Consider the following 41,166-nt stretch of genomic DNA (forward strand, 5'->3'; position numbering starts at 1 on the left):
CCAATAGCTGCTGCAGCATATCCGGGTGTGGTTTACTTCTCGCCTCATCGGCGCTGCGACTGGCATGAAAAAACTCTCCAAGCCCAGTTTCCCCCAGTACACGTTCAAGACCTGCCCTTGCCTTACCTGTCGCCACTGCCAGCAGATACTTCTCACTGCGCAGCTGTGACAGCAGTGCCGGAGTTTCACTGAAAAGTGGGCTAGGCGTGGTATCAAGCAGCAGGAACTGCTGCTTATATTCCTCTCTGAGCGCCTGATATTCGCCAACACTTCCCGCTGGATAGAGGCATTGCAAGGCCTCTGTCATAGATAGGCCAATAATGTCACGTACTGCCTGCTCCGAGGGTATAGGCAAGGCCATTACCCTTGCCGTATTTTCCATACAGCGGACAATCTTGCCTATTGAGTCCATCAGGGTGCCGTCCCAATCGAATATCAGCAGCTCGTATGCCTTCATGGCCTGTTTCCTTATTCTTTGCTATACCCGAGTAAGTTTATCCAACAACTCAAGTAACTCAGGATCCAAAGGAGCCTGCACTGTCATTTCAGTCTCTGTGTCAGGGTGAGTGAACTTAAGTTGCGCCGCATGCAGAAACAAGCGATTCAACCCGAGTGCCCGCATACTGTCATCAAACTTTTGCTCACTGTACTTTTCGTCACAGGCAATAGGATGACCGGCATACTGGCAGTGTACCCGGATCTGATGAGTACGACCGGTAACCGGGCTGGCCTGCACCAGTGTGGCACCGTCATAACGCTGCAAAATTTTGAAGCGGGTTTCCGAGGCCTTGCCTTCGGTATTTACCCGCACAATGCGTTCACCCGATTTGAGCGTCAGCTTCAGCAATGGCGCCTTAACCACCTTGTCGTGCTTTTGCCACTCACCACGAACCAGCGCCTGATAGTCTTTTTGCATCTGCTTGTGCCTGAGCTGGTCATGCAAGTGCTTTAGCGCGCTGCGCTTCTTGGCAACCAAAAGCACTCCGGAGGTGTCTTTATCCAGACGGTGCACCAACTCGAGAAACTTTTGTTGCGGTCGCAGGGATCTCAGCGCTTCAATCACGCCGTAATCCACACCACTGCCACCGTGTACGGCGATGCCGGCCGGTTTGTTCAGTACCAGAATATGCTTGTCTTCAAAAAGAATTCTGTCCTCTAGGCGCGATACCCGCTCCAGGTTGGCGGAAGGCGCCGTGCGGTAGTTTTCTTCACTGACCCGAACCGGCGGAATGCGTACCTGGTCCCCTTCGGCCAACTTGTATTCAGGCTTTATCCGTTTCTTGTTGACCCTGACTTCGCCCTTGCGCACTATGCGATAGATCATGCTCTTGGGCACGCCCTTGAGCTTGCTGAGCAGAAAATTGTCAATGCGCTGGCCAACATTGTCTTCGTCAATGGTCACCAGGCGAACTTGCTGATTGGGTGATGGCGTCTCGGTATTCATAACACTTATGTTGCGGTTCGGGGCGCGCTATTGTACAACATGTTGAGGCTTTTGATTGCCGATTTTTTTGAATTCAGCTATATTTCAGCGGCGAACCCTGCGTATTGATGAGCCATTGCTCAATCTACGAACGGTTCGAACAGTGGAAAGCGCTTGAGCGATGTCTGACCTCCGAGGTCGCAAATAGTTGATTTGCAAACCGTACATAAAAGAACACTACTGAAAAAATTGTTTTTACGGTTAAACCTGGATGGAATTACGAAATTCAGACCACTTTCAAGCCGCCACTATGCTGTTTTCGAAAGTTAATGTTAACTCGTCATCAAACGACAAGGCTCGACTTCGGCATTACCGGATTATTATTGAAGAATTTATGGGGTTGGTTGATGTTTTACAACGAATTCCTTGTTTTTGTAATCATTGAAAAATAAGCCATAAATAGGATGCGACACGCAGCGAATGCGTCTAACAGCAATGCGCACCTCCCAGCCTGGAGGAACGCCGAGAGGCGTCGCCCGAATGAGACCAGGCCCGTAATGCAGCGACCAGTACGTTTGATGACCTCTTATTAAGAAGAATGACGTCATCATGAAACGGATGTTAATCAATGCGACTCAATCCGAGGAGTTGCGCGTTGCCCTGGTTGATGGGCAACAACTCTATGATCTGGATATCGAAAGCCCAGGCCATGAGCAGAAAAAAGCCAATATTTATAAAGGTAAAATCACCCGCGTAGAACCCTCTCTGGAAGCGGCTTTTGTTGACTATGGTGCCGAACGCCATGGCTTTCTGCCACTGAAAGAGATCGCCCGCGAGTACTTCCCCAAAGGTTACTCCTTCCAGGGTCGTCCCAGCATTAAAGAAGTGGTCAGTGAAGGCCAGGAAGTCATAGTTCAGATAGATAAAGAAGAACGTGGTAACAAGGGCGCCGCCCTGACCACCTTTATCAGTCTGGCCGGCTCTTACCTGGTACTCATGCCCAACAACCCTCGCGCCGGTGGTATCTCCCGTCGGATTGAAGGTGATGAGCGCACTGAGCTGAAAGAGGCCATGGAAAACCTGGAAGTGCCCAACGGCATGGGGCTGATTGTCCGCACCGCAGGTGTTGGCAAGGCTGCCGCCGATCTGCAGTGGGACTTGAAGGTATTGCTGCACCATTGGACAGCGATTCAGGAAGCGGCCGAGAGTCGCCCTGCTCCTTTCCTTATTCATCAGGAAAGCAATGTTATCGTTCGCGCCATCCGTGATTACCTGCGCCGTGATGTAGGCGAAATTCTAATCGACCACCCACAAATTTATGCCGATGCCAAACAGCATATCTCCCTGGTACGTCCTGATTTTGTCGACAGAGTCAAACCCTACTCATCTGAAGTGCCGCTCTTTACCCACTATCAGATTGAGTCACAGATAGAATCCGCATTCCAGCGCGAAGTTAGACTGCCTTCCGGCGGCTCTATCGTTATCGATCCCACCGAAGCACTGACCTCTATCGATATCAACTCCGCCAGAGCCACCAAGGGCGGCGATATCGAAGAAACCGCACTGAACACCAACCTGGAAGCCGCCGACGAGATTGCCCGTCAGTTGCGTCTGCGCGACTTGGGCGGCCTGGTGGTTATCGACTTCATCGATATGACTCCGGTCAGACACCAACGTGAAGTGGAAAACCGTCTGCGTGACGCAGTTCACCATGACCGTGCCCGTGTGCAATTGGGCCGTATTTCCCGCTTCGGTCTGATGGAAATGTCCCGTCAGCGTCTGCGTCCGTCTCTGGAAGAGTCCGCCGCTCACATCTGCCCACGCTGTAACGGCCAGGGCACCATTCGTGGTACCGAGTCGCTGGCACTGTCGATTCTGCGCCTGATGGAAGAAGAAGCCATCAAGGAAAACACCTCTCAGATTGAGGCCATAGTGCCCGTGGATGTCGCGGCTTACCTGCTGAACGAAAAGCGCAAGGCCATACGCATCACTGAGCAGCGCCATGATGTTGAAGTCTATGTGATCCCGGATCCACACATGATGACCCCGAACTACCGCGTGGTGCGTCATCGCAAGGACGACCAGATCTCTGAAGTCAGCTACCAGCGTGTGGAAGAGCCGGAAAACAAACTGTATGAACCACGTAAACTGGAACGTGCTGCTGCACCCAAGCCAGCCTTGAGTGGTTTTGCTACACCTCTAAAGCAGGAAACTGCCGAAGCACCGCAGACAGCCAAACCGGCGGCCAAAGCCGCAGCGACTGAAGCGGCCAAGCCCGGAATAATTTCCCGTTTCTTCGCCGCCCTGAGTGCCATCTTCTCCTCTTCCGAGCCACAAACCGACAAGAAGCAGGAAAAGAGCACTAAAGATAATCAGGAAGGCAGCGGCCAGAACAACCGCCGTAACCGTCGCAATGACCGCAACGACAGACGTCGCAAGAGTGGTGATGACAAAGACGGTAACCGCGATTCACGCAGCCGCAACCGTAAATCGTCCGCCAATGAGCGCCCTGCCCGTGATAAAGACGAGCAAGGCAACAAGCGTCAGGCAAACGATACCGGCAAGCCAACCCGTGGTGACCGTAACGACAAGGCTCCCAAGTCTGAAGCTGTGGATGAACGCAAGAGCCGCAGCAAGGCCCGTGACGAAAGCGAGCAGGAACCAAAACAGGAAGCCGCCCGTGAGCGTCGCCAACGTCGCAACCTGCGTCGTAAGGTGCGCATTGAGGCCAGCGATGCACAGGAAACCGTTGACAATACAGCAGAGGCAACCAGCGCCGAAGTGAAAGCCAGCGCCCAGGCCAAACCTGAAGTAAAGGTTGAGGCAAAAACCGAGGCCAAGCCAGCTCGCACCAAAGAAAGCGATGCCAAGGATAACGCCGAGCAAACCGACAAGCCGCGTCGCAGCCGTCGTAAGCCCGCTGCAGCTCAGGCTGAGTCCAAGGAAATGGAAGTTCAGGCCGAAGTTGAAGCCAAGTCAGAAGCCAAGAGCGAAACCGCTGCCGAGCTGAAGGGTGAAGAGTCAACTCAGGTTGCCACTAAAGCCCAAGGTGCAGAGGTGTCACAAGACATTCAGGCAAGCGCCGACGTCAGCCCTGTTGCCAATGCCGAGCAAATCGCTGAAACCAGTGTTCAAGCTAATGGTGTTCAAAGTGATGCCGAAGCCATTGAGGGTGCTGAAGAAGACGATAAGCCCAAGCGCGAAGGCCAACGCCGTAGCCGCCGCAGCCCTCGTCATCTGCGCGCAGCCGGTCAGCGTCGCCGCCGTACTGAACAGGAAGGCGAAGAGTCTGAAAGCACTGAAAAGGCAAGCACTGAAAAAGCAGCCTCTGAAGTAGCAAATAACGCTAAAGAAGAGGTTGTCGCCGAGGCATCAGCGCCTGCCGCTGCCGTTGAAGTCGCCGCTGAGCAAGCAAAGCCTGCCGACAAAGCTCAAGAGCAAGCTGAACCTCAAGTTGTTGCCAAGCCGGCTCCTCAGGTTGAAGCCAAAGCTGAAGCAACAGCCGAAGCTCAGGTTGAGACCAAGCCTCAAGCCGAGGTCGCTGCCAAGGTAGAAGTCGTTGCCGATGCAAAAGCCGCCGAAGTCGAGGTAAAAACTGAGCCCAAAACAGCAGAAGCCGAGCCAGTGACAGCGCCTGAAGCCCAAGCTGAAAAAGCTGAAGTTGCAAAAGAAGCTGCGCCATCAAAAGCGGCAGAGAAAGCGAGCGAAGCGCCCAAGGCAAAAGCTGCTGAAGAGATTGCATCCAAGCCCAAGGCAGAAACTGCATCGGCAAGCGTCGCCGCCTCTGCCCCTATGGCCAAGCCGGCTGCTATCAGCCGCCCTGCGCGCCAGTCAAGCAATGAAGCCAAGGAAAGCCCGGCAGCAACACCTGCAACAACCCAGGCAAGCGCCACACCAAGAGTCAGTCGCTTCAGCACTATGGTTGGCTCAGATACAACCAAGCCACAGGTGGATCAACGTGCTCACGTTGAAGTGCCCAAAGGCCGTGAGTATCAGGCCAATGGCGAAACCGCGCCACGCAAGAGCCATGGTAACAGCGCCGAGTCAGATATGGCCCGTCCCTGAACCTAAGTGTTACTGAGAAAAAACCATGCCCTCGGGCATGGTTTTTTTATTTTGATCTGCTTCACACTTCTGTCACAACAGAAATTTTGCTAGTATGCGCAACTTTGTTTTTAACCCTCAAGATGGGATCCCAAGCTGAATGTTTGAACTGATACGCCATAAAACCAGCAGTCACAAGGCGGATATACTCTCCGGCCTAACGGTTGCTATGGCGCTGGTGCCCGAAGCGGTAGCCTTTGCCTTCGTTGCTAAAGTAGAGCCTATGGTGGGCCTTTATGCCGCCTTTATCATGGGACTGATCACGGCCCTCATCGGCGGCCGTCCCGGCATGATCTCAGGCGCCACCGGCGCGATGGCCGTGGTCATGACCAGTCTGGTGGTGTCCCACGGCGTCAGCTATCTGTTTGCCGCCGTAGTGCTGGCCGGGATAATTCAAATTACCGCCGGAGCACTGCGGCTTGGCAAGTTCATTCGCATAGTGCCCTATCCTGTAATGATAGGCTTCGTCAACGGCCTGGCCATAGTAATATTCCTGGCGCAACTGGGGCAATTTCAGGTCAAAGTCGGCGAAGAGGAGATGGCCTGGTTACCCGGTGCAGATATCTGGCTGATGCTGGCGCTGATAGCCATGACTATGGCTATCATACATTTTCTGCCTAAGCTGACCACAGCCGTGCCTTCATCCCTGGTGGCCATACTGGCAGTAACCGCTCTGGTGGTGGGCCTGGATCTGGATACCCGCAACGTGCTTGATTATTTGCGCAATATGAGCAGTAATCCTGAGGCAACTATCGCCGGCACACTGCCAAGCTTTGCCATTCCGGCCGTACCCTTCAACCTGGAAACCCTTTATATCATAGCGCCCTATGCCGTTATCCTGGCAGCGGTTGGCCTGATTGAATCTCTACTGACCCTGACTGTGGTCGATGAGATGACCCAGACCCGCGGCCGTGGCAACAAGGAATGTGTCGGCCAAGGCGTGGGTAACGTCACCAGTGGCTTTTTCGGTGCCATGGGTGGCTGCGCCATGATTGGTCAGTCGATGATTAACATCAACTCAGGGGGCCGCGGTCGTCTTTCCGGGATCACCGCCGCCCTCACCTTGCTGTGCTTTATTCTGTTTGCCGCCGCCTTTATCGAGATGATCCCGCTGGCCGCCTTGGTCGGGGTCATGTTTATGGTGGTACTGGGAACCTTTGAATGGGCCAGCTTTAAAGTGATGCGCAAGGTGCCCAAGCACGATGCCTTTGTTATTGTGCTGGTGACTGTGGTGACGGTATTTACCGATCTGGCGATTGCGGTATTTGTCGGGGTGATAGTATCTGCGCTGGTATTTGCCTGGGAGCATGCCAAACAGATCAGTGCTCAAAAGAGTATAGATGCCAACGGTTGGGCAGTTTACCGCCTCAATGGCCCACTGTTTTTCGGCTCGGCGGCTTCGTTCCTTGAGTTGTTTGATGCCAACAATGACCCCAAGGATGTCGTGGTCGACTTCCAGTCATCCCGGGTCTGTGACCACTCGGCTCTCGATGCCATAGACACCTTGGCCGAGCGCTATGTGAACCAAGGCAAACGCCTGCATCTTCGTCATCTTTCCAACGACTGCAAGCAGTTGCTGCACAAGGCCGGCGATCTGGTGGAAGTCAATCTGATTGAAGATCCCAGATACAAGATTGCCGACGACAAGTTAGACTCGTAAATTAACACTGTCCAGACCATAGAAAAACGGCAAGCTGAGGCTTGCCGTTTTTTTATTCTACTTCAGCTTGGCACTGAAACGCCGTCGCACCTTATCCAGCTTGGGTTTAATCACCAAGGCACAATAAGGCTGCTCACCATGGAGCGCAAAATAGTCGTTATGATAGTTCTCCGCCGGATAGAAACCATCAAAGGCGGTCAACTCTGTCACTATCGGTGCACTAAAGACGCCTTCCTCATCCAGCGCCTTAATCATGGAGGACGCCGTCTCAATCTGCTTATCCGAGTGCGCGAAAATCACCGAACGATACTGAGGCCCCACGTCGTTGCCTTGGCGATTCAAGGTGGTGGGATCATGACTGGCAAAGAACACTTCCAACAGCTCGGAATAGCTGATGACAGTGGGGTCAAAAACTATCTGCACCACTTCGGCATGGCCGGTTGCGCCGCTGCATACCGCCTTGTAGTTGGCATCTTTTGCCGCGCCGCCGGCATAGCCGGAAGTCACTTGCGTAACCCCGGCCAAGCTTAAAAATACCGCCTCTGAGCACCAGAAACAGCCACCGCCCAGGGTGGCCGTCTCCAAACGCTTTTCAGTTGCCGGCTGCTGAGCCTCGGCATCATCTATGGCCTCAAAGACCATGGAGACAGAATTGACGCAATGTCGCAAGTTCTTGGCCGTTAATCCCTCTCCTTCAAACACATGTCCCAGATGACCACCACATTGACTGCAAACGATTTCTGTTCTGCGACCATCGGCGTCGGGTATCCGGGTGACGGCACCAAAGATTTCATCGTCAAAGGCGGGCCAACCACAATGGGCATTGAATTTATGCTCGGACAAATACAAGGGGGCACCGCATTTACGGCACAGATATCGCCCCTTGGCATTGTGTTGATACAGCTCTCCACTGAAAGGGCGCTCTGTGCCTTTTTCCTCTATGACATAACGCTCAAACTCGTTCAGGGGTTTCATTTAACGCTCCTCGATTGCTCTGCGTAACCCATAAGACCCGAATTGCAGTGGTTACCGTTCACTCTAGTTACACAGAGCCATAAAAGTGACTTGGATCACTTTACGTTGCCCCTATAAAGACATCAAGGTAGACTTGCGCCCGGGTCACCCGACTGCCAACAAAATGTCCTTAGAGACACGAGTATCGGGTCAATAAAAATAACCAAGAAAGATGATGATGAAACTGGAAACCATAGACTATCGCGCCGCAGATGCTGCCGAGCGCTTTGTAGAATCCCTGCGCAGCACCGGCTTTGGCGTGTTGCGCAACCACCCTATTTCACAACAGTTGGTGCAGGATATCTACCGCGACTGGCAGGAGTTCTTCAACAGTGAAGAAAAACAGGCCTTCATGTTCAAGCCGGAAACCCAGGATGGTTTCTTTCCTGCGAGCATTTCAGAAACCGCCAAAGGCCATACAGTCAAAGACATCAAAGAGTACTTTCACGTCTACCCCTGGGGCCGCATTCCTGAGCAATTGCAGGACAACATCCTCACCTACTACCAAGAAGCCAATGCGCTGGCCGCCGAGCTTCTGGACTGGGTCGAGGCGCACTCGCCTGCCGAGGTGGCAGCCAACTACCGCACTGCGCTGTCGCAAATGATAGCCAATAGCCACAAGACGCTACTGCGGGTACTGCATTATCCGCCAATGACAGGTGATGAGACCCCGGGCGCCATTCGCGCCGCCGCCCATGAGGATATCAACCTGCTTACCGTATTGCCCGCCGCCAACGAGCCCGGGCTACAGGTGAAAAGCCTCGATGGAGAATGGCTGGATGTTCCCAGCGATTTTGGCAACCTTATCATTAACATAGGCGATATGCTCCAGGAGGCTTCCGCCGGTTACTTCCCATCGACCACTCATAGGGTGATCAATCCGGAAGGTGCCGATATGAGCAAGTCGCGGATCTCACTGCCGCTGTTCCTGCACCCTCGCCCCGACGTAGTGCTGTCAGAGCGCTATACCGCCGACAGCTACCTGATGGAGCGCCTGCGCGAACTTGGGGTTATCTAGCGCCTGCGGGCGCTTTTTTCAGTTCGGAATGCTACAATAGCGCTCTTTTTTTCAGTTTTCAGCAGGATAAGCAATAGATGGCGATTCAATGGTATCCGGGACACATGCACAAGGCCCGCAAAGAGATAGAAGAGGTGATGCCTCAGATAGATCTGGTGATCGAAGTGCTGGACGCCCGAATACCTTACAGCAGTGAAAACCCCATGGTGGCCAAGCTGCGCCAGGACAAGCCTTGTATCAAGTTGCTGAATAAGTCTGATCTGGCCGATCCCGAGATAACCAATCGCTGGATTGAGTACCTGGAGCAGGAACAAGGAGTGCGGGCACAAGCCATCACTACCCTGCAACCGGCCATGGTCAGAAAGATCCCCGAGCTGTGCCGCAAACTGGTCCCCGTGAGCGAAGGTGCGCTCAAGGATATTCGCACCATGATCATGGGCATCCCCAATGTGGGCAAGTCTACCATCATCAACACCCTGGCAGGCCGGGTGATTGCCAAGACAGGTAATGAACCTGCGGTGACCAAGGCGCAGCAAAGGATCAACCTCAAAAACGGCATAGTACTGTCTGACACGCCGGGGATCCTTTGGCCCAAGGTGGACAATGAAGCTTCGGGTTATCGCCTGGCGGTCACAGGTGCCATCAAGGATACCGCCATGGAATATGAGGATGTGGCCCTGTTTGCCGCAGCTTACTTCCTGCATGCCTACCCGGAGGCGATGATGGAGCGTTATAAGCTGACCTCCCTGCCCGCCACCGATATCGAACTGCTCGAAGAGATAGGCCGCAGGCGCGGCGCCCTCAGAAGCGGCGGTCATATCGATTTGCACAAGGCCTCGGAACTGCTGCTGCATGAGTTCCGCTCAGGGAAAATCGGCCAGCTGTCCCTGGAAACGCCAGAAATGGCCCAGGCAGAAGAGGTCGAAGTGGCCAAGCTGCTGGCGGAGAAAGAAGCCCTCAAGCAGGCAAAGAAAGAAGCCGATAAGCTGAAGCGCTCCGGCAAACGCCATCAGGGTTAAGCTTCCCTCAAGAAGCAAGCTTAATTGAAACAGGCCACAAATCGTGGCCTGTTTTGTATGTCACTTATCCAACCAATTATCCAACTAAATTCCGCATAAGCTTTATGACTTTAGTCCTTTGCAGAACCGCTCACCGCGCCGGCGGGATACTCCTGGGCCTGGCGGCCTGGATCCTGGCAAACAGCCCGGCAATACTCAACTCCAACAGATCCAAAACCTGTTCAAATCCGCTGTCGCCACCATAGTAAGGATCCGGGACTTCCCTGATGGGAGTATCGGCAAAGTCCAGCATCAAGGCCAGCTTGTGTTTGTAAATCTGGGGACAAGCCTCATGTAGGGCCTGAAGATTCTCACGATCGGCCGCCAGAATAAGATCGAAATGGGCAAAGTCCCGCGTACACACCTGCCTGGCTTTGATCCCTGAAAAGTCCAGCCCGCGCCGCTCACCTGCGGCGCGGGCGCGCCTGTCCGGTGACTCCCCAGCGTGATAGCCTATGGTACCGGCAGAATCCAACTCCAGTGTCAGTCCCATGGCCTGAGCCTTGGCCCGGGCCACAGCTTCAGCGCTTGGTGAGCGGCAGATATTGCCCATACAAACCATCAAGATACGGTTGATTTCGCCCTCGCTGACACTTGGTACGCTTTGAAATTCCACCTTAAGGTTCCTTATTGGCTGACTCGGCAGGATTGCGTTCCGCAGCCGGGTCGGCGGCAGAGACTTTTGCCTCAATAGCCTCTGCCGGGAAACTGAGTCGATAGTCGGATCTTACCCTAAGGAAGCGGGCAAACCTAGGCTTGCCGCCCGAGGTCAGCCCGGAGAAAGCAAAGGTCACCCAGGTTCCGGGAAGTGGCGGTGAAGCCCTCTCGGCATCGGTGAAACCTGTTCCCAGACGAAAGCTTACCCCAGCCTCGGTTTCCACCAGCAAGGCGCCCATCATGCCTTGATACTTGCCCTTTCCCGGAAGTATCGCCAGTACTCGCGCCTCGGCATCTTCCACAGGTTTGAGTTTTAACAAGGCATCACTGCGCCCCGCCAGATACATGGCATCGATGCGTTGCGCCATCAGGCCTTCGCCCCCTTTGGCCACCACCTGTTGTAACCACAGATGTAACTCTTGCGTGCTGCTCAGACGCCGCTGCTCGATGACATAGAGATAAGGGGTCAGTTGGTGATACTGCTTGAACGCCTGATAACGTTCGGCAAAAGCCATTTTCAGCCCGGGGGCATCGAACAGATAAAAACCCAGCTGGCGCCAGGAGTCTGCTTCGCCTAAACCTCTGGCCAGCAGCGATGCAGTATCAAAGCTGTGATAGCCGCCCCAAAGCTCTCCTTCGAGTGCCACGGCAGGAAAGTCCTTCACAAACCAAATTGGTGCAGGAATCACTCTGCCCGAGCGGCTCAGCAAACGCCTGCCGTCCCATCTGGCGCGAACACCATCGAGTTTTTCACTGACAAGAAAATCCTTGATTTCGGCCTTCTGTTGTTGCCAACGACCGGCCAGCTCCGGGGCCGGTAATTCTCGTTCGGCGGCCGGAAACGAGAGCAGAAAAGTTTGCAGCAGTAACAGCATGGCCGGAAAACGCTTAAGATATGCTGTTGTCGGTAAAGATTGCGGATATTGCATAAGCCCTCCCTGGCTATCGACCAATTGCCTGCTACATCCTATAGCAGAGATCAAAACTACAAAGAGTATAGAAAGTCGTGGCGGTTATGGTGACAACTAGTGTAACGATTATCGAAACGGTCCTCCCCCTTTGCCAAACCTTCCGCCTTGGCATAATAACGGCCAAACACCCGTGGTAGGTGCAGTAACTGTTATATCAGCGGCAAGATGAGCTGCTATAATGCCGCCGCACCTTGGAAACCTCAGCGCCACTGCACTAATAGTCAAATTAGTCACTAGTGACCAACGCGAGGTCAATAAAGGAAGCGACAAGTTGCAACCCCATTAGCCCAGGAACCTTTCACGGTTCAGCGGGTCTTTATACAGCAACCGGCCATAGCCACAGATCAAGAATTGAGAGAATATGAAACCCGCCAACAATCACGGACTGAAACGCATTTTCCGCGCCACCGGCTTTTCCATCAAGGGCTTATGCTCAGCCTGGAAACATGAAGCCGCCTTTCGCCAGGAAGCCGTACTGGCATTGTTAATGATCCCGCTGGCGTTATATCTGGATGTGGCCAAGACAGAAAAATTACTGCTGATAGCGACGGTATTTATCGTCATTATTACCGAGCTGTTGAATTCGGCCATTGAAGCGGTGGTCGACAGAGTGGGCGATGAAATTCACCCCTTGAGCGGCCAGGCCAAAGATATTGCCTCGGCGGCAGTCTTTATCAGCCTGTGTTTATGCGGCCTGACCTGGGCCGTGGTTATCTGGCCTTTGGTGTTCTAAAGCGCTTTGGTATTTTGAATGCTTCAGTAGTAAGGCAACCGGGCATCAAGGCAAAACGCTCAATGCCCGGCCAAATTTAGAACTGACTTCTGAGGTAGTTGACCGCTTGCAGTATCTGCTCCAATCGGTCGTTGCCCGGTAAGTAGGCTACGTAAACATTGCGCCTGAGCGGTGTCTTATCATCAATCACAAACAGCTCCCCTTTCGCCAGATAAGGTTCAATCATGTTTTGCGGCAAAAATGCACTGCCACCATTATTGAGCAGAAAGTCCAGCGCAATACGAGCCGAGCCGGTATGCAGCACAGGAATGGGTAACTCGGCATAGTCTCTGGCATGTTGGATATTGAATGCCGTGCCCCAATCGACCTTGATGTAATGCCTGTCCGTCAGTTCATCGACGGAGGAAGCCGCCTCTGTGCTCACCAGATGCAGCGACACCTCTCCTATCTGCAACAATTCAAACTCTTCCAGCTTAGGGGGGTCAAAGGCAATGGCCAGATCCAGCGTTCGGTCCATCAACTGTTTGGTCATGGCCGCCGGTGCCAGAATTTCGGTGCGCAGCGCCACTCCGGCAAGCCCCTGATGTAAACCTTGCATATATCCCTGCAGATAAGCGTCCCAGATATTGGGCGCCGCACCGATAACCAGTTGCACCGACTGGTGTTCACTCAGGGAGATATCCTGTTTGGCCCGCTCCCAGGCGGTCAGTACCGCTTCGGCATGCGCCAGCATCCGCACCCCGGCCGGGGTCGGTTGTATGTTATTTCGCTGCCGTTCAAACAGCTCGACCCCGAGAATACTCTCCAGCTGCTTAACCCTGAAAGATACGGCACTGCGGGTCAGATAGAGGTTTTCGGCGGCCTTCCCAAAATGGCGGGTATGGGAAACTTCCAGAAATGTCTTGAGTAAATCCGTGTCCATAAAAAATTCTTTATCGTCATAGACAAATTTTTTTGATTTATAAATCAATCATACTAGCCAATACTCTGCTTGCAAATCTCCTCAAGAACCATTTTGTAAGGAATATCGCCATGTTGACCACGACTCCTTCACCATCGGCACTGCAGAGTGCATCTGTGCAACAAGCCGCCAATGAGAGTTTCGTCAGCGAACGCCGTTTCTATGACGACAAGAACTTCCCCAAAGGCTTTCGCCGCAGCGGGGATTTTACTTACAACGAAGCAGAATTACTCGAAAAACATGGCGTTGCCATGCAGGCTCTGGCGGAGGGACGCCAAGCCCCCCGAAATCCGGAGGAGAGTCATTTTGTTGAAGTTGTCCGCGGAAATTCCGCTCCCGGTAGCTTGTTGGAAAAGATCTGGGTAAAGTATGTCAAGTTGGCTTCTGGGAAGCCTTTCTACGCAGTAGTCGGCACCACTTTAGTGAAAAAGGCCGATGCTGAGTATATCGACGATATGATAGATGACGATGTTCAGGATGAGCCTGAACTTGAGGATGACCAATGAAAATTAGGGTTTGCGACTAAATGCGTGGTTGGATTTTATATAAAGAGACCGCGACTCAGCTAAAACCTGAATTGTATGAAATAAACCGATTGTTGGAGGCCGCCAAGGCCGACAATATCGAACTTGAGGTCTATGCTCCCGATGAGTTTGACCTCACAGTGACCCGAGAGGACAACAAGAGTATTTTACTGAACGGGCAACCAGTAGAGTTGCCCGATTTTATTATTCCCCGTATGGGCTCGGGTACCACCTATTTTGCCTTGGCGATTATCCGCCACCTGGAACGTCTTGGCGTTTATTGTCTCAACTCTTCCAAGGCAATAGAAACCGTTAAGGACAAGCTGTTTTCCCAGCAACTGTTGGCCGAAAAGAATCTGCCAACGCCCAAGACCATGCTGGTGAAATTCCCGGTTGATGTTGACTTGGTTGAACGTCATTTGGGTTTCCCTGTGGTGATCAAGACACTGTCCGGCTCGCAAGGCAGCGGCGTGTTTCTGTCACACAAGGCACGTGAGTTCGATGATCTGATGCAGCTTATCGAGGCCACCAACAAGAATGCCAACATCATTCTGCAGGAGTTTATCTCCAACAGTCATGGCCGGGACTTGCGAGTCTTCACCATAGGTGGCCGGGTAGCGGGTTGCTACGAGAGACGCGGCCAAGAGGACAGTTTCAAAGCCAATGTCAGCGCCGGTGGCTCAGCCAGCCCCTTTGCGGTCACACCTGAAATCGAGTGGCTGGCAACCCAGACCGCCAACATACTGGATCTGGATGTTGCCGGGATAGATCTGCTGTTTGACAACGGTCACTACAAGATTTGCGAGGCCAACTCCTCGCCGGGCTTTGAAGGACTGGAGTCCTGTCTCCACCTGGATATAGCAGCACAAATACTGCACTTTATCCGTATCCGTTTGGGCATGTTCAACAAGGACTCCAAGAAAAGCGACAGCAGCGAGTCCGAGGCCTGATCCGAACACGAGCTTTAATATCAGACTGAAGCGCTCCTTTATGGGGCGCTTTTTTGTGGTAGATCATAAAAAACCACACATTTGTAAACATTCTATTCACAAAAACCATCATTCTGGTTTAGACTCTTTGCAGTCGCGCGGATTTTCAGCATTCGAAAATACAAGAAGTGTCATCCTGCAAACTACAGCTGGCAAGCACTCAAACCGCGCACGTGCCAATTTATCCCGGAAAAGGAATCTCTGAGAAGGCACTTGGATTATCTGAGTAACGAAAAGAGATTACCCATTGTTGACACCACACTCTATTAACAATTCAGGTTTGAGACTGTCGCTGACACTCGCCCTGCTCTGCTGCACCACTACCCAAGCCCAAGCCGGCGAGTGGAGCTTGAATATTGGTGGTTTCTACTCTCAGTCCGACACCAATATGCAAGTTACCGATCCCTTGGTCGGCAATGATTTCGATCTGGATTTTGAGTCTGATCTGCAGTTGGCGGAAAACGAGTTTCTGCCTCTGTTTGAATTGGGATACCGTTTCAACGATAGGCACCACATCTATTTTGACTGGAAACAACTGCACCGCAGCGCCGAAACTCAGGCGGTCAGTCGGCCATTTCAGATCCAGATTGACGATACCGTCTATGACGTCAAGGCCGGTGGCCAGCTGGGCACCACGCTCAATATCGATATCGCCCGCATCGGCTATGGCTATGATCTGTTTCAAGGCAACGGCTATAACATAGGGGTCAGTGTAGGGCTGCATACCATGTTCATTGAAAGCAGCTTCGAAGGTTCAATCGGGGCCTGTGCCACCTCAGAGCTCAGCGGCAATATCTGCAGCGCCCAGCCCATTCCCAGACTGGTGGATGAAAGCGTTACCGCACCTTTACCGAATATTGGCCTCTTTGGTGACTATGAGCTGGCACCCGGTTGGCAATTTAATCTGCATGCCCAATATTTTTCCGTGCGCCTTGATGATCTCAAGGGCTCACTGGTCGATATCAGAGCCGGCATGAAAACCACCCTGAGTGATCGTTGGGACATCACCTTGGCCTACAACTATTACAAAGTGGATGTGGATGTGCGTCAAAGCGCATCGGACGCCGCGGTAAAAGTGGCCGACTACAACCTCTACTATAGTTTCATCGGCCCCATGTTATCGATCAGCTACCGTTTCTGAACTTGTTCTCCGCTTGACGATACAATCACGCTTTTTCCTGACGCTTTTTGCTGACCCTTTTTCCTGACGCTTTTTCCTGCCCCCTTTCCCTGACCATAGTCGCTTATTGGCAGCTCGAGTCAAAGCTGTCATCCACTATCTTTTGTCGACAATCACCAAGTATTCCTGCCCTCTCGCCTGCCAAGCCTCTCAAAAAGTGAGTTTGATAAAAATCCACTCTTGCTCACAGTCACGCATATGATAATGGTTATCATTTAATGGAGAGAATGAGGGAGGAGGCAAAGATGAGTAACAAGCTGGCAGTCACAGGGCTAAATGATCCTATCGCCCAAACACTTTTTATCCCGCTCTATATGAAGTCGTGCCAATCCAAACTGAAAGATGCCTTCTTCTCAGATCCTTGGGCCTGCGCGCTTATCGAACAATTTGATTATGACTTCTCAAGTTTTGACCAATCTGTATTGAGCTCAGTAGGGGTCGCCATCCGCGCGGGTTACTTTGACAGACTCACGACGGATATTATCGCTGCGGCGCAGTCCTGTGTTGTAGTCAACCTCGGATCCGGGCTCGATGCCCGCTTTCAGAGGGTTCAAATGCTGATGGGAAACACGATGGAAGACAAGGCCTGGTTTTACAACCTGGATCTGCCTGAAGTGATTGCCCTCAGAGAGCAGCTCCTTCCTTCGGACAGTAGTGAGACATGCATCAGTGCTTCTGTATTTGATAGCGATTGGATGGATGAACTCAATGCCCGTCATCAGGGCGCAACCTTTGTTTTTGTTGCTGAAGGCCTGCTGATGTACTTCGACAATTGTCAGGTACAACAGTTGCTTCAAGAACTGGCCAGCCGCTTTCCTGGTTGCCATATTCTATTCGACGGTATCAGTCGCTGGATGAGGGACAATTCAGATAACCACGACAGCGTAAAATATGCCGGTGCCGGTTTTAAGTTGGCACTCGACTCGCCACGGGAGATTGAGCAATGGCATGGAAAGCTAAAGGTGATTTCAGTCGCGCATTACGCCGATTTCAAAGAGTGGAAACGAGTAGGTTTCTTCAATTATCTGCTGTCCAAATACATTCCCAAATACTTCCACTCCAGTTTTCTGGTGCATGCCTGTGTCGAGCTGCCATGAAAAACAAAGGCATTCAATTAATTACGCTTTCAAGTGACAAGAAGCATGGACAGGTGTAACCCTTTTTGAGTCACACCTGCCACCAAACTCAGCGCTGATCCTGAGCCCGGCGCTTCTTGAAGTCCGAATCTTCAAGCCATTGGGGCCAGTCATTGTTATTGGCCAACCGTGCCAGAATATCGCTTATCAAGGCCAAGTCCTGCCGAACCCCATCCAGACTCCAGCTTGGGTCATAATCATCGGCTGCCTTATGATATTTGTGGGCAATATAATCCGGGTCTGTATCCCCCAAACTCATAAACAGCAAGCCGGGTACCCCTTCCTTGGCCAGAGCGAAATGATCCGAGCGGAACATCAAGCCATTTTGCGGTCGGGGATCGGCCTTGACGCTGCGTCCCTTCCCTTTGGCGGCATCATTCAAATACTGCTCCAGCTCTGACACACCCTCACCATAACGCAGGATGTAATCCACGCCTTTGCCCATATTCATGCCGTCTATATTGAGAAATGCCACCAGCTGCTTGGTGGGAACCGGAGGATTTTCGGCAAAGTACTGGGCGCCAATGAGTCCGGTTTCCTCGGCAGTAAAGGCGCTGAACAGAATCGAGCGTTTCGGGGCATCAATGCCCTTTTGCTGTTTGAAATGCTTTGCCAGTGCCAGAACACCGGCCACACCGGAGGCGTTATCCACAGCGCCGTTGAGCACCACTTCCTTGCCATCTTCAATGGTCTTTCCCAGGTGATCCCAGTGAGCGTGCATCATCAAGTATTCATTTTTGTGCTCGGTTCCAGGCAACAGGGCCGCCACATTGTGGGATTGCGCCAGTTCTATCTTGTTGTTCAAGGTCAGATTGGCCTTGAGTTTCAACGGCACCGCCTTGAAGCCTTTATTGACCGCCTGTTGCTTCAAGGTGTCAAAGTCCAGACCCGCCTGGCTGAACAGCTTCTTGGCGCTATCGTGCTGGATCCACCCCATCACGCCAACCGATGATGCGTTGTTATCTTTATCCACCAGGGTGTACTTGGTATTGGTGTTGCTGTTACGCACCACCCCCCAACCGTAAGCGGCGGGCGCAGTTTCATGCACAATAAACACGGCTTCGGCACCCTGACGGGCCGCTTCTTCATATTTATAGGTCCAGCGACCGTAATAGGTCATGGCATTGCCCTTGAATACCTGTGGATCCTGAGTGGCAAAGCCGGGATCATTGACTAGTACAATCAGGGTCTTACCACGAACATCCAGGCCTTCAAAGTCATTCCAGCCGTATTCCGGAGCATTGATACCGTAGCCGACAAATACCACCTCGCTGTCTTGCAGCTCCACCTTGGGTGTCACTCTTTGAGTGCGGGCAGTGAACTCCTCGCCGTTGCTGAAACTCATTGAGCCCAGCTTTAACTGCATATTCTGATCTGCGGTAATCCTGGCCATGGGAACGGCTTGCAGATAACTGTTGCCAAACCCTGGCTCAAGCCCCATCTCCTTGAAGGCCTCGGTAAGGTAATCCAAGGTCAGCTGTTCACCGGCCGACAGAGGCGCACGGCCTCCAAACGCGTCACTGGCAAGGGTTTTCACATCCTGGCGATAGCTGGATTCATCCAGTTCAAAGGGGGCGGCCAACGCCAGAGCGGGCGTTAACAGTGTGGCCAACAGGCCACACACAGAGGTAAATTTCACGACTTCATTCCTTGCTATTATCTATTTTGTTCAGCCATTGTAACAGCGGGGCAGCATTCGGCAATCAGCGCATCAAGGTGACATTCTGTGAGCCTTTGGATCCACAAGCGGCTTAATTTATGTCAAGCTGAATAGGTAATTGCATTGACAATGAGTTCCCCTATGGCCATGACTCTGCTTCAACAAGCCGCTCAATACCTGAAAAAAGCCTTGCCGTTGATGTTAAAACATCAGATACCGACAACGCCGGTCAACTATGCGCTCTGGTATGCCTATGTCAGCGAGCGCAACCCTGCACTCAATGCCAGCCTGGATGAAGCCGTCAGCCAGTACAACACCTGTCCGCCCTCCACGGCGGAACTCCTCTACCGTCATCATCTGGCCCCGGAAGATGAACTGGATGTCAGAGATATGCGCCAGAGTATGGAGGCGATAGCGACCGAGCTGTCTCAGTCACTCAAGGATACCAGCTGCGATGCCGACAGTTTTCGCGCCAAAATCGAGCGTAACTTTGGCCGTATCAGCCGCTTGGATCAGGACGCCATGGATCTTGAGCAAGTGATGGGCATGGTCCGAGCCCTGGTGAAAGACTCGGATGATATTCGCAGCAGCACGGATTATTTGAGCTCGCAACTGAGCAAGGCCCAGCAGGAGATAGACAGTCTGCGGCTACAGCTGCAAAACACCGAAAAAGACATATTGTTTGATGCCCTCACCGGCTGCCTTAACCGCCGTGCCTTCGATGCCGACTTCGATAGCTTGTTGAGTCAGTCGCCGAAGGGCTGCTGCCTTATTCTGGTGGATGTGGATCACTTCAAGCGTTTCAACGATGAATATGGGCATCTTTTGGGGGACCAGGTGCTCAAGGCGGTGGCCAAGCGTCTGCAGGATAGTTGCCGTGACGGCACCAAGTTGTATCGTTTCGGTGGTGAAGAGTTCGCTATTCTGGTGCCGACCAGTCAGCTGAGAGTGGCCCGCCAACTGGCCGAAGCCATGAGACGGGCACTGGAGAAGGTTAGCGTAAGAGACAGGCGCAAGGGCCAGCTCATCAGCAATATCAGCGCCTCCTTCGGGGTTGCCGAGTGGCAGCAACTGGATACCCGCCAATCCCTTACCGAACGCGCCGACACCTTGCTCTATGACGCCAAGCGTTTGGGCCGCAATCGGGTGATGCCGATATCAGGCTGAAACCGCCAGCGTTTGCAAGGCTTCTGCCTGCACCACAAATCTAAGCTCGGCGCCGCCGCTCAGGCTGTCGAAGGGATAACAGGTGATCAGCGTCAATAGCCGCTCATCACTGCCCATCAACCAACGGGTCTCAGATTCATGCACTACTGCGGTAGCACGTACTCGATAAAAATGGATCTGGCCATCCATTCCCTGCAAGCGGATCTCCTGCCCCACCCTGGCCCCGGCCAGGATCGCGAAATGGGTATCCCTGTGACCGGCAATCACGGTATTGCCTGTCTCTCCGGCGCCGGCTCCCGAAAGCATCTGCGCCGGTCCAAAGGCCAGGTTACGGCCACTGGCCCCGGCCAGCACATAGAGTGGCTCATGCTTGCCTATCCACAATTTGGCCGTGGGGTGGGTATCGGCCCAGGACCAGGGTTTGTGTGCCTGGCCGTCAGTCAGACTCTTGGCCCAGGCCTTTTCAATCAAAAACTGGGCGAACATGGCTTTGGCTTGCATATATCCTCCTTTAAACAGCATGGCCGAACCTGCCACAACCAGAACAACTATCACTATTGAGCAGATATCGCTAAAACGCCCCCTATTGACCGAGGACATAGCGCCTGCTGTCAGGGCCTGCTCAGCCTGGCTCATCGCCCAGCCCCCTCACAAGCACGGCGGCCAAAAGCCCTGGGGAAAGCCGCCAGCATCAACGCCGCCAGCAAACTTGCCAACCCCAGCAGCAACATCAGCCGGCTGTCGGTGGCGGTCTGCGGCAACTTACCCTGCCAGCCCTTGGGCGCATGACTGGCCACTTGCCCTTCCCGGGTCGCCGCGGCGTCCGGATTGACCGGGGTGACATCCACTGCCACCAGGCTGGTGTACGGACTGACCAAGTGGTACTTCAGCGACAGCGCTGTGACCTGGCGTTCAATGCGTTCACTGTTGGCAGCATCTTTGGCCAGCTCCAGCGCGGCTATCTGTTTTCTGGCCCAGATAAGATCCAGCCCTTTGGGATCAGCCTTGGCATTGAGCGCCAGCTCCTGCTGCCAGAATTGGCCATCGATAAGACCGGATACGATAACGGCCTTGTGGGCATTGCTACGCTGTTTGATGCTCACCAATACCGGCTCACCCTGATAGAGATCCGGAATTTGTGCCGGCCAGTAATCCGGCACTGTGCCGTCAGGGTAGCGCAGCGACACATCTGTGATCCTGGGAGCGGAGATTTTTTCCAGCAAGGCAACCACCTTTTGCTCCACCTCCTGCATCTTGCCAATATAGGTAAAGCTGCCACGCCCCAGCTCTGCGGCGCGCTGCATAAAGTGGGAGTTGGGGGCACTGCCTATGCCTACGGTAAACAGGCGGTTGTCGCCGAGCCTGTCTTTAATCAGTTCAAATAGCGCCTGTTCATTGCCTACGGCGCCATCCGTCATGAAAATCACTTGCCTGAGCGCCTTAATCTCACCTTGCGTGCCGACTTTATTTTGAGCGGCAAAATCATTGTTCAATGCCAACTCAAGCGCCTTGGCCATCTCGGTACCACCGTTGGCTTCCAGGGCACGAATAAACTGCTGTGCCCGACCTATATTGTGGGCCGTCGCCGGCAAAGAGTTGGCCGCCATGGTCTGCACTGCAGAATTGAATTCAACAACATTGAAACTGTCCTCCGATTTGAGACTGCTCAATGCATACAGCAATGCCTGTTTGGCCTGAACAATTGCATCTCCCCCCATGGAGCCCGAAGTATCTATCACCAGAATAAGCTCCCTGGGCAAGGGCTTGGCCACCTCTTTGCTCTGTGGAGGCATCAACATCAATAGACTGTATTCATCCCTGGCAGCTTGGCCTTCGGCCTGCGCTAAAGAAGGTGCTGGGGTATGGGTCTGGCCTTGCTGGCTGAACAGCGCCGCTGCGGGCTTGGCGCCCGGATCCGCTTGCCATTGCAACACAAAGTCGCTGTCGGCCTTGGTATTGTCTTGTTGCAGCTGCACCCGGATACGGCCATCACTCAGGGTTTGTTGGGAAATAGCATGATAAGGGGATTCCAGCGACAGCAAGGGAAAACCGGCATCCAGGATAATATCCAAACTGAGACGATTCTCCTGGCCACCGCTTTGCGCTTGGGTGCCTATAGGCTCAGAGCTCTCACTATCAGCGCCGGTGAACATCTTTTCAAGGCCCGCGGCTTCAATCACAGGGCTCAACAACCGCGCCGCCTCTTCCACGCCCTTGAAGCTTTGCAGCATGCTTTGAGGCAGATAACGGGGCGTGTAGGTCATAGGAAAGCGCAGGCTGAACTGACCATCACGGTAATCCAGTGCCTGCTGGTAGCTGAAGCTGACTTTAAGGGTTTTCCCCGGGGCCAAATTAGCCACCTGAGTGGTGAACAGGTTGGGCCGCTCCTGACTCAGTAAACTGGCGCGCTTGCCCTGAGCCTTGGCCTGCTCAAAAGTGCGCTTGGCCTCTTCCTTTGGTTGAATAACCCCCTCGATGATCCGCTCACCTATTCTCAGCTGCATGCTGTCCACCGCCGCCTCATTGGGCAGCGGGAACAGGTAACGGCCGTGGATCCACTCCTGGGTATCATTGGTGAATGACTGGGTGACGCTGACTCTGTTACTCCAGCCACTGATGCTCATGCTGACTTCGGTTGCCAGTGCCGGGGCCTGAGTGTCGCCAAAAGCGAGCACCCCGGCACCTGGCCATTGAGGATTATCAATCAGTTGAAGGGTACCTTCCTGAGCCTGGACACTTGCAGGCTCTTCGGCAAATTGGGGACCATTCTCGGCCCAGGCTTCAACCGAGCTAACCAGATTGAACACCAGCAGTGCCAGCAGGGCAAAGCCTGAAAATTGCAGGGCGTTAACGGCCCTACATAAATAAGTATCAGAATCGCTGTGACTGGCGGCGGGCATTCTCTGAAACTGCTCGTTTTCCTGCCGAGGGATATCCATATTCATTTTGTCGCTCCCTCTCAATTACCGCTTTGTTGATTGGCTGCCAGAGCAGCTCCCTGAGTCTGCAATTTCAACATGACCCGACGGTCAAAGAAGTCGCTCTCGCGGCTCTGTTTTGCACTGAGGGGAGAACTGGCACCAAAAGCCTGAGTTTGCAAACGTTCTTCGGCAACGCCTTGGCTAACCAAATAACTTTTCACCGCCTCGACCCGCTGCTCGGACAGCGTCTGGTTGTAATCAGAATTACCACGGCGATCGGCGTAACCGGTCAGATCCAACATCAGCTCAGGCGACAGGCTCATGGCATAGGCCAAATCGTCCAGCTGGCGCGCAAAGTGGGGTTCGATTTCGGCGGTGCCGGTACGAAACTGCACATTCATACCCACGATTAACTCTTCGAGCTGGTCAGCTCGGTCGCGGGAAAGCGCATTGAGGCGACTCTGGGCATCGGCGTATTGCAACGATAACTCCTTCAGCGCTCGCTGCTTCTCACTGAGACTCGCCAGTTGTTCGGTTTGCTCGGCCAGCTGTTGCTGCTGACTCTTGAGCTGCTCGTCATCGCCCACAGACTTACCCACTATGCCACCGGTGAAGGCACCGATAACCGCCCCTACAGGCCCCCCAACCACGGCGCCCAGCAGTGCGCCTGTGCCAAAACCAACCAACTCTTCGTTGTGGTCTCTCTCCTGAGTGGGTAAGTTTGGCTGGCTGTCGGCGTGCGCCAGAGAAGAAGTCAGCAACAGTGATGCCATGATCAGGGAGGCTATGGGGGTCTTTTTCATCATCTCGATTCCTTTTGTCTTGTAGAGCCTGCTGCCCAGTTGGCAGCGTTCCTCGTCGTTGAGATGATTAAACCCCATTGAAATGGCAAGTCTGGGGAGCAAAAATGGCACTTTGGCTATCAATTGTGGCAACAAAATGGCAATTGGAAGCGATCGCTTTTTTCACGGCTAAAATCCTGTATAGTCACGGCTATTCACGGCTCGGCAGGAACAAGAGGCAGATGAAACGCATTGCCATAGTGGAAGATGAAGCTGCAATAAGAGAAAACTACAAAGATGTGCTGCAATCACAGGGTTACTCTGTGCAGACTTACGCCAACCGCCCCGAGGCCATGCAGGCCTTCAACACCCGCTTACCGGATTTGGCCATTATTGACATAGGTCTGGAGCATGAAATCGATGGTGGCTTTACCTTGTGCCAGTCGCTGCGAGCGATGTCGGGCACCCTGCCGATTATTTTTCTCACCGCCAGAGACAGCGACTTCGATACGGTTTGTGGCCTGCGTCTGGGTGCCGATGACTACCTGAGCAAAGATGTCAGTTTTCCCCATTTACTGGCGCGGTTGGCGGCGCTGTTTCGCCGCTGCGAACTCGCCGGCAGCAGCGCTCCGGCCGATACCCTGATGGAGCGCGGCGCCCTCACCATAGATGCCAACCGAATTCAGGTATACTGGCAACAGCAGCCGATTGAATTGACAGTGACCGAATTCTGGATGGTGTACGCCCTGGCCAAACATCCCGGCCATGTGCGCAGCCGCACCGAATTGATGCAGGAAGCCAAGATTTATGTCGATGACAGCACCATTACCTCCCATGTAAAGCGGATCAGGCGCAAGTTTATCGCCGCCGATCCGGCCTTTGACTGTATAGATACCGTCTATGGCATGGGTTATCGCTGGGATCCCGAATCTTGAAGTTTCCCTCCTATCACCCGCCAATAGGCCTCAGAACCAAGACTCTGGTACTGTCGCTGTTTTTGCTGTGCCTGCCCTGGCTTGGCTATCAGTATGTGTGGGAGATGGAGAAATATCTGCGTCACGGCCAGGAGAAAACCCTGGAAGGAACCACTCAGGCCCTGGCTACGGCGCTACATGAAAGACCCAGGCTGTTCGACAGCCAGGCCAGTTTCCTCAATCAAGTAGAAAAGGGCCGCGATCTCTACGCCTATCCGCTCAACGGCCCCATTCAGCTGGATGGCCGCCTCAATGATTGGGAGGCCTACCGCCATCGCGCCATGACCTATGGCGAAGAGCATACCCTGATGCGCTTGAGTGACAGCCAGTCAACGCTGAGCTTTACCCATATGGTAGGTAAATATGGCGGCTACCTTTACGGCTTTTTCGAGGTAACGGATCCAAAGGTGATTTACCGCGGCCGCAACAGCCTGAGTGTGGATCGCAACGACTATCTGGCTATCGCCACCCTGGCCCCGGATGGCCGTTTTCGCCGCTACACCATAGCCAACAAGCACGATGGCTGGCTCAGCGCCTTCGAGTTGCCTGAAAATCCGGCGCTCAGCGCCCCGGTGACACCAGAGGTCCGCATTCAGGGCCAGTGGTTGAAAACCGATAAGGGTTACAATATTGAACTCAGAATGCCGCTGGAGATGGTGGGCAGTAAACTCAGTTTTGCCATTCATGATGTCAACGACAAAAAGAGCCGCAGGCTGGAAGCCATAGTTGGTACCTCGGCCACTGACCGCGCCGATAAGCTGGGGACGGTTCTGGTACCATCACCGGAAATTGAAAGTATTATCAAAGGTATGGGGCATAACAGCTCGCGGATATGGGTGGTGGATGTCCATGGCCGGGTGCTGGCCAAGTCGGGCGATATTCGCGCCGATTCCAGTGTCTGGACCCGCTCGGTCGAGGAGGAGCGGCAACCGGAAAGCTTCTTTGGCAAACTGGAACACGACTATCTACACCCCATCTACTACACAGTGCTGACCAAGCCGCCTATGGATTTTATCGACTCACTGCAGGACTCGACCGAACTCGGCGGTAGCCATATTCGCCGGGCGCTGAATGGCCAGATGGCCTCCACCTGGCGCCTGACACCGGATAACAAGGCGGTGGTGTTGGCGGCGGCCAGCCCCATCTGGATTGACGATAAGGTGATGGGCGCCGTGGTTGCCGAGGAAACCACCCATGGTATCCGTACCCTGCGTAACCGGGCACTGGAGAAGCTGTTCAATGTGATCCTGACCGTGATGGCGATGGGAACCCTGGCACTGTTTGTGTTTGCCTCCGGGATCTCCAGCCGCATTCGCAAACTCAGGGATCAGGCCGAGCGCGCCATCGACAGCCAGGGGCGGGTTCGCGACACCATTCCACCTTCAAAAGTGCGCGATGAAATTGGCGATCTGTCGCGCAGTTTTGCCAATATCGTCAACCGATTGGGGCAATATACCCACTATCTGGAAAACATGTCCTCGCGACTATCCCACGAATTGAGAACCCCGGTGGCCGTGGTGCGCAGCTCATTGGAACACTTGAGTCTGCAGCAACTGGACAAAGACACGGCCAAGTATGTCGACCGCGCCCAGGAAGGGGTCAACCGCTTGTGGCTGATCCTCGCCAACATGAGCGAAGCCACCCGGCTCGAGGAGTCCCTGTCCCAGGCCGAGATAGATGAATTCCCACTGACCAAGGTTGTGGCAGGCTGCGTCGCCGGGTATCAGATGACTTACAAGGAACAAGGTTTCGTGCTGGTGTTGCCGGATGAACCTTTGACCATGCGTGGCGTGCCTGAATATGTCGCCCAGCTGATGGATAAGCTGGTCAGCAACGCCATTGAGTTCAGCAAAGCCGATACCGATATCCACATCAGCCTCAAGGTGCAGGGCAAACAGGCCCTGCTCAGGGTGGAAAACCAAGGGCCACTGTTGCCGGAAAACATGACCGAGCAGATCTTCGAGTCCATGGTCTCAGTGCGGCCACAAACGATGCAGTCCAAACCTCATCTGGGACTGGGACTTTATATCGCCAGGCTTATCACCGCCTTCCATGGCGGCCATATCAGTGCCAGCAACCTGAGCGACGGCTCAGGTGTCGAAATTCGGGTCAGCCTGCCGCTGCTTTAAGCCGCGGACAACTTGAACAAGTCTCAAGCCCGCCGCACTGGCAATGACAAGATTCAATGTTAATATGCCTCAAAGGGGCGCTCGCCCCGCAATCACAGACAAGAGTTGCATCCATGAAGAAAGCCACCAAGCTGGTCTCGCTCGGCCGGGACAAAAAGTGGAGCAAGGGAGTGATCAATCCTCCCGTGTTTCGAGCATCAACCGTCGTATTTGACAGCATGGAACAGATGCGCCACGCCACGGCCAATCGCGCCAAAGGGGAGATGTTCTATGGCCGCCGCGGCACCCCGACTCACTTTGCCTTTCAGGCGGCCATTGCCGAACTCGAAGGTGGTGTTGGCACTGCGCTCTACCCTTCAGGCTCTGCGGCCATCAGTGGCGCCCTGCTGTCTTTTCTGAAGGCCGGTGATCACTTGCTGATGGTAGACAGTGTCTACGAGCCCACCCGGGATCTGTGCGACAAGCTGCTCAAGGGGCTGGGGATTGAAACCAGTTACTATGACCCCTTGATTGGCACCGGTATCCGCGAGCTTATCCGCCCCAATACCAAAGTGCTGTTTCTGGAATCTCCCGGCTCCATCACCATGGAAGTCCAGGATGTGCCGACCCTGTGCCGCATCGCGCATGAGCATCAATTGGTCACCATGCTGGACAACACCTGGGCCTCCCCCATCAATTGTCGCCCGTTTGAGATGGGCGTCGATATCTCGATTCAGGCCGCTACCAAGTACATAGTGGGTCACTCGGATGTGATGCTGGGTACGGCGACCGCCAATGAAGCACACTGGGATACCCTGAGGGAGAACAGCTATCTCATGGGCCAATGCACCTCTGCAGACGATATCTTTCTGGCGGCCAGGGGGCTGAGAACCCTGGGGGTGAGAATGGCGCAACATGAAAAAAATGCCCTCAAAGTGGCCAATTTCCTGGCGCAGCGCCCGGAAGTGGATCACCTGCGCCACCCGGCGTTTACCAGTTGCCCGGGGCACGAGTTTTTCCTGCGTGACTTCAGCGCCGCCAACGGCTTATTTTCCTTTGTGCTGAAAGAGGGTAACCGCCAGGCGATGACCGCCTTCGTCGAAGGGATGGAGCACTTCAAGATGGGATTTTCATGGGGTGGCTTCGAGAGCCTTATTCTGGCGATATCCGGTATAGAGAAATTGCGCACGGCAACCCAGTGGGACAGCAGCAAGCCCCTGGTGAGACTGCATATAGGTTTGGAAGATCCGGACGATTTGATTGCCGACCTCGAGCGAGCCTTCGAGCGTTATCACACCGCAATGCAGGCTTAATCAGCAAAAAGCCCGCTTGAATGCGCAACGTAGATCAGATAAGGATCGGTTGACCGATCCTTCTGATGAGAGACAATCGGAAACCTGTTTGTAGGTTTCCGATTTTTTTATGTCTATTCAAAACTACTTTGCCGACTTTCTTGAAGAGAGTCCTGTTGATGTCGCTCAGCTAACCACCTTCTCCGAGCATATTCCTGACGAGTGGATTGCTAAAGCGGTAACACTTTCCGATAAAGCGACGATTCGTCGACGTCGCTTACCGAGTGATATGGTTCTTTGGCTTATTGTTGGAATGGCGTTTTTCCGCAACGAACCGATTGCCGAAGTTGCACGGCGAATGAATGTCTGTGCCGAGGGGTTGGCTAATGAGGAGCTGTTAGCAAAAAGTGCTTTAACGCAAGCAAGGCAACGCCTTGGCAAAGCAGCCCCAGAATGGTTGTTCAGGCAATGCAGCCACAGGTGGGGGGTAGAGCGTTATCCTGAGGATACTTGGCAAGGTTTGCAGGTCTTTGCTGTGGATGGCGCGCTTTTTCGAACCGCTGACACACCGGAGCTAAGAGACCATTTTGGGTCAGGGAATACATCCAACGACAGACAGATGCCTCATCCAGTATTAAGGGTGGTGACCATGATGAATGTTCGCTCTCATGTCATTGTCGATGCCGCTATAAGCCCTTATCGTCGAGGCGAAATGCCTCTTGCTATGCCCTTTATTGACGCCTTACCGGATAATTCCGTGACCTTATTGGATAAGGGTTTTTATGGAGCAGGCTTACTTCTTTCTCTCCAAAATAGTGGTGCTAACAGACATTGGTTGTTACCGGCGAAGAAAGGGGTGAAATACACCCTGCTGGACGATGAAGAGAGTGACGACATGCGAGTCGAAATGAAAGTCTCTCCACAAGCACGCAAGAAAAATCCTAACCTACCTGAAACATGGCAAGTGAGAGCCGTGACTTATCAGGTACAAGGTAAGCCAAAAACCGTATTTACGTCTCTTCCCAGAGAGCAGTACGATGCGGGAGCAGTCGCGGCGCTTTACCACGAGCGATGGGAAATTGAATTAGGCTATCGAGACATAAAAAGTTCGATGCAACACAATGCGTTAGTGCTGAGGAGTAAGACAGTCGAACTTGTCTATCAAGAGTTATGGGGGCTGCTGCTTGGTTATAACTTGGTGAGACGAGAAGCGAGCCAAGCGGCAGTAGAGCATGGTCGAATGCCCAATGAAATCAGCTTTAAGTACGCTTGTCAGTTCATCGCAAGTCAGCTCAAAGTCATGAGCAAAGCGGTGTCACCAGGTAATACGCCGAAGCGTCTAAACAGTCTGCGAGGAGACTTGTCCATCCTTCTTATAGACAAACGCCCTAAGCCAAATCGGCCTAGGGCGGTAAAAATATCCAAGACCCGATATCCTGTTAATCACAAGGCAGCTCCACTTAAGTGAACTACGTTGCGCTTGAATGCGGGCTTTTTAAGCTTATCGCTGTTAGCGTCAGTCAAAGTCCAGCTCATCTGCCGACACTCCTACGCCCAATTCACGGGATAAGGCCATCTGCTCACGAATATCCTCTATTCGCCTGCGTGCAGCGCTTATCCGTATGTCTTTTTTACTGACCCGGTTATTGGATGTCAGTGTTCCCTCTTGGGCCGCTTCGCTCTTGCCTCTACTCACAGATTGATTAAATGACATGTTCTTCCCTTAACTTCACGCCGGTTCTCTCCAGCTGTCTCAAGAGCGCTTCCTGCTCACTTGGGGCAAAGCCGGTAACCCGGAGTTAAAAACGACACATCCGGTATTAAACACACCGGTACCCCTCACATCATGCCTTATTAAAGAGCCCGTTCCTATCGGAAAGTTCCCTTATTTTAATCCCGTTCAGGAAAAACTCAGGTGCTTGATATAAAGAAAAGATGTTTCACTAGTCAGCGCATCACCCTGGGTGTGAATTACAAGTTCTAATCCAGTAGCAACCCCAAAAAAGCCTCGATTTCGAGGCTTTTCTTTTTTATATCTTGACCTATCAGTTTACCGCCTGGGGCCTTGGCTCATAGGCATCGGTTCCCCACAGCGGCACAGTGGACAGGGCGTGCTTGTGGCTGCCGTTGGTTTCTTTGGTGGAATAGGACAGATACAGGAGTGTCTGGTGTTCACTGTCATAGATACGCCTCACCTTGAGGCTCTTGAACAAGATGCTCAAGGACTCGGTAAACACTATCTCGCCCTTCTTCCCCAGTTCGATACTGGCCAGTTGCGCCTTGGTTATCGGTCCTGTCTGGCGACAGCTGATACTCATATCCGATGGGTCGGCAAAGTCCAGATTGGCCTCTATGCGGCTGATATGACAGGTTACACCGGGCAGTTTGGGATCTGTCTTGGCATCTATGATCACATCTTTGGTGGTAAATACGCCCAGGCTGACCTTGCCCACATCATCGCCGCACCCGGCGAGCAAGCTTGTCGCCACAGTAGCGACTAAGGCTGCCAAGAGTGGCGTTTTTTTCAGTGCCATGAAGAGTCCTCTTTCAATTAAAGTGCAATTTAACGGTACAGGCGCTCGGCCCAGCGGGTCAAGCCGGCCACCACTGAGCCGAAGTGATCGCCACTGACCAAAGCCACATCCGGGAAACGCGCGCGGATCTGCTCGGTAATATACGGGCTCTTGGCGCTGCCACCTGTGAGATAAATGACATCCGGCTGACATCCCCCTTCCGCCAAAGCCTGGGTGATGAGCTTGTGCACCGTTTCGAGCGATTCATCGATGGCGGCCACAAAGGTGGCGGCATCGACATTAACAGTCAAGGGCTGCGGTTTGGGCGCTTCGACAAAACCTATATCCATAGCGGCTTGCTTACTGTCGCTCAGGGCGATTTTAAGCTGCTCGGCACTGCGCACCAAACGATAACCCAGCTGATCTTTTTGCACCTTCAATAAGCGCGCAAGTTTCGCCTGCTCTTTGGCATCCCGCTGCAGCTCTTCAATCAACTTGCGACTACTCAAGGCAGAGAACTCCCGCTGGGCACTGACATCGTTGACGGCGACCGCGTTCCAGAAGGGTTGCCTTGGCATAGGCTTACCTGTGATCAGCGCACTGCCGAGCCCCAAGTGCGGCATAAAACCGGCCATAGCCAGAGCGATATCCAGATCGTTGCCCCCTACCCTTTGACCACTGTGGCCCAGGCAGTCGTCACTGCGATCTTTCTTGTCCTTAAGCTCGGGCCCCATGCGCACAAAAGAGCAATCGCTGGTACCACCGCCAATATCCACCACCAGCACCCGCTGCTCCCGGGTGAGTGTCGACTCAAACTCAAGGGCAGCCGCCATAGGCTCATACAGAAAAGCCACATCGGTGAACCCGGCGCGCCGGGCCCCCAGAGTCAAAATGGCCTCGGCTTGCTTGTTGCTCTGCTCGCCGCCAATGCCCTGAAAGTTAACCGGTCGCCCTATCACCACCTGGGAAATCGCCTGTTTCAGGCTCTGCTGCGCCCGGGTATGAATTTCCTGCATCATCAGGGTGACGATATCTTCAAACAGTGCCATCTGATTGCTGAGCAGGCCCGAAGCGCCGAGGAAGGACTTGGGCGAGCGAACATAGAAGCCCTCTTCCGGCATTTCCATATAGGTTTCAATCGCCTGATTGCCGATGAATACCGCTTGCTCGTTGGCAAGCAAATCCAGCTCCAGGCGCGCCGTTCGGGCGCGACTCAGCTCGGCGGCGCGTTTGGGTTTGAAATCAGCCTGGGCCGCCAAAGGCAAGCGCTGCAGCACAGATTCGGAAATGAGTTCCCGCTCCATGGCATAAATGGTCGACGGCATATAGTTGCCATCCTCGGCCAGAGGCAAGAGCCGAGTCTGGCCCTCCTCCATCACGCCAATGGCGCAGTTGGCACTGCCATAGTCAAAACCTGCAAACATTCCGTCCTCCTGCTTTCGCGGGCTCTATGTGATCTCGATGCTGCTTTCTAGACAAAGCCCCCGAAAGCTGCGTCCACCGACCGAGAAAAAAGAGCGCAACATAACATAAGCCGCATGCAAAGCCCATTGAACAACGGCGATTTATCGACCTCTTCGAACCCTTAGTGATGATTTAGAGGGGACTTAATGGAGACTTGTCATGCTCTGGACATAAATTCACTCTAGTTTGAACCAGCCGGGCCACCGGATCCCAATGTGGGCCAAGGACTCATAACCCCAGGCCTTTATTCACTGATTACAAGCGGATATCGGAGTGTTATTGTATATCTGCCGGGCTTTCTCTATGCCCGGATTCTGCTAATGAGGAGTCTTAGCGTGTTACCGTCCGTCGAAAAATTTTCTCTGGATAAGGAGCTTTCCTGGCTGTCTTTCAATGAAAGAGTCTTGCAGGAAGCGGCCGATCCTCTGGTGCCTCTGGTGGAACGGGTTCGCTTTTTGGGCATATTCTCCAACAACATGGATGAGTTCTTCCGGGTCAGGGTTGCTGCGGTGCGCCGCTCGATTCTGTTATCCACCCTGCAGGAAGGCCGTAATTCCAGCCGCCATTTGATGGCCAAGATCCAAACCAAGGTATTGATACTGCAAGAGCGTTTCGACACTATCTACGGCGAGTTGATGCGAGAGCTGGCCAGACACAGCATCTTTCTTATCAATGAGAAACAGTTGAGTGATTTTCACAGCCAGTGGCTGAAAAAGCATTTCAAGGATCATCTCAAACGCCATATCGCACCGCTGATCCTCAGCAATCGCTCCGAGCTGTTTAAACAGATCAACGATGACACCACTTATCTGGCGGTGTGCCTCTACAGCCGGGAAAAGCGTCAGTACGCCCTGGTGGAAGTGCCCACCAAGAATGTGCCACGTTTCATCCAACTTCCGGCAGAAACCTCGAAGCGCCGCAAACATTTGATCTTACTTGATAACATAATCAGGCACTGTGTCGATGAGCTATTCGCCCCCTTCTTCGAATATGAAGAGATTGAAGTCTTCTCCATGAAGCTGACCCGCGATGCCGACTTCGATCTCACTGATGAGCTGGAACAGAGCCAACTGGAAAAGCTCACCAAGGGCCTGAAAAAGCGCCTCACCGCCGAGCCGGTGCGTCTGGTGTATGACAAAGAGATGCCGGAGCATATGCTGAGTATGCTTACGGCGCAGCTGAATATCTCCAATACCGAGTGCCTTATCCCCGGCGGCCGTTACCACAGTTTCAAGGACTTTATCGGCTTTCCCAATCCGGGACGCAAATACCTGGAAAACGACAAGCTTCCGGCACTGGACTCCGCCGGATTCAGTGTCTGCGCCAACAAGTTTGACGCCATTCGCCGCGGCGATATCATACTTTATTACCCCTATCACAAGTTTTCCCACTTTACCGAGCTGGTGCGCCAGGCGGCCTATGATCCTGCCGTCAAGTTCATCAAAATCAGCCTCTATCGGGTGGCGAGAAAGTCCCATATCATCCAGTCGCTGATAGATGCGGTGAAAAACGGCAAACAGGTCACCACAGTGATTGAACTCAGGGCCCGTTTCGATGAGCAGGCCAATATCGAATGGAGCCGGGTGCTGGCCGAGGCCGGTGTCAAGGTGCACCATGGGATCCCAAGCTTGAAGGTCCATGCCAAGATGTGCCTTATCGGCCGCGAGGAAGCCGGTGCAATGCGCCTCTATGGCCACATTGGCTCGGGCAACTTCAACGAGGGCACGGCCAGGGTGTATACCGACCTTTCACTGTTTACCGCCAATCAGGAAATTACCGCCGAGATAGAACAGGTATTTGAGTTGATTGAGCACCCCTACAGACGGGATAACTTCCAACACCTGATAGTCTCCCCCTATGATGCACGCCAGAAGCTGACCGGCCTTATCGAGCAAGAGATCATCAATGCCCAGAGCGGCATCAAGGCCGCCATCACCCTCAAGCTCAATAATCTGGTGGATGAGGCGATGATCCAAAAGCTGTACGAGGCTTCCAGCGCCGGCGTCAAAATCCGTCTGCTTATTCGCGGCATGTGCGCACTTATTCCCGATATTCCCGGGATCAGCAACAATATTGAGGTCTTCAGCATAGTGGACCGATTCCTCGAGCACTCGCGGGTGATGCTGTTCCACTCAGGCGGCGAAAACAAACTCTTTCTCTGCTCCGCCGACTGGATGGGGCGTAATATCGATAACCGTATCGAAGTCAGCACCCCAGTATATGATCCCGGCTTGAAGCAGATGATCCTCGACACCCTGGCGCTGCAATTTGCCGACAACATCAAGGCGCGAGTGATCAACAAAGATCAATCCAACCCCTACCGTAAGCGGGGCAACAAGCGTAAGGTAAGATCCCAGATAGCCATACATCAGTATCTGGGCAACTACGAAAAACAGCGGCAACTGGATCTGGCCAAGCCCCAGGAACCGACGCAATAACAAAATGAGGACCACCTTGACTGCAACACCCAAGCATTTTGTCGCCGTGGATATGGGCTCCAACAGCTTTCATCTGGTGATAGCCCGCGAGCAGGATGGCAGCATTCAGATCCTGCATAAAGAGAAACGTCTGGTACAGTTGGCCGAGGGGCTGGATCAGGACAACAGGCTGGATAATGACGCCATAGCGCGCGGTCTCGCCTGCCTCAAGGATTTCAACCTCAGGTTTTCCACTCTGGATCAGGCCAGAGTCAGACTGGTGGCCACCCACACTCTGAGAGTCGCCCGCAATCGTGAGGCCTTTATCGAGGCGGCCAGGGCCATTATGCCCTACCCGGTCGAAGTGGTATCCGGCCATGAAGAGGCGCGCCTTATCTACAAGGGCATAGCCCACAGCCAGGAGCTGGCAGAGCGCAACCTCATCATAGATATCGGCGGAGGGTCAACAGAGGTGGTGCTTGGCCACAAGACTCAGGCGCAGATACTCTCCAGCCTGCGCTGTGGCTGCGTCAGTTACAACCAGAAATACTTTGTCGACGGCAAACTGACGCTGGAGAACTTTCGCGCCGCCCAGGCTGCGGCCGATAAACAGTTTGCCTCACTGGCCAAGGAATATTTCAGCGGCCAGTGGGACCTCACTCTCGGCAGCTCAGGCAGTGTCAAAGCCATCTGTGAAGCGATGCAGCACTTCTTCAACGATGAAACCATCACTCTGCCCAGGCTCAAGCAATTGAAACAGCAGTTGCTGGACTGGGGGCATGTGGATCAAATTGAACTACCGCAGGTGGACAGCAAACGTGCGCCTTTGCTACCGGCGGGGCTGGCTATCCTGATCAGCTTCTTCAAGAGGCTGCCGGTCACCGAGTTGCAGTTTGCGCAAGGGGCTCTGCGCGAAGGCGTACTTTACGAACTTGCTGGGATCAGCCAATTCGGTGATGTCAGCGGCCGCACTGTCGAGAGCATGGCCAAACTCTATCATGTGGACTTGAACCATGCCGCCAAGGTGGCCACTTCCGCCAAACAGCTATTCGATGCCGTGGCCGACTGTTGGCAACTCGAGCACTGGCGCTCCCTGCTGGAACATGCGGTGAAACTGCATGAGATAGGGATCCATATCAACTCCCGCGCTCACCACAAACACGGCGCCTACATCATAGCCCATAGCGATCTGCCCGGTTTCAGCCAAGAGCAGCAACAGCTGCTGGCACTGCTGATTGGCAACCAGCGCAAGAAACCCAACCTGGAGGCGCTGGCACAACTGGAGCCCGCTCAGAAATTACGCCTCATCCGCCTAATGGCGCTGCTGCGGCTCGCCGTGTTGCTGAATCTTGGCCGTATCGCCCGCAGCTTGAAAATCACCCGGGTAAAACCCACGGCAACAGGGATGCAGATAAGCCTGCCCGAGCCGCGTCAACGCATCAGCCTGTTTGCCAAAGACCTGCAGCGGGAGCAAAAGCAGCTCGCCCAGTTGGGTTTTGAGCTGCAGATAAGTTATGCCGATAACTAACGTCCTGTGACTAGGCCCTTGTTATATCGGTAACTGTGGTTAATCAGTGGCTGGGGTTAATCAATGACTATGATGTCAGTGGCTGTGATGCCCGCCTTCAAGCTGCTGACCATCTGCCGAGTAGAAGCCTGAGCTGCCATGTTGAATAAAGCCCTGGGTGATCATCTTGGCAATAAAAGGGTCTGACTCACTGTCGCCCACATCGGCAAAATCGAGGTCCTGGAAACCTGAGGTAAGCCGCTTGAAACCCTCCTGGCTCACAGGCGTCAGTTTGCTGAGCCGATAAACAATACGCTGCTCACCTTGAGTGATGGTCATCTCGGCCGGCAGTTCCAGCTCGCTTATCCAGCTCAATTGCATAGACTGCGGCTCGTGACCGGCGCTTTTGTTCGCGTGACTATGGTTTTCTTCATGACCTTCGTCATGACTATGATTTTCCTCATGACTTTCTTCATGACTCTTGCTCTTAAAAGAATAGCTCTGACGGGTGAAGCAGCTATCCTGCAGGCTTTGGCCCTTTTCAAATTGACTCAAGGCAGCAGGCGATATCAGGTGAAACTGCCTATCGAGATCGGTGTGAATATTCAGCGCCAAGAGATCGCCGCGGCGATAGCTGATAGAGCGTTTCTCCTGGGGGAAATAACGCACATACTCGCCATTTTTATGCCAAGCCTCGTAGCTGACAGGGCTGCGTTGATAGATGATGGTATCGTCAAAGCGCGTCAAGGTCAGTTGCTGCTGCCTGGCCTGCTCACCGCTGCCAACAGTGATCTGATAGCTGGCTTGAAAACGGCCGGGTTTGGCGGCACAAACATTAGCATTATCGCCAATTGAGCCGCCCGCTTTAACATGGGCTTGCTCCTGGCTGCCAGGCTGGTTGCTGACAGACAAAGTATTGGCCATGGCAAACTGCCCCAGCGAAGCTGTGATCCCCAAAGCGAGTGAAAACGTAAGTGGATGACAAAAAACGCGAGGGGCGGTGCAAAGAGCTATGCGAGGAGCGATATGAAGCGCTACGCGGTGAAAAAAGGGAAACGCTGGCTTGAATGTTACTCGGGACATAATAAACCTACTGATATTACTCTAAAACCAAAGAAGCAGCCTGACACCCTGCCTGAAACTAGGGGCAAGCAGGGGCATCAGGCTGCGAAACGCTAAACCTTATTGCGCCGCGGCGGCCTCGGCCTTATTGACCAAATCACCGGCAAAGTTCATCACATGGAAGATGTGGTTCTGCTCAACCGTACCCTGGACCAAGCTGGCACCCGGGCCGCGAGCGAAGATGGCCACATCTTCACCGGCATGGGTTTCACTTGCCAGCGGCACCAATGCCTCCTGATGGAACCCCACACTCTGGGTGTCTATGTAATTCAGATCCACCCGACCAGGCTCGGCGGCATAGTTGTAACGCTCATCGCCACCGGTCGCCAGCGAGCCAAAGCCCAGGCCATTGGCATAACCAACCGTGGTATAAGGCATGCCGTTGGCATCGGTAGAGTTGGTGACCGATGGCTGACCGCTGGCATCGTTACTCTTCACCAGTCCCAGGATAGGATTACCTCGGGTCGGATAGCCGGCGATGGTGAACACATGGCTGTGGTCGGCGGTAACCATCAGCAAGGTGTCATTGGCCGAAGTCTTCTCCATGGCGACACGTACCGCCTCAGATAAGGCTATGGTGTCGTACAGAGCTCGGGCCGCATTACCGGCATGGTGAGCGTGGTCGATACGACCGGCTTCAACTATCAGAACAAAGCCTTTGTCGTTCTTTTTCAGAATATCGATACTCTTGGCCGTCATCTCTGCCAGAGAAGGCTCGCCGGTGACTCCGGCCTCCACTCTGTCGTAGTCATATTCCATGTGAGAGGAGTTAAACAGCCCCAGCGCATGCTCTGTGGTGCCGCTATCCATCGCCAGGAAGCTGTCACGGTCGGTAACGTAACTGGCGTTGGGATACTGAGACAACCACTCGGCGGTCAGATCGCGACCATCGTTACGCTTACCCGCTTTGCCTTCAGGATCGATAGTGGTGTTGGGAATAAAGGCGCGGCGACCACCGCCCATAACCACATTGATCCCTTTGCCGTTATTGAAGTCCAGCATCTGGGCGGCAATGTCTTTACAGCCGTTGCTGACGGCTTCGGCCGGCAAGTTGCTGTCCGCTTCCCAGTCGCGATCCGGCACATGGGCATAAGTGGCAGCCGGGGTAGCGTGAGTGATACGTGCGGTCGAAACCACACCGGTAGCCATACCCGCCATGGCGGCCAGTTCCAGCGAAGTCACCAGGTTTTGACCGCTGGTGGAGGAACAGACACCGCGCTCGACACCTTCAGCCTGTGAGATCACGCCAACGTCCGTCTTCACCCCGGTGACCATGGCCGTCATGGTGCCGGCCGAATCCGGGGTTTGACCATCGACATTATATGTCTTGGCCAGGCCAAGATAAGGCAGAGTCTCAAAGGAGAGTGAGTTTTCCTCTCCGGTCTGCCCCTTAAGCTGACCATCGAGGATCCGCGCAGCCGTCACAGTTGAAACGCCCATGCCATCGCCGACAAACAAGATGATGTTTTTCGCCGCACCCGCCTGGGTGTTATTGCTCATATTGGACGCCTTGGTGACGCGGTTTTGACCATCGACATACCATTGATTAACGGCGGTCCAGTCTTTTCCGTCACTGCCGTTGCTTCCATCCGTGCCCGGAGTGCCTGCGGTGCCGTCCTTGCCGTTGTCACCGTCACTTCCACAGGCCGCCAAGCCGAGAATCGCGGCCAAAGACAGTACCAGTAATTTCTTATTCATTTCCTTGCTCCCAATTAATACTTAGTACCGCCAAGCTCTTGGGCTTGATTGATAATGTGGAAAATCACGTTCTGCTCCATTACACCCTGCACCAGGTTGGCGCCGGGGCCTGTGGCGTGCAGACTGATGTCTTCACCGGCGTGGGTTTCACTTCCCATAGGAATCAGAGCTTGTTGCATAAAGTCTTTGTCTTGAGTGTCCACTGAGGTCAGGTCGTCACGGTTCCCCACAACTGCGCCCGGGCCATTGGTATAACCCAAGGTGGTGTATGGCTTACCATCAAGGGCAGTAGAAAGGTTTCCATCTACGCCGTGCACCAGACCAAGAATGGGGTTACCCCGCTTCGGATAACCTGCGATGGTGAACACGTGGCTGTGGTCGGCGGTGACCAGAATGAGCGTCTCTTCCGGGTTGGTGTTTTCGACCGCCGCCTTAACGGCGTTGGAGAGTTCCACCGCATCGGCCAGGGCGCGCTTGGCGTTACCGGCGTGGTGACCATGGTCGATACGACCCGACTCGACAATCAGCAGATAGCCCTTGTCGTTCTTCTGCAAAATCTCGAGAGATTTTGCTGTCATCTCAGTCAATGAAGGTTCGCCGCCCACATCATCGGCGCGGTCCGCTTCATATTCCATATGGGAGGAGTTGAACAAGCCCAGCAGGTGATCTGTAGTGCCGGCATCTATGGCATCAAACTCTGCGCTATTCCATACAAAGGCGGCGTTGTCCAGGTTGTCGACCCAAGCCTTGGTCAAGTCCAGGCCATCCTTACGCTGCCCTTTCTTGTTCTCGCCATCAGTCACTGTTTCAGGGATAAAGGCGCGGCGACCTCCGCCCAGGGCGACTGACAGGGCATTGTCTTTATCGCGCATCACCATCTGGTAGGCGATATCTTTACACTCGTTGGCTACCGCCTCGGCAGGCAGGTTGGCGTCAGATTCCCAGTCGCGCTCCGGGCTATGGGCATAGGTTGCTGCCGGAGTGGCGTGGGTGATACGTGCAGTGCTCACCACACCGGTAGATAAGCCTTTGGCATTGGCCAGATCCACCAGAGTCACCAGCTCATTGCCTTTGGATGACAGGCAGTTGCCACGAAGGCTCTGTTCGGATACCGAAATCACCCCCGCTTTGGACTTTACCCCGGTCGCAATGGCCGTCATGGTGCCTGCACTGTCCGGTGTTTGCTGGTTGGTGTTATAGGTCTTGATCAATGCGGTATGGTCAAACTTCTCAAAACTCAGGAAGTTCTCTTCACCACCCTGGTTACCGGCCAGCTGCTGCCCTTGGTAGATACGCGCAGCAGTCAAGGTGGAGATCCCCATACCGTCACCGACAAACAAAATGACGTTTTTGGCTTTTGCTTTTGATTCTAATGTAGCCTTGTCTGACACCCGCTGGGCGCTTTCCTTATACCAATGGCTGTCAGTTTGAACACTGGGTAACACGGCGCTGTTGGCCGCCATGGTTACCAGGCTGCAAGAGATCAACGCAGCTAATCTATTTTTCATCACTTTCATCATCCGTATTGGGTTGAAGTAAATTGTTCGCTATTAAAAATAAAGCGGCCTGATTGTCAGGGATCCAGATGACAGATTTGATTAATCAAGATTGCAGTTATGTGAAGCTCTGCGTTTAAACGACACAACTCAAAGGAAAAGCTGGCTTTTTGGCCAAGAAACCTGAATGGGGATTGGATAGGAAATATGTCAAAGGAGACACTTGTTTGTTCTGACTATCGAAAAACAGTGGTCGCAGCCACCAGACCATAGCTTGAATATCCACCAGATAAGCGCTAAAAAAAGCTCAGGAAAACTATGATAGAAGAGCCATTTGGTTCTTATGTGTTTGTCACCGACTGGTTGCAACTGTTTGGCAATTTGGGGAAAACAATGACAGAGCAAGCACTTAACCAACACTAAAACCTGTTGGATCCCACAAAGGCACCCTCTTCAAATATATAAAAATATGTCTTATTTATCAGTGTATTAATAGATTTCATCATTAGAAAACATTTCACAAAAGCATTTCAATTCGTTATTTCAGGCATTAAGGCAAATCAGGCAAGCAACTCGTCATTTTAGGCAAACTTACTCGGCATCCCCTACCTATACTG

33 protein-coding genes (1 of these 33 cut by a window edge) are annotated in these 41,166 nt (G+C 53.4%); 17 read left to right on the forward strand and 16 right to left on the reverse strand.

The genetic code is table 11. The features are described from left to right. Together ACF8D4_RS22705 and rluC are read right to left on the reverse strand one after the other, a co-directional pair. A protein-coding gene (locus ACF8D4_RS22705; protein WP_392465022.1) for an HAD-IA family hydrolase crosses the window boundary here: on the reverse strand, positions 1-457 show its 5' portion. The gene continues 188 nt to the left of window position 1, outside the view; 457 of the gene's 645 nt are visible here — the first part of the coding sequence; its start codon is at positions 455-457; its stop codon lies off the left edge, out of view. A 21-nt stretch (positions 458-478) separates the two neighbouring features. After that, positions 479-1,444 carry a 23S rRNA pseudouridine(955/2504/2580) synthase RluC gene (gene rluC / locus ACF8D4_RS22710; protein ID WP_054743938.1) on the reverse strand — a complete coding sequence of 322 codons (966 nt, stop codon included), beginning with the start codon at positions 1,442-1,444 and terminating at the stop codon, positions 479-481. Positions 1,445-2,032: 588 nt separating this feature from the next. On the opposite strand from rluC, the gene rne reads away from it, so the two are divergent. Together rne and ACF8D4_RS22720 are read left to right on the forward strand one after the other, a co-directional pair. Continuing rightward, positions 2,033-5,488: a ribonuclease E gene (rne, locus tag ACF8D4_RS22715; RefSeq protein ID WP_144133527.1), complete on the forward strand. Its 3,456-nt coding sequence runs from the start codon at positions 2,033-2,035 to the stop codon at positions 5,486-5,488. A 139-nt stretch (positions 5,489-5,627) separates the two neighbouring features. Beyond that, a complete protein-coding gene (locus ACF8D4_RS22720) occupies positions 5,628-7,187 on the forward strand; it encodes a SulP family inorganic anion transporter (protein WP_025888406.1) in 1,560 nt (519 codons plus the stop codon). A gap of 57 nt (positions 7,188-7,244) precedes the next feature. Here ACF8D4_RS22720 and ACF8D4_RS22725 read toward each other — a convergent pair whose 3' ends face one another. Continuing rightward, positions 7,245-8,162 (reverse strand): bifunctional methionine sulfoxide reductase B/A protein, encoded by a 918-nt coding sequence (locus tag ACF8D4_RS22725; RefSeq protein ID WP_144190508.1) that lies wholly within the window; start codon positions 8,160-8,162, stop codon positions 7,245-7,247. 217 nt (positions 8,163-8,379) lie between these two features. Between ACF8D4_RS22725 and ACF8D4_RS22730 the strand changes: the two genes are divergently transcribed. Together ACF8D4_RS22730 and ylqF are read left to right on the forward strand one after the other, a co-directional pair. Further along, complete coding sequence (locus ACF8D4_RS22730) at positions 8,380-9,219, forward strand: isopenicillin N synthase family oxygenase (protein ID WP_025009539.1); 840 nt, start codon at positions 8,380-8,382, stop codon at positions 9,217-9,219. Positions 9,220-9,296: 77 nt separating this feature from the next. Next, entirely contained in the window at positions 9,297-10,238 is a 942-nt protein-coding gene (ylqF, locus tag ACF8D4_RS22735; protein ID WP_054743934.1) for a ribosome biogenesis GTPase YlqF, read from the forward strand. Between the two features lie 130 nt (positions 10,239-10,368). Here ylqF and ACF8D4_RS22740 read toward each other — a convergent pair whose 3' ends face one another. Together ACF8D4_RS22740 and ACF8D4_RS22745 are read right to left on the reverse strand one after the other, a co-directional pair. Next, positions 10,369-10,839: a low molecular weight protein-tyrosine-phosphatase gene (locus tag ACF8D4_RS22740; RefSeq protein WP_037436514.1), complete on the reverse strand. Its 471-nt coding sequence runs from the start codon at positions 10,837-10,839 to the stop codon at positions 10,369-10,371. Positions 10,840-10,894: 55 nt separating this feature from the next. Then, positions 10,895-11,863: a DNA ligase gene (locus ACF8D4_RS22745; protein WP_392465016.1), complete on the reverse strand. Its 969-nt coding sequence runs from the start codon at positions 11,861-11,863 to the stop codon at positions 10,895-10,897. Positions 11,864-12,266: 403 nt separating this feature from the next. Here ACF8D4_RS22745 and ACF8D4_RS22750 point away from each other — a divergent pair, with 403 nt between their 5' ends. Further along, positions 12,267-12,638 (forward strand): diacylglycerol kinase, encoded by a 372-nt coding sequence (locus ACF8D4_RS22750; protein WP_025009535.1) that lies wholly within the window; start codon positions 12,267-12,269, stop codon positions 12,636-12,638. A gap of 76 nt (positions 12,639-12,714) precedes the next feature. Here ACF8D4_RS22750 and hdfR read toward each other — a convergent pair whose 3' ends face one another. Next, a complete protein-coding gene (hdfR, locus tag ACF8D4_RS22755; protein WP_025009534.1) occupies positions 12,715-13,560 on the reverse strand; it encodes an HTH-type transcriptional regulator HdfR in 846 nt (281 codons plus the stop codon). Positions 13,561-13,670: 110 nt separating this feature from the next. Between hdfR and ACF8D4_RS22760 the strand changes: the two genes are divergently transcribed. From ACF8D4_RS22760 to ACF8D4_RS22775, 4 genes are all read left to right on the forward strand, one after another. After that, positions 13,671-14,105: a DUF413 domain-containing protein gene (locus tag ACF8D4_RS22760; protein ID WP_025009533.1), complete on the forward strand. Its 435-nt coding sequence runs from the start codon at positions 13,671-13,673 to the stop codon at positions 14,103-14,105. Positions 14,106-14,125: 20 nt separating this feature from the next. Continuing rightward, the gene (locus tag ACF8D4_RS22765) at positions 14,126-15,073 is read left to right on the forward strand and encodes a RimK family alpha-L-glutamate ligase (protein ID WP_025009532.1); all 948 of its coding nucleotides are present in this window, start codon (positions 14,126-14,128) and stop codon (positions 15,071-15,073) included. 286 nt (positions 15,074-15,359) lie between these two features. After that, the gene (locus ACF8D4_RS22770; protein WP_371873731.1) at positions 15,360-16,253 is read left to right on the forward strand and encodes a hypothetical protein; all 894 of its coding nucleotides are present in this window, start codon (positions 15,360-15,362) and stop codon (positions 16,251-16,253) included. 284 nt (positions 16,254-16,537) lie between these two features. After that, entirely contained in the window at positions 16,538-17,389 is an 852-nt protein-coding gene (locus tag ACF8D4_RS22775) for a class I SAM-dependent methyltransferase (RefSeq protein ID WP_186299497.1), read from the forward strand. Positions 17,390-17,477: 88 nt separating this feature from the next. Here ACF8D4_RS22775 and ACF8D4_RS22780 read toward each other — a convergent pair whose 3' ends face one another. Continuing rightward, positions 17,478-19,067, reverse strand: coding sequence for a M28 family metallopeptidase (locus tag ACF8D4_RS22780; protein WP_392465013.1), 1,590 nt, complete (start codon positions 19,065-19,067; stop codon positions 17,478-17,480). Positions 19,068-19,229: 162 nt separating this feature from the next. Between ACF8D4_RS22780 and ACF8D4_RS22785 the strand changes: the two genes are divergently transcribed. Continuing rightward, positions 19,230-20,255 carry a GGDEF domain-containing protein gene (locus tag ACF8D4_RS22785; RefSeq protein ID WP_071239039.1) on the forward strand — a complete coding sequence of 342 codons (1,026 nt, stop codon included), beginning with the start codon at positions 19,230-19,232 and terminating at the stop codon, positions 20,253-20,255. Here the strand turns inward: ACF8D4_RS22785 and ACF8D4_RS22790 are convergent. From ACF8D4_RS22790 to pdsO, 3 genes are read right to left on the reverse strand one after another with little or no spacing between them, the layout of a single operon-like run. After that, entirely contained in the window at positions 20,247-20,855 is a 609-nt protein-coding gene (locus ACF8D4_RS22790) for a class GN sortase (RefSeq protein WP_144221368.1), read from the reverse strand. The two genes, ACF8D4_RS22785 and ACF8D4_RS22790, sit on opposite strands and share 9 nt — an antisense overlap. Before the next feature lie 32 nt (positions 20,856-20,887). Beyond that, positions 20,888-23,200: a marine proteobacterial sortase target protein gene (locus tag ACF8D4_RS22795; RefSeq protein ID WP_144221361.1), complete on the reverse strand. Its 2,313-nt coding sequence runs from the start codon at positions 23,198-23,200 to the stop codon at positions 20,888-20,890. Between the two features lie 14 nt (positions 23,201-23,214). After that, a complete protein-coding gene (gene pdsO / locus ACF8D4_RS22800; protein WP_144133523.1) occupies positions 23,215-23,982 on the reverse strand; it encodes a sortase-associated OmpA-like protein PdsO in 768 nt (255 codons plus the stop codon). Between the two features lie 218 nt (positions 23,983-24,200). Here pdsO and pdsR point away from each other — a divergent pair, with 218 nt between their 5' ends. From pdsR to ACF8D4_RS22820, 4 genes are all read left to right on the forward strand, one after another. Then, positions 24,201-24,893, forward strand: coding sequence for a proteobacterial dedicated sortase system response regulator (gene pdsR, locus ACF8D4_RS22805; protein ID WP_025009526.1), 693 nt, complete (start codon positions 24,201-24,203; stop codon positions 24,891-24,893). After that, complete coding sequence (pdsS, locus tag ACF8D4_RS22810; protein WP_144221360.1) at positions 24,890-27,061, forward strand: proteobacterial dedicated sortase system histidine kinase; 2,172 nt, start codon at positions 24,890-24,892, stop codon at positions 27,059-27,061. Before pdsR ends, pdsS begins: the two co-directional genes overlap by 4 nt. Before the next feature lie 113 nt (positions 27,062-27,174). Then, positions 27,175-28,353, forward strand: coding sequence for a cystathionine beta-lyase (locus ACF8D4_RS22815; RefSeq protein ID WP_144221359.1), 1,179 nt, complete (start codon positions 27,175-27,177; stop codon positions 28,351-28,353). Positions 28,354-28,462: 109 nt separating this feature from the next. Continuing rightward, positions 28,463-29,800 carry an IS4 family transposase gene (locus tag ACF8D4_RS22820; RefSeq protein ID WP_392465009.1) on the forward strand — a complete coding sequence of 446 codons (1,338 nt, stop codon included), beginning with the start codon at positions 28,463-28,465 and terminating at the stop codon, positions 29,798-29,800. A gap of 48 nt (positions 29,801-29,848) precedes the next feature. Here the strand turns inward: ACF8D4_RS22820 and ACF8D4_RS22825 are convergent, their stop codons facing one another. The 3 genes from ACF8D4_RS22825 to yegD form a co-directional block, all read right to left on the reverse strand. Next, positions 29,849-30,046, reverse strand: a complete 198-nt coding sequence (locus ACF8D4_RS22825) for a PA3496 family putative envelope integrity protein (protein ID WP_025009524.1) — start codon at positions 30,044-30,046, stop codon at positions 29,849-29,851. Between the two features lie 331 nt (positions 30,047-30,377). Continuing rightward, positions 30,378-30,866 (reverse strand): CreA family protein, encoded by a 489-nt coding sequence (locus ACF8D4_RS22830; RefSeq protein ID WP_044734351.1) that lies wholly within the window; start codon positions 30,864-30,866, stop codon positions 30,378-30,380. Between the two features lie 29 nt (positions 30,867-30,895). Then, the gene (yegD, locus tag ACF8D4_RS22835; RefSeq protein ID WP_392465007.1) at positions 30,896-32,269 is read right to left on the reverse strand and encodes a molecular chaperone; all 1,374 of its coding nucleotides are present in this window, start codon (positions 32,267-32,269) and stop codon (positions 30,896-30,898) included. A 360-nt stretch (positions 32,270-32,629) separates the two neighbouring features. Between yegD and ppk1 the strand changes: the two genes are divergently transcribed. Together ppk1 and ppx are read left to right on the forward strand one after the other, a co-directional pair. Next, on the forward strand, positions 32,630-34,747 hold the full coding sequence (gene ppk1, locus ACF8D4_RS22840; protein ID WP_392465006.1) for a polyphosphate kinase 1: 2,118 nt from the start codon (positions 32,630-32,632) through the stop codon (positions 34,745-34,747). A 16-nt stretch (positions 34,748-34,763) separates the two neighbouring features. After that, positions 34,764-36,254: an exopolyphosphatase gene (ppx, locus tag ACF8D4_RS22845; RefSeq protein ID WP_392465004.1), complete on the forward strand. Its 1,491-nt coding sequence runs from the start codon at positions 34,764-34,766 to the stop codon at positions 36,252-36,254. 75 nt (positions 36,255-36,329) lie between these two features. Here the strand turns inward: ppx and ACF8D4_RS22850 are convergent, their stop codons facing one another. Next, positions 36,330-37,157 (reverse strand): hypothetical protein, encoded by an 828-nt coding sequence (locus ACF8D4_RS22850; RefSeq protein WP_392465002.1) that lies wholly within the window; start codon positions 37,155-37,157, stop codon positions 36,330-36,332. 102 nt (positions 37,158-37,259) lie between these two features. On the opposite strand from ACF8D4_RS22850, the gene ACF8D4_RS22855 reads away from it, so the two are divergent. Then, the gene (locus ACF8D4_RS22855; RefSeq protein WP_392465000.1) at positions 37,260-37,412 is read left to right on the forward strand and encodes a hypothetical protein; all 153 of its coding nucleotides are present in this window, start codon (positions 37,260-37,262) and stop codon (positions 37,410-37,412) included. 3 nt (positions 37,413-37,415) lie between these two features. Here ACF8D4_RS22855 and ACF8D4_RS22860 read toward each other — a convergent pair whose 3' ends face one another. Then, positions 37,416-39,053, reverse strand: a complete 1,638-nt coding sequence (locus ACF8D4_RS22860) for an alkaline phosphatase (protein WP_392464998.1) — start codon at positions 39,051-39,053, stop codon at positions 37,416-37,418. 14 nt (positions 39,054-39,067) lie between these two features. Beyond that, positions 39,068-40,570, reverse strand: a complete 1,503-nt coding sequence (locus ACF8D4_RS22865) for an alkaline phosphatase (protein ID WP_392465031.1) — start codon at positions 40,568-40,570, stop codon at positions 39,068-39,070. Positions 40,571-41,166: the final 596 nt, after the last annotated feature.

It is taken from the genome of Shewanella sp. YQ_9, assembly GCF_043103185.1.
Classification (GTDB): domain Bacteria; phylum Pseudomonadota; class Gammaproteobacteria; order Enterobacterales; family Shewanellaceae; genus Shewanella; species Shewanella algae.

What these genes read in the sequence shown, in the direction of transcription:
- rluC (WP_054743938.1), bottom strand. Translation starts at nt 1,444, where the DNA reads ATGAATACCGAGACGCCATCACCCAATCAGCAAGTTCGCCTGGTGACC.
- rne (WP_144133527.1), top strand. Translation starts at nt 2,033, where the DNA reads ATGAAACGGATGTTAATCAATGCGACTCAATCCGAGGAGTTGCGCGTT.
- ACF8D4_RS22720 (WP_025888406.1), top strand. Translation starts at nt 5,628, where the DNA reads ATGTTTGAACTGATACGCCATAAAACCAGCAGTCACAAGGCGGATATA.
- ACF8D4_RS22725 (WP_144190508.1), bottom strand. Translation starts at nt 8,162, where the DNA reads ATGAAACCCCTGAACGAGTTTGAGCGTTATGTCATAGAGGAAAAAGGC.
- ACF8D4_RS22730 (WP_025009539.1), top strand. Translation starts at nt 8,380, where the DNA reads ATGAAACTGGAAACCATAGACTATCGCGCCGCAGATGCTGCCGAGCGC.
- ylqF (WP_054743934.1), top strand. Translation starts at nt 9,297, where the DNA reads ATGGCGATTCAATGGTATCCGGGACACATGCACAAGGCCCGCAAAGAG.
- ACF8D4_RS22740 (WP_037436514.1), bottom strand. Translation starts at nt 10,839, where the DNA reads ATGGTTTGTATGGGCAATATCTGCCGCTCACCAAGCGCTGAAGCTGTG.
- ACF8D4_RS22745 (WP_392465016.1), bottom strand. Translation starts at nt 11,863, where the DNA reads ATGCAATATCCGCAATCTTTACCGACAACAGCATATCTTAAGCGTTTT.
- ACF8D4_RS22750 (WP_025009535.1), top strand. Translation starts at nt 12,267, where the DNA reads ATGAAACCCGCCAACAATCACGGACTGAAACGCATTTTCCGCGCCACC.
- hdfR (WP_025009534.1), bottom strand. Translation starts at nt 13,560, where the DNA reads ATGGACACGGATTTACTCAAGACATTTCTGGAAGTTTCCCATACCCGC.
- ACF8D4_RS22760 (WP_025009533.1), top strand. Translation starts at nt 13,671, where the DNA reads ATGTTGACCACGACTCCTTCACCATCGGCACTGCAGAGTGCATCTGTG.
- ACF8D4_RS22765 (WP_025009532.1), top strand. Translation starts at nt 14,126, where the DNA reads ATGCGTGGTTGGATTTTATATAAAGAGACCGCGACTCAGCTAAAACCT.
- ACF8D4_RS22775 (WP_186299497.1), top strand. Translation starts at nt 16,538, where the DNA reads ATGAGTAACAAGCTGGCAGTCACAGGGCTAAATGATCCTATCGCCCAA.
- ACF8D4_RS22785 (WP_071239039.1), top strand. Translation starts at nt 19,230, where the DNA reads ATGGCCATGACTCTGCTTCAACAAGCCGCTCAATACCTGAAAAAAGCC.
- ACF8D4_RS22790 (WP_144221368.1), bottom strand. Translation starts at nt 20,855, where the DNA reads ATGTCCTCGGTCAATAGGGGGCGTTTTAGCGATATCTGCTCAATAGTG.
- ACF8D4_RS22795 (WP_144221361.1), bottom strand. Translation starts at nt 23,200, where the DNA reads ATGAATATGGATATCCCTCGGCAGGAAAACGAGCAGTTTCAGAGAATG.
- pdsO (WP_144133523.1), bottom strand. Translation starts at nt 23,982, where the DNA reads ATGATGAAAAAGACCCCCATAGCCTCCCTGATCATGGCATCACTGTTG.
- pdsR (WP_025009526.1), top strand. Translation starts at nt 24,201, where the DNA reads ATGAAACGCATTGCCATAGTGGAAGATGAAGCTGCAATAAGAGAAAAC.
- ACF8D4_RS22815 (WP_144221359.1), top strand. Translation starts at nt 27,175, where the DNA reads ATGAAGAAAGCCACCAAGCTGGTCTCGCTCGGCCGGGACAAAAAGTGG.
- ACF8D4_RS22820 (WP_392465009.1), top strand. Translation starts at nt 28,463, where the DNA reads ATGTCTATTCAAAACTACTTTGCCGACTTTCTTGAAGAGAGTCCTGTT.
- ACF8D4_RS22825 (WP_025009524.1), bottom strand. Translation starts at nt 30,046, where the DNA reads ATGTCATTTAATCAATCTGTGAGTAGAGGCAAGAGCGAAGCGGCCCAA.
- ACF8D4_RS22830 (WP_044734351.1), bottom strand. Translation starts at nt 30,866, where the DNA reads ATGGCACTGAAAAAAACGCCACTCTTGGCAGCCTTAGTCGCTACTGTG.
- yegD (WP_392465007.1), bottom strand. Translation starts at nt 32,269, where the DNA reads ATGTTTGCAGGTTTTGACTATGGCAGTGCCAACTGCGCCATTGGCGTG.
- ppk1 (WP_392465006.1), top strand. Translation starts at nt 32,630, where the DNA reads ATGAGGAGTCTTAGCGTGTTACCGTCCGTCGAAAAATTTTCTCTGGAT.
- ACF8D4_RS22850 (WP_392465002.1), bottom strand. Translation starts at nt 37,157, where the DNA reads ATGGCCAATACTTTGTCTGTCAGCAACCAGCCTGGCAGCCAGGAGCAA.
- ACF8D4_RS22855 (WP_392465000.1), top strand. Translation starts at nt 37,260, where the DNA reads ATGAAGCGCTACGCGGTGAAAAAAGGGAAACGCTGGCTTGAATGTTAC.
- ACF8D4_RS22860 (WP_392464998.1), bottom strand. Translation starts at nt 39,053, where the DNA reads ATGAATAAGAAATTACTGGTACTGTCTTTGGCCGCGATTCTCGGCTTG.
- ACF8D4_RS22865 (WP_392465031.1), bottom strand. Translation starts at nt 40,570, where the DNA reads ATGAAAGTGATGAAAAATAGATTAGCTGCGTTGATCTCTTGCAGCCTG.